We start from the raw sequence: 57,253 nt of genomic DNA, 5'->3' as shown, positions 1-57,253 counted from the left end.
TCAAATGAAACACGTAATTGCTTTCGCTTCTAAAACGGCGCTCACACTTGCTTTACTGTACATTGTTCTGGATCTTATGTACCAAGTAACCTTTTTAAACGTTCTGTTTATTACAGTGATCTTAAGTTTAATCACTTATTTTGCGGGTGATTGCATGATTCTGCCGAGAACAAGCAATTTCACAGCCGTTGCAGCTGATTTCGGAATTTCATTCATTATATTATGGATATTCCTGATGAACATTGGCGGGTTTAATGTCTCTCCTGCCGCGGCATCGGTTATCTCTGCACTTTGCATTTCTGTTTTTGAGGCATTTTTTCACCGGTATTTGCAGCAATATGTACTTCCCGAAGATTATCAGGACACAACAGAGACGGATAGCACGCTATTGAGCTATCAAACCGAGGCGTCTGAAGAATTAGTGCCGGAAAAAGACCCTCAGGAAAAAACATAAAAAGGAGGCAATCGCCTCCTTCTCTTTTTACTTTTGCTTCTGATCGTCCAGCGGCAGCTGCAGCAGTGAGTCTGTGCCTGTCGCTTTCGGCGTTTTTCCGTCCCATTTTTCAATCCATTTATATTTGATCATTTCATCGGACATTGATTTCTTAATGATTTCGTTATAGTCAGCGATCCCTTCCGCTTCAATTTTTTTCTTTTTCGCTTCGGCTTCGGCTATTTTAATTTCAGTTTGTGTCCGTTCAAGTTCCTGTGAAGACTTCACCCTTGCATCGATGGCTTCCTGTGTGGCTTTATCCGGCTTTGGTACGCCAAGCGTCAGATCATCAATTAAAAATCCAAGACTCTTCATATCATCAGCAAATCTCTTTTGAACATCGGCAGCGGCTTCTGCAGATTTTTGCCCGTATGTGTCAATAACCGAGTATTTGCTGATTGATTTTCGCGCCGCATCCCACAGCCTTGTTTTTAAATATGTATTTTCGATCGTTTCCACATCTACCGCCCCGAATTTGTTAAACAGATCGACTACTTTATCAGGCTGCACGACATAGTTGTAAGCGATATCCATTTCAATATTTTTACCGTCAGAGGTTGCCACTTTTATATTTTCATTATTCACTGTCTGCATACGCACCGGGTATTCCGTTACTTTATTAAATAATCCGACTAAGTGCCAGCCTTGGTCCAATGTGTCGGATTTTACCCCGCCATTCGGTGAGTATACAACCCCGACATAACCGTTCGGTATTTTTTCAATGAATAGTGACGCTGTGACGCCCGCAATTAAAAGGGCTGCACCTATAATCACACCGCCGAGAATTTTTTTTGTGTTTCCGCGCTTATTTTCGCTCATGCTGATCTTCTTCCTCCCATGACTTTTTTAATTTTTTGGCTCCGCTTCCCACTTGTTTAAAGATTGGACTAAGCATCAGCCATAAACCGAATCCGATGATGACAAGAAGAATGATAGACCCGATCATCACTTTCATTTGCCCACCTCTTTTCTTTCATCCTGTCAATTATGTATACGATCTTAAGAACTTAAAGTTTCATAAATTTCAAAAGAAAAAGCCCCGCCGACAAAATAGGCGTGCTTATTAATAATTGTCACTGATAAAATCAGAAATCGTTTTTGTGAATTGATAAAAGGTCTTATTTTGTGTGGATGCTCTGCTTTTCAGCGTAAAAGTGTCAAATAGTGATGTTCTGAAGCCGGTGCTCATTTCGATTTGGATACTCAATCCGGATGAAGATTGATTGGCAAGGTTGTTCGGACTGACGCCTGCATATTTATCATTTGTGCCAAGAAGAACGGCTGGATACCCGTGCCGTTTCAGCACATCGGTCAAAAGTTCGGCCCGTTCTCTGTCTGTACCGCCGATTTTTATCTTTTTATCATCACTGCCGTAACCGTGCAATGAAATGACATTAGAGTGCTCTTTCACCATTTGCACGGCCTTAGGTTCATCGAAATGCGAACTTGTCAAATGCAGAGCCGCATTACCGGCTGATTTTAACCCTTCAAATAAATATAAACTCCGGTTTTCGGCAATTTCTCTGGCTAACTCACTGGTCCCCGGCTCTATGCCTCCGCCGTGTATAGCTAATATGAGGACAGAAGGGTCATGCTCCCGCGTTGAAATGGAAAAATCGGAAGGATCTTCATTCAGCTTTAATTCCTCGAAACTGCCGTAAATATCTGAAGCGGCATCAGCCCGAAAGAACGGCAGAAGCAAAAACGGTAAAATTAAAACTAAAATTCCTTTTTTGGTTATTGATGGCATTTGTATGTTTATGTTACAATACAAATGCTTCAGCCTTTGAAGCGAACGGCAGAACAGGGTGACTTTGGACGGTTTCTTCTGCTCTGCCTCTTTGCCAGCTGCTTTACGGTCTACTCTTCTAACCCTTTTTTCCATAACATCATCCTTTCTTTTGTTTACACTTTTGTCACAATATTATATACGTTGGACAAAACCTCCGTTCATCTTGAAGAATAAAAACATCAAAACAACCTCTATCCTTTAACCTAAGAAAGTCTTTCTGTTCAAAGAGACGGAAAGCTTAAATGATAAAAATGAAACCCTTCTCCTTAGTTTTGTTTGATTTCCCAATTTAAGAATCCTCGAAACAAATTGAATGTAACTGTTGTTTCCATAAAAAAAAGACTGCTGTTAAGCAGTCTTTTTTTCGTTTTATTTCGTGCCTGTTGATCCCAGTCCGCCCCGGTCATTGTTTCCGAGCTTGTCTACTTCGATCAGCTCCACTTCAGGCATTTTCTTCATGATTCTGAATTGGCAGATCCGCTCCCCCTTGGAAATGTCGGTATCCCGAAGAGCGAATGCAGGAAAAAACCAGAAGTCATTGTCGCCTTTATATGATTCATCAATGACTCCCATTGAATTTGTCTGAATGATACCGAAATGCTTATATGTACTTGAACGCGGAACGACATGCGCCTCGTATCCTTCCGGCAGTTCCATCGCAACTCCAAGCGGGATAAGTTTGAATTCACCTTTTTTGATTGTTATATCTTCAGCTGCCCGCAGGTCAATCCAATCGCCCTGTTCAATTTTACTGATTCTCGTTTGCGTATCATCTGAATATTTAATTTTGATTTGTAAAGTCATGTTCGCTGCTCCTTTTGCTTCCCTATTTCAGTCGTATTGATGACCAATCCGTGCCCCATTATACCATTTAACTGATAAGAATGCTGATTTTGGTGTATATGCAGCCGAAGAGGAAGCACGGCGAAGACAATGAGAATAAACCTAAAATGAGGGCCCCTCCTATCAGTTTTTTCCTCCATTTTCACATGACAGTTTCAATTACAATAATGTAAAGCTTTATATCCGTTCTTTCAACAGAGCTTTTTTAAAATTTCACCTTGGTTTCAAAAGGAATTTCGTTCTGAATAAAGAATTTGAAGAATAAGCGCTTAAAGGGCGCGTGATTCTTTTCTGTCCCCTGCCTCAGGCGCTTATATCAAAAGAAAGAGGTGTCTTTAGAATGGTTCAATTTAAAAACTTTCCTGATCCGTCTTTAAACGCCCCATTGCAGTCTCGCCCTGCACAGCCCTCTGAATTGGAGCATCTCAAAGCAAGGATGCAGAATTTTATTAAGCATTCCGCAACGGATGATAATCTTGAGATCGCAGATGCCCGGGTGACGGCGGAAGGAATGGTCACCTCACTTTTAAAAGAACGGCTTGATACAGAATACGAAATGCTTATGAATAAAATCACCCGGGAAGTGAATGTGGAGGATTACGGAGCGGTCCCTGACGGCCGGGACAATACAGAAGCCTTTCGGAAAGCGATCGGGAACGGCCGGGTCAAAGTAAATGTTCCCGCAGGAGAATTTTTGGTTCAAGGGATAAAACTCCCCTCATGGACTACTATTTCCGGTGAGGGACAAGGGATTACCGTGCTTAAGCTTCATGAGGACACTCCCGCATACGAATGGGTCATTACTAACGATGATTACGAAAATGGAAACCGTAATATTTTTGTCCAGAACATGACTTTAGACTGGAATCCTGATCGTCAATGCGGAGTCAGGAACCCCGGAGGACAGTTTTCCAGCTGTTTAACGTTTGCTAATGTGCAATACGGCTGGATTAAGAATGTTGAAACGGTTAACGCGGGTCTGCATGGTATAGATATTACATCTCCGACTTACGATCATTTGCCTGAAACAGAATGGACGAAAGACGGCTGCCGTTATATATGGATTGATAACTGTGTGGCATACGGCGCCGGAGACGACGGCATTACCACCCATTACAGCGAATATATTTTCATTTCCAACTGCCATTCCGGAAACCCCCGCGGCACAGAGCATGCTGAGGGCAGCGCAAACTCGAACGGCATTGAAATTGACGACGGCTCTAAACATGTGTGGCTTTTAAATAACTATACGAGCGGAAATATCCGCGGGATTGAGGTAAAGGCGCACAGCCTGTGGCCGGCTTCTCAAAATGTTCATATTATCGGTCATGTTTCGTATCGTGATGTACGTTCATTTGATATTCGTCATATCGGCCATCATCAGGCCTCAGACCCCGAAAGCACGACGGCTTATGATGTTACTTTAACCGATTGCACCGCGATTGAACCGGTATTCAATGCCCTCTATGACGGTGTGACCCCGAGGGCGCTGGTCATCTCTGCCTATAAAAACGTTAATGTAAACGGATTCACAGCTATTGGTGATCCCTCATACGACTATGGCGGGAATCCAGTCGTGGCTCTTCAATACCGCAGTCAAAATATTACGATCAACGGCATTAAAATACGCGGCTTTACACAAGCCGGGGTTGACATCAATATATCCGGCGGATCTAATAAAACCGATCATGTTAAAATTTTAAATTTTGATATATACAAGTCTTCTCCTAAAGGCATCTCAATCGGCGGAGGCCAATATAACGTAAATATTATGAACGGCACGATGATCGGAGACGGCGGTTCCGTCGGAATTACGTCCCCTAACAGTCAGGCTGTCATTCTCGGGGTGCAAGCGGAAGGTTACAGCGCTGCCGCATCTATAAAAGGACAGACTTATGAGCAGATCCCCGTCAATTTAAAGGGAGGCGCACAGCTCGCGACCAGCTCCGGTTTTGCATTCAACCCGACAAGCGCCGTTATTGCGGGAACAGGCGATATTACGGCCAGAGGTGACAGAAATGCGATCATCAGCTCTTCCGGAGGTTCAAGTTCCGAAGGTTCAAGAGCATTTATCGCCGCTTCAAACAATGTCCATATTACGGGCGGCAAAGTCTCCAGAACGATTCTGTCATCAGAAAGCATTATATTGGAAGAACCATACACGGTTGCCGGAGGGCATCAGTCCATCAAATGGAAACTGGATTCAGCGGGCGGCCACGGTACGTTCGCCGGAGCTGTCACCTCTTCCCTGTCAGGGTACGGAGAATATTTTGAAAGTGTAACCGGCCAGACGATTCCCGCCGGGACGATCGTCACAGTGAAAGGCGAAAAAATTGAACCGGCTCACGTCGGAGATTATATGCTCGGCGTCATTTCAGAAACAGCCGCTTTTATCTCAGGAGCCGCAAGCTTCGGATGGCAAAACCGCTTTTTGACAAATGAGTTCGGCGGTTTCATATACGAAAATGTGACTGACGAAGAAACAGGAGAAACGGTACGCGTACCGAAACAAAACCCGGACTGCAGTCCGGCTCTTGAAGCTGACTATGAAGCACGCGCGGCCAGAGACGAATGGCATATTGTCGGACTCAACGGCCGGCATTACGTACGGGTCGACAGTACGGTCAGCCCGGGAGATTATATCACGGCTCATAACGGAATCGGGACTAAAGCCGCGGAAGGCTGGAAGGTATTGAAACTGACGGCCTTATACAGTGCTGAAAAAGGGTACGGCATTGCAATTGCGGTTATCAAATAGGGTCTCAATATCAGGATCATCTCCTCTCTTTTCTATCGGGCGGGTATGATCCTGTTTTTTATACCGAATGAAATGCCTCTTTTTCAGCATACCGTTTCATTTGTCCAAGCCATCCATGCTTTCTGTCATAGAATACTACCGTCAGATGAAAAAAGGAGGAATATGAGTATGGATATGGGTATGGATATGGGTATGAACGGACATTATGATCACCAGCCAAAGCAGCCTAAACAAAAGAAGAAAAAGAAGAAACAAGATAAAAAGCATCTTGATTATGATTACATCGTTGTTTATAAAAGAAAATGCAAAAAATGTAAAAAATGCTGCTGACTTGACATATCAACACTTTTTACACCCGGTAAATCCCGGGTGTTTTTCTTATTATGGCGTTTCTCCGGGCTATTTTCACCCAAAATCCGGTCATTCTATCACAATACATAAAAAGACTCTATTATTTTCTTCCCTTTTCGCCTGATTAAAAGTATTTCATTTACAGAAAACAACATAAATAGAATGACATGACTTTTGAGAAAATCTGCTCTTTGCTTGGTCAATTTTTCTGCGATACCATGAATTTGCAACAATTTTTAAAAATTTCCTCAGGAGGTCATAGACATGAAAATCGCCAGAACAATAGTCGGATCATGCTTAGCTTTATCTCTAACAATTCCTTTCACAGCCAGTGCCTCAGCAGCCAGTCAGTCTGAACACCCGAATGCGCCTCACGTTTCACCCGTTGCAAATCCGTTAGAAAGTAAATTATCCCAAACAGCAGGCCAAAACGTAAAAGCAGCAGGTGTTGATGCCGGGCTGAACGTAAACGTAGATGTTCTCGGAATCGCAGATCGCATAGCTGAAGCAGTTAAGTCAGACCAAAACCGAACCGGCTGGGTAAAAAATGTCATGGAAACAACATTTTACGCATCAGGACAGAAGTACAACGTCATGGTGTTCAATTTAAATCAAGAATATGAAGACCGCTTTAACGGCGTTCAATTTTACGGATCAGCCGTTTATGACGGCATTACTTACGGAATCTGGGTCTTCGAAGACGGTTCCTTTGATAACAAAGGAGACGGGGGCTGGATCAATTGGGCATTCAGAGGATGGTTCGATCGTGATAATCAGCATATTGAATTCCACAGACCTTAATACAGAGAAAACTTGCGGCAACGCCCGCAAGTTTTTATTTTGATAACGGGATACTGTACATTTTTCACCGTTATAACGACTATACTTGAAGTGCGGGCTCCGATCGCAGCCCCGGTAAAGTCTTTCAAAGTGAGGGTATGCCATGTCAAAGTCTTTAAAAATAGTGTTGTGGAGCATATTGGTTTTCATTATCTTGTTAGTGATGATCGGAATCGTTTCTTACAATCAAACTCCGTCTGCAGAAAGCGCAGCAAAAAGAATGCTTTACAGCGTCTAATCAATTTTAAGCCTTCATCGGCTTTTTTTATTTACCGCAGAACACTTGAAGTTCTTCTGTTTAGATCGTTACGTTCCCATTCGGAATGGAGTATACGCGTATATCACCAGGCAGTCCGTTTTGATACATGGTTCCGATTATGCCTTTCGCATCTTTTTTCTCTATTCCTCATCACATCCACTTTTTTCATGCTACTGCTCTTGAAACCAACCAATCATTTCTTCAGCCTGTTCCGTTGAATCAAAAGGGTTCAATCCTAATAGCGTGTGTTACATTTTCATTTTTAAAAAAACAAGCCAACTGCGCATCCTCTTCGCAACTGCTCAATATATGAGCCTATCCATTTCTATTACAGGAAGCAGTACGATTCCTGCTTACACTCATTTTAACGGATGGCCATGTGGAGGAAATATAGACTAAATAACCTTTTTTCAAAAAGTAAACTAGCATCCCTATCAAACTTTTCATTTCGGCATAGTATGTATTAATCCTCTTTAGGAGGTGAGATTATATGGGATTCTCAGGTGGTTATGGTAGCTCCTTTGCGTTAATCGTGGTGCTATTCATTTTATTAATCATCGTTGGGGCTTCATTCCTCGGCGGTTATTAAGAATCCTCTTACCTCCGCATCCATGTCAGCAGCACCTCCATGATCGTACGGCGCCATAAATGAAATGTTTATGGCGCTCTGCTGTTTTTCCCCTTTTCATTCACACATTAAAACTAAAAAGATCGGCCGATGAATCAACATGCAGCCGATCAGTAATTCATAGATTATTGTGTAAGATTTACATCGATGACGTTATAGAAGGCATTGGAAGTATCCGCAACGTCCCATACCCCCAAAATGACATGATACCCGCTTCGATCAGTCGGCACAAAAATCTTATGAGTCAGATTCGTATCTGCCTTGGAACCGTCGTGGTTTACCGTTCCGATTAATTCAAATTCATCTCTTGACAAAGGTTTATTCGGATTCCAGTTTTTCTTGGTGATATAATAGTGCCACTTTGATGTCGCATGAGGAGCCGTGTAGTACCAAGTGAAGGTGTTAAAACCGCCGCGGATGTTTTGTTTTACCCAATAATCTGCAGTCTGCTTGTCTAAACCGAAGTCAATTTGTCCCGATCCCCCATTTGCAGACGCAATTCTTCCATCCGGCGGACCTGCAGCCGGAAATCCTTTCGGCCCTTCTACAGACTGAGGATTATCAATGACGGAGCCATATTTCTGCGCAGCGGCCGTCCAGCCCAATGTTTGTTTCTCTAAAGCTCCCATGTACGCTCTGCTGACGGGCTCTTTTATATACCCGTGCGCAGATGCATCACTTGAATAGAAAGCGCCTCCAATTCCAAGAGTAACAGTTAAAACTGCAGCTTTGACTAAACCCTTCATTACTGCATCATCCTCCCTCTTTTGTTAATAAAAACCTTTCAGTATATACACTTCACGATAGAGGATGAAATGACCTTCCTTTTCTTGATAGGAAAAAGCAATGAGGTTCGCGCTTTCCCCTTTGTTTTTTATAATCATAAAGAAAAAGCCGGGCCGATTCTGTTGTCGAATCCGCGATTGCCAAAAACCGGCCCGCCCCTTTTGCTCAGAACTTCATTCGCTGGATTTGCCGGTTTCTTTTCGGATAACCGGTGCTACTTCCGCTGCTAATCGTTCGATGTTTTCCGCGGCTTTTTTAAACGGCATACCTCCTATATCGATTTGCGCGAGAAATCGCTGATGCCCGAACAACTCATATTGATGCATGATTTTTTCAATGATCTGCTGTGAACTTCCCACAAATAAAGCTGTTTCTTTTCCGGACGCCCGCTCAAAATCTTCCTTCGTTAAAGGCTCATCGATCCCGTGATATGAATGAACGTGAGACCAGTAATTTGAATGATACGGGTAAAATTCTTGTATTGCCTGTTCATTCGTTTTTGAAATGAACATATGTCCGGTTACGGCAACCTTCACATTTTCCGGAGGATGACCGGCTTTAGAAGCTGCTTCCCGATATTTGTCAACAAGCGGCTTAGATGACATCGGATCACCGCTCAGTACAGCTAATGCCAAGCCCGCACCTGCACGCCCGGCCCGTTCTGCGCTTTCCGGAGTCCCCGAAACACCTAACCATAGCGGAATGCTTCCGCGAAAAGGCCGAGGAGAAATTTCTGCCTCGCGCAGCGGCGGCCGGTAACGTCCTTTCCAGGTAACTGATTCTTCCCCCGAATTTAATTTTAAAAAAAGGTCAATGTGTTCTTCAAACAGTTCTTTATAATAGCCTACGTCATAACCGAAAAGAGGAAACGAGTCTAAAAATGCGCCCCGTCCCGCAATGATTTCCGCCCGGCCGTCTGAAATCAAATCAAGCGTTGCAAAATCCTCAAATAAACGGACGGGATCTGCGGTGGATAATACAGTCGTGGCACTGGTCAGCTTAATATTTTCAGTGATCTGTGAAATCGCTGATAAGATGGCCGGCGGCGAAGATACCGCATAATCAAGACGATGATGCTCGCCTACACCGAATACATCAAGCCCTGCGTCGTCAGCCAGTTTCGCCAGCTTCATCAATTCATCTATCCGCTGCTTTGCGCTGACTGTTTTCCCTGTCAGAGGATCGGGATATAATTCTGCAAATGAATAAATTCCAATTTCCATACAATCACGGTGTTCAGCCCTCACATTTCTCTCCTCCTGCACTGTGTAAAAAAGCTTTTATGTTATTCTATTCAGCCGTTTTATAAATAGGAATTCATTCAAAATAAATACAGAAGCTTAACATGCAGAAGGCCGGTATAAGAGGAAAAAAAGTTTCCGGCGCCCTTCAATTCTGCCCATTATACTCATGCAGCCGTACTAGGCAAGAACAAAGCCGGCACAAGCGGATTCGAATTCATGTGTTTATTTTCAGTCCAATTCAATCCAATCGTGATATTGCTCATAAAGCTTTCGTATTCTTCCGGCATCAAGAGCGATGACTTCACACCCTCTGTCATCATACAGAAAGAAAATAATATCTTTTGTCATATTCACAAAGAAAACATCGGGATACCCAACGGAACAGCCCCCGAACCTTGGCTTCAGCGGAAAATCTTCGTGGACGGCTGCCTTAAGTAATTGGGGAATACGCAGATCTTTCCGTTTACATAATAAAGAAAACTGCTGCATTTCATATTCTTCTGCATCATCTTCTTCAAACGGACAGGGGCAGGTCTTCACCTGAATCCGATATAAATCATCCTTACACTTCAGAAACGGCTGATAAACCTTTAATTTTCTCGCGTGATTACCTTGAGTTTTGTGCTTATATACGTTGGCAACAAGGAACATGTCATCACTATGTTCAAACAGCTCATTGAAAAGTGCGGCGGTTTGATGATGAACAAGCTGAAAATACTCAAGATTCAAAGCACCGCTTTCATTAAATTGATACATATTGCCGCCGAGAGAAAAATGAATTCCCACGTCCCATTGATGATAAATGCCGGACACTAATTTTAAAGTCGGAAACCTTTCCTTCAGATAATCATTTATTTTCATTCAAACATCTCACTTTCCGTTTCCCGCTCCAGAGACAGAAGAAGCCGAAAACATTCCGCTTATTTCTTTTTCATCCTTGTAATATTATTCCGATTGGAATACAATGAAATAGAACACTGTGAACCCCATTGATCAGGGTGGATGCTGGTCACATTCATCCTGATCCTTTCTTTTACACAAGATCGCACCAACTGTGAACCCCTCCGTTTCCAACCTTATTCATTGATGTTACATATATTTCAATGGTATTATTTTCTTATACATAAGCATCAAGAGGTGTCAGCTTTGAACAGCATCAGAAGATTAAGAGCATATTTCCGGTCTCACCGTAAAATAGGTCTTGACTCTGAACTGCTTTTCACATTTTGAGTATCAACCACTTTTCCATTCTCAAGCGCTTCTTTAAATGCATCAAAATGAATTGAACATTGCTCATTCGAATTACTTCCTGCACCTTCTGTCGCTAAACTGCAAAATGTCCATCACAATCATCCTCTCTATAATTTTACAACATTGCTATAATGATTTTCATGTTTTTCCCAACCTTCAAGCTGAATCTTTTTGATCGTTACTAGGTAACCTAAATACAAAAAAACCTGCTTTCAGCAGGGTTTTTTCAGTAAAGGAGAGGTTATTTCCCCACAAATTCTATTAACTATGTTTTTGTTTTAACCATTCTTTCTTTAGCAATGCGTATTGGTATGTGTTTTCATATTTAGGTGTTCCATCCTCGTGTTCAGTAAATGAAATAAATTCAAGAAAATAACCTTCTTTACGCATTCCTAATCTCTCACATAGTTTTTGTGACCTGCAGTTATCATCTTCAACATATGCATACAGCCTTCTTGCTTCTTTTTGCATAAAGAGATACTCAAAGAAAGCCTTCGCACTTTCACTTGCGTATCCCATCCCTTCAAAACGGGCATTAAAATTCCAACAAACGGAATAGGTATCTGGCTCTTCTTTTAAATAAAATAGTTCTCCGACTAGATCATTACTGTCTTTTAAACAAACTGCAATATAAGAGTCATCTCGGCTTCTTTTTTGAACGTTTACGGCAGCTTCTTCTAACGTAGATATTCTGTCATCAAGAAAGCAATTCACTCTCGGATGTGCCGAATATTCCAACAGACCTTGCGCATCTTTCTCGGTAAAATTTCTTAAAATTAAGCGATGGGTTTCAATTTTTTGCATTTGCAGTCTCCTGTTTCATTGTTATCGACCTTTGAAAAGAACTTCTTCGTTTGTTGAAGAACTTATCACAATCTATTTTTACTATAATGATGGGTGGTATCATCTTTGTCAAAAACAATAATCATTCATTTGCCGCCCGCAATGTAAAGTACTGAACAATTTTCGTGAAAAACCCTCAGTATCGAATATAGAAACGAGCAATAGTAATAAAACAAAGTTAAGCCATTAAAAGCTTATTGAGTATTTTTTCAAACTTATTTACGCTCATCATCTCATGAGTGAGAAATGTCCCCTTATAAAACACGCTGAAAGTCGTCCAAACTGCCGGGGATTTTTGCGCCATATCTTTTGTCGTTATTCGCCGGGCCTGAAAATGAAGTCCTTTCTTTTCAGTCAGTTCCTTTAAATCCTTTAACACTCCGACTGCAAATGGGCATTGGGCTGTATAAAATATTGTGATTCCCTCATCATTAACGGAATTACTTTTCACCTGTTTTTTAAATACAGGAGGATGTGCATGTTCATTCCACGTCAGTGACATCAACTGAAAATAGGGTTCTGCTTCATCTTGCACAGCAAATCCCATATGTTCAAAGAAATGCTTATCACTTAAATAAGGGAGTTTTTTCTTCCCCACTATATGAACTATCCCATCCATACCGCGGGATTTTGCATCTGACACACATTTTTCTAACAAGTGTTTCGCATGTCCGTTATTCTTATATTTACCTGAGACCCAAAGGCAATTAATAAACATAAAATTAGGTGCACTTACCGGGACCCACGCTTCTTCTGCAGGTAAATATTCAATAAAAACTTTGGCCCGTTCGTTTAGGCGGTAGAACACCAAGCCATCACTCATCCGATCTTTGAGCCAGCTCTTCTTTTCATTTACCGCATCCTCATATTGTTTCGTACCTAACGCACAGCAAATATGATTGTCATCAATATTGTCCCTAGTCAACTCAATGTATTCCATTTTTCCTCACCCGCTTTCTTTTGGGAACATCAGCTTTACTTCCGGTGAACATTGTAATTTCTCAGAAATATAGAGTCCCAGTACCAATATATGAACGCAGCAGCAATGCTCATTATGTAATAAATGAAACTTCTGAAAACCGTGAAATCAATTGACGGATTACCTATGTGCCAGAACAAGAACACAGCTAAAAAAGCGACTGCGGTATAAATGAAAAGATGAACCAAACTAAACTTTTTAGGCTTCTTTCTTAGCCATAGTTGCACAGGAACAGCAAACAAAAAGTAAGTAATCAATGCGTAAAAAGCAATGATAACTACAGTAACTAATGCAATTGGCACAAAACCCGAGTATACAAACATATATAGCCCGAAAATCAAACCATACGACAAACTTGAAAAAGCCAATGTGTAGGTATAGCTCTTTAATCTTGTTGAATTCAGCTTCAAGTCACCGCCCCGTTCATTTACTTCGCACTTACAATATCGTAGTTTTATTGTCTATTTGTCTGTTTTAATCACTATTTGACATTCAATTTTATAATCTGTTTCTCCTGTTTCAATCTTTGTATCATCGCGGTTAACTTTATATTTCCCTCCATACAAACTTGCTGATATCGGGTGCCTTATACCACTCTTTAACTGATCGTAAATGTATTTCTTGCCTTCTTGAAAATTCTTTCGAGGAACATGTCCTACTTTGCAATCATTTACATAGACAGCTATAGCTTCCGGATCGTACTTGTTGTTCTCTTCTAACCGCAATTCACAATTTGAGAAAAGGGAATTATGATAAATAAATATCGGCTCATCAAAAGTTGATTCTAGAATCTCTTTATTTGTCATACCATCATATTTTTCATCGAAGAAAAAGCTGTCTTCATCCTCAGTCTTGATGGCTTTCTTAATATCTTTTTGATAGTGTGATGTTCCTGCAACCTTAAAGTCTATATACTCGAAAAATGCAGACTTTTCTTCATATTTCCTTGAGAAGCCTGTCTCTTGAATCAAGATTGGGAAATTTTCTTTTTTCGATACCATCTCTGTTTCGTTATTAATGCCAACAGTGTTCATATTATTATTTTTATTCTCATTTTGTTCATTTTTAACTTTGTTCTTGAAAAAGTTGAGTATACCCAAATGTACCCCTCCATTTGAAATAAAAGATTGGTTTAATCAAAAAACTCATCATCAATAAAATCATTTTCTCTTGCAAGTTTATTCGAATCCTTTTTAAAAAACCTTTGCTTCAATTTTTCTTTAACTGTTAATTTTTTGTTTTTGTCCTGGCATATATGACATATATAATCTCCGTTGTTTGATAAATGAATAAGTAATTCATCGACACCTGACCTTTTGCAGATACACATCCTGTGCTGACCATCACTAAACGAAATATGACCGCAAGCATTTATGCTTGCATATATTCCTGAATGTTTTTTATGCATGTCCGGTTTTATGTAGTGCGCAGCCAATCTTCTGCATTTTAATGCATATTCATGCTCTTCGCCTTCTAAAGCATTAAATTCCTTATCAGTTAAATCTAAGGAGCACTTTCCTGTTCTAACTTTATAACAGTCATGTTTACTTAGCCTAAAATAAAAAGAATGTTTCGTAGGATTTATTAACTGATCCAACCTGATCCCCTTCTCTTTAAAAGAATGATTTTATGCAACTCCTTAAAATTTGTATTTCGTTACTTTTATTGTAACTTTAGTATACTATGATTACTTTTAATTATCAGTATACCCATAAAAAAGGTCAAGGAAATACCTTGACTGTGTATCGCTCACCAATCTGCATCCGGCTCATCGTGTTCGAATCCGTAAAAGCCTTTAATCCACACATCTCCGCAGCCTGCTTCTTTTGTGATCAATAAGTAATGATTTCTGTTTGCATCACCATTCACCTTATCAGCCGAGCTCAAGTTCAAATGATTACCCGTGAAATTCTTTTCACTAAAGGTAAACTCATATCCTGCCAGTGTAATTCTCTGCAGTGCAAGTCAAATATCTATAGAAAGATTATGACCACAAAAGCAAAGCATTCTGTGCATTTGGAGACAAACCCCCATTTAAACACCATTCGGATGACAAATCATCCATAGAATCCTCCCTTCATAGCTCCCTCAATTTTTGTAGAGACACTTGCCCGCAAAAATGTAAGGGTTTTCAAAATAAGAGCAGTATGCTAAATTGTAAGATAAGTAAAAATTTTCTGCTAATATTTGAAAGGGGTGTATGATTTGAAAGCTGTAGTAGCAACAAAAGACAAAAATATAGCGATCGTACAAAAAGAATTACGTCCTTTGCGACATGGTGAAGCCAAAGTTAAGATGGAATACTGCGGTGTATGTCATACTGACTTGCATGTTAAAAATGCTGATTTCGGGGATGTTACTGGCGTCACTTTAGGTCATGAGGGAATAGGCATTGTGACTGAGATTGGTGAAGGCGTAACAAGCCTGAAAAAAGGTGACCGCGTCTCTATTGCCTGGATGTTTGAAAGCTGCGGCTGCTGTGAATATTGCTTAACTGGCCGGGAAACTTTGTGCCGGGATGTAAAAAATGCCGGCTATACAGTTGACGGCGCAATGGCTGAAGAAGCAATCGTAGCGGTTGATTATGCAATAAAGGTACCGGAAAATTTAGATCCTGCAGCAGCAAGCAGCATTACTTGTGCAGGTGTAACAACTTATAAAGCGGTTAAAGTCAGTGAAATTAAACCAGGTCAATGGATCGGTGTATTTGGAGTCGGCGGTTTAGGCAACTTGGCTGTTCAATATGCAAAAAACGTCTTTAACGCTAAAGTGATTGCTTTCGACATTAGCGATGAAAAATTGAATTTTGCTAAGAGCTTAGGCGCTGATGCGGTTGTAAACAGTTTAAACGAAGACCCCGTCGCTAAGGCAAAAGAAGTGACTAACGATTTAGGGCTTGATGCTGTGGTCATCACGGCTGTCTCTAAAACCCCTTTCAATCAAGCGATTGATGTTGTAAAAGCAGGAGCCCGTGTAGTCGCAGTCGGTTTACCGGTGGACAAAATGGATTTAGATATTCCACGTCTTGTGTTAGATGGAATTCAGGTAGTAGGTTCATTAGTAGGTACCAGAGAAGACCTGAAGGAAGCTTTTCAATTTGCTGCGGACGGCAAAGTTGTACCTAAAGTGACAAAACGCCCGATCGAAGATGTGAATGATATTTTTGAAGAAATGGAGCAAGGTAAAGTGACCGGCCGCATGGTTATCGATTTTACTTCCTAATCATTAAGGCTGCCGGGAATGATACGGCAGCCTTTGATCTCTATTCTTGGTCAGCGCCCCACCCAGACTGAATGAGACTTTGTCATTTAGTTCAGAAAAGAAACTTTACAGCCATTCGGCGGTTATTCATTTTGCAAGTACTCTCTTAACTAACCCTGATACAATATAATGGAAGGTCATTCATTGCCGAAGCGTAGCTCACCAGAGGTTCCTCATAACACTAAAAACCTACTCACTGCACTTTTTACAGCAGACCTTATCAGAGTGTTTGCTTAACACTTTGTCCATTCTCCCCACAGGCATTTTCTTCTCACTCGGAAGTGTAAGATAAGCTGTTATCTCATCCCCTGATTTTAATGTTTTTCCGCAGATAGAGCATTTTAACTCAGTATTAAAGAAATTTTTTAATCCCATTCATAAGCCTCCTTATTTACCTTTATAAAGTAATACGTTAATGCTTTATAAAAGTTTCAGGTTAAAGAAATACTCCTTGCCCGGGAATTTACTTTCTTTCAGTTGTTACGTACCCGCACAGGGTTAACAATCGTCTTGTTCTTTAACTCAAGTGAGAAGATCGCCTTGTAAAACATTAGCGTAAAATCATCTTCATGCATTGACCAGTTTACTGCAGTGTATGGATTGTTAATTTGTGACATTTATTTGTCCTCTTTAAATTTTTTCTTCTTCTCTCAGCTTAAAAAAGAAGGAATTGTTTTATAAATATTGTAAATTTATAGCTGTATCACACATTCAGTATTAAGAGGAGGAATACGAATGAAAAAGAAAATTATTGCCGGCGCTCTTGCTTTTGGGTTAATTCCGCTAATGGGGGCTGCAGATGTTTCTGCAAAATCTTTGCCGAATCAAGATAAAATCATGAAACCTGCTGGTTGGTCATGTGACGCTCCGTATATTGCGTGTCAGCCTTTTTCTGGCGGTACCGGTAAGGTTTCATTCAACTATCAAGGCAGCTCTCCAGGAAAAATCAGAGTTTTTGTTGCGAATGACGGCAGCAAATCTTTCAAATTCACCATTAATTATCCTAATGGGAATACACTCTTATCCTCTACGACATTAAATGCGGGGAAAACGTTCATTCAAGAATTCAGCGTTAACCAAAAAGGAGAATACATCCTGAAATATGATAGCGGCACCGGTGATAGTGTCGATGGTTTCTTTAGATCTGTTGAGATCTAAATTCCGTTAGGAAAGTCGGCAGTTTTGCCGACTTTCTTTTCCAAGCATTCTGCAGGAATAAACGTAAAGTTCCGAATAAACATATGACCTTTTTGAAACGGAAACTTTATCGGCATCACAAACCCGCAAGCAGCCTCCTTGTATCGTACCTTCCGTCCCTTTGTGATTTGTTTTGATTTGTCGTATACTGCGCTTGCCCGGGAAATGATGAATATTTTCGTTAACTATAATTTCCTTGTACCTCTTCGTATGTGGCTCTGCATGATGAAGTAACTTCATGGCTCACCACTTTCATACACAGTTTTATTGCATGTTGAGCCATATCCCTCCTCTTTCAACAGCAAACCGTCCCATCCATTTCTCTCTTCCAGTTAACTTCCCATTATTTCATATTCTTAGAAGCTCTTCATTTTAGACTTAATATCCATTTTTTCTTATTTAGACTTAAATCTATGTCGAAATTTATCGTCCGGCATATTATGTACTATCCTAACAACAGGAGGTGGCAATATATGGGGAACTACGGTGGAAATTACGGTGGAAGTTCTTTCGTATTGATCGTTGTGCTTTTCATTTTGTTAATCATTGTAGGTGCTGCATTCCTTTTCTAGCACATTGACGATTTATAATCGTCTCCCAAACATTGCATCCCTTAGTTCGGACAGACGCCATAAGAAGTTTTATGGCGTTTTTACTTTTTAAAAAATCTATCTAAGATAAACATTTTTTATTTTTACTCTGGTAAGCGGGAGAGTTTCCTCCCCTGCCTGCGCCAATATTGCCGCTATGAAGAATAAAGCGAACAATCCCTAAATAGTTGTTAAAAAACTAAAGCGTTTTTAATTCATCAGAATTACAGATGTTGTGGACTTAAAAAGGATATTACTCACCTTTATAAAGTTGTCATTCGTTAGATTTAGTCACTGAATCTTTTTTGTAAGGGTCCGCCCACAAAATGCGGTGTTCACATATTAAATCATTTTCACATAAAAAAACCGGATTCCTCTTCTAAGAGGTTCCGGCTTTTCTTATTGTTCGGTCTTTGTCAGTTAAAATGCAGGAAAATATACGGTGACGTGCTGCACACACCCGCTATTATAATATTTCAATAGAGCCTTCTGTTCCATGAACGCGGATTCGCTGCCCATCTTTTATCAATTGGGTTGCATTTTCAACTCCAACAACTGCAGGTAAGCCGTATTCACGCGCGATAACCGCTCCATGGGTCATCAGTCCGCCAACTTCAGTAACCAGGCCTTTTATGGATACAAACAATGGTGTCCAGCTGGGATCAGTATAGGAGGTAACTAATATATCTCCATCTTCCAAATCGGCATCTTCCATGTTTAAAATAACCCGTGCCCGGCCCTCTATGACTCCCGAGGAAACGGGCAGCCCGGCAATCGCTCCGGCCGGGAGATTTTCTCGTTTGTACTCGCCTGTAACGATTTCACCGTCAGACGTGATAACACGCGGCGGAGATAGTTTTTCATATACTTTGTACTCGCCTTTTCGTGTGCTGATGATTTGGTAATCCAATTTATTTGTGCGTACGACTTCCTGAAGTTCTTCAAAAGTGAGATAGTATATGTCTTCTTTTTCATGAATAACCCCCGCTTTTGCGAGTTGTTCGGCTTCTTTCAGTAAAGCCTGCTTATAAACGAAGTAGCGGCTGATCATGCCGTATTTTGGATATTCTCTGAATCCGCTGAAGTTCCGGATGATTTGGATCATTCGTTTAGTTTCTTTGGCTTTTTGTTCACCGTCCGGTAATTGCTTCAATCGGTCTAATAACTCTTGTTCTTTCTTCAATGCCTCCTGCCGCCCTTGCTCAAATTTCCGCTGGCTGGCATTTGACTCAAAGTTTTTGAGATTATTAAGAATCATAGGGACAAGTGCAATTGATTTTTCGCTCCATCGAGTTCTTGTGATATCAATTTCTCCGGCACATCGCATTCCGTACTTGTTGAGATAAGCATAGATAGCGTCATGGGTTTCCCGCCCGCCTTCAAACTTCACCAGCCCATCCAAAAAGTGATCATCTTTTACATTCTCTAAATAGGCAATTACTTCTGGATAAGGACGGATCACATCGGCGACGTCCAATAGCGCAAGCCCCATTTCTGAAGTAATATTATGGGGTACAGATTGAGAAAGCGGATCTGCTGCGTTTTTTTCGCCTAACCACTCGTTCATTTTTTCGTTAATCCATGATGAAGCATCCATTGCAGTTCGAATCAATACCGAACTTTTTGGATTAAATAAAATATTCTTTAATTCCTGGATATCTTCCAAAATAAAACGAAATAAATCAGATCCTGATTTCGTCTGGATGTTTTGTTTTAACTCTTCTATCGATGCCTGACTGCTCTTAATCAAATCAGAAACAATTGCCGGATCGTTTTCAGCTTGATCCGGCATATCTGCATTGCCTTTGCCGGGAATCGGCGCCGTTTTATCATGTATCGGCTTAATGAAATCATGCCGCTCTATTATGGTCATAAGTGCGTCTTTTAAGAGCGGATCGTGCTGCCCCATGCCTTTTAAGAAAACTTCTCTGACATTAGGGGATGCCAGTTGATGTGTGACATCAACGAATAGCCTTCCGCCGGCTTTACGCATGGGTGCAGCAGTCGTCAACAGAAAAAAAGACAATCCAAGGGGTTTTATGGGATCCGTCATCATTTGCTGATGACCGACAGAGATATAGACGTGATTTTCTCGATCGTTCGCTTCAGGAACGGGGTATAACGTTGTGATCGGACGACTTTGGACAATATAAAAAGTATCGCGGTCCAAACACCATTCGATATCTTGCGGCTGGCCGAAATGAGCTTCGATCTGTCTCCCGATACGTGCCAGCTGTAAAATTTGTTCATCAGTCAGTGTTTGAATCTTTTGCTGATCAAGATCGATCTCCTGTGTTTCCGTTCCGCCTTCTTTTCGTTCATAGATAGCCTTTTTTTTGGTTTCTATTCTCTTATCGACGATTTGCCCGTCCTGTACTTTATAACAATCGGCAGATACTAAGCCGGAGACCAGTGCTTCACCAAGTCCAAAACCGGCATCGATGGACAGCAGCTTTCGGTTTCCGGTCATCGGATCAGCGGTAAATAAAATCCCCGAAGCCTGGGGGAACACCATCCTTTGGATGATAACAGATAAATAAACTTGGCTGTGATCAAACCCATTTTGCATACGGTAAATGACCGCGCGATCCGTAAATAGGGACGCCCAACATTTACTGATATGCTGCAAGATCGCATCGAGGCCGGTAATATTTAAATAGGTGTCTTGTTGACCGGCAAAAGAGGCATGCGGTAAATCCTCAGCTGTCGCACTGGAACGTACGGCATAGGCATGTTCTTCGCCGAACCGGGAGAGATAGCAAGCAACTGCTTTGACTACATCTGAAGGAATTTCTGCTTCCATAATGGTTTGCCGGATTTTTTTGCTGACTTCACCAATTTGATCCCGATTCTCCGCTTTCAGCATGGTCAGTTGACCCAACAGCGCTTGTAACGTTTCGTTTTGTTCAATGGCTTTTCGATATCCTGCGGTTGTGACACAAAATCCTTCCGGTACTTGTATTCCTTGAATTTTTGATAATTCCCCTAAATGTAACCCTTTTCCTCCAACGAGCAAAGGCTGTGTTTTTTCAATTTCGTGAATGCCGAGAACCAAAGAACTCATTCTATATCTCCCCTTCAAAAAAATTTGACAAGAGCTTTTCAGCATGATATAATCATAATATAAGATGGATAACTATGACTTTTCACACAGAAAGCGCGCGTGTTCTGATTATATCACCGTATCTGTTTTTGTGCAATATAAAAAGAACCTGGCCAATTTGGCGAGGTTCTTTCTTCATTTTCTAAGGAACTCCTGAAGTTGAGTGATACCTGTGAATCCATTGCAGAAAGGCTATCTCCACGGATTCAAGAAACAGGAAAATCTCGGTAATAAAAAACATCCCCTTCACGCAAAGTGAGGGGATGTTTTGTGTGTATACTTCTCATTTCATCGTACATTACAACTTACAAGAATGCTTATCTGTTTCCTTCAATAGTTAACACATTTGAAGTTATATTAGCGCTGCCGCTGCTTTGATATCCCTCAACTGACCTCCTGAAAATTAGGTTTGTCGAAAGCTCTTTAAAGCTGTATTGAGATCTTTTGTGTGAGCGTAAATGTTCTTATACAACTCGAATAATGTTTTATATTTTTGAACATTTTGTTCTTTTGGATAAAATGCAGCTGCTTCATGAATGAACTGCTCTGCACATTCTTCAAGAGAGTCAAACCACCCGCTTCCGAAGGCGGCTAACATCGCAGCCCCCATGGCCGGACCTTGTTCATTTTCTAACTTAACCACCCTCGTATTGAAAATATCAGCCTGCATTTGAAGCCACGTTTCATTTTTAGCTCCCCCGCCAATAGAGACAACCGTATCAACTGATTTTCCCGCTTCGCGGAATAGCTCAATTGATTCATATAAAGAGAATGTGATGCCTTCCATTATCGCCCTCAAAAAGTGCTCTCTTTTATGGGCTCCGTCCATTCCGATCAAGCTTCCCCGAATAGATGAATCAGCATGCGGCGTTCTTTCACCGACCAAGTAAGGAGTGTACAGCAGTCCGTTTGCTCCTATCGGAACAGATTCCACGCCCTGCAATAATTGTTCAAACGATTCGTTCGGCGCAAACGTTCTTTTAAACCAGTCCAAACTGTACCCTGCAGCGAGCGTAACTCCCATCGTATAAAAAGAATCCTTCTTTCCATGATTAAAAAAGTGCACTTTCCCTTTAAAGTCCCTTTCTTTGTCTTCTTCACAGGAAAGTATGACTCCTGACGTCCCGATACTGCATAATGTTTTTCCCGAAGAAAGAATACCGGTTCCGACAGCACCGCAAGCATTATCTGCTCCCCCAGCGTATACTTTTGTTTTTTCGAGCAGCCCTGTCTTCGCCGCAACGCTCGGAAGCAGCGATCCTACACAGTCATGGGATTCAACCAGCGGAGGACAAATTTCTGCTGAAATACCAAATTGATTGCAAATCTCATCGCTCCACTCTTTGCGGGTCATATGTAAAAGTAACGTTCCTGCCGCATCGGAGTATTCGGTGTGAACGGCGCCGGTCATGCGGAATCTCACATAGTCTTTCGGAAGCAGAAAAACAGCGGTTTTGTTAAAAAGTTCAGGCTCATGTTCCTTCACCCATAACATTTTAGGTAATGTAAACCCTTCAAGGACACGATTTTTTGTGATATCAAGCAGATGATCGCCAAATGTCTCGGTTATCCTGCTGCATTGAGGCGTCGTTCTGGTATCATTCCAAAGAATCGCATGACGCAGCACCTGCCGATCTTGGTCAAGCAGTACTAACCCATGCATTTGTCCTGAATAGCTAATCCCGTCAATATCCCCAGATTGGACGTTGGATATCGAAATCAATTCAGCCAATGCTTCAATTGTTTGCTGCACCCAGTCTTCAGGATTTTGCTCACTATATCCCGCCTTCTCTTGGATGAGCGGATAACTTTTGGACGCTTCTGCACAAACCTTGCCGTTTTGATTGACTAAAATGGTTTTCACGGCACTCGTTCCAAGGTCTATTCCAATGACATACTTCATTTTTTCGCTCCTTCCTCTCTAAATAGATCCCCATTGAAATGACCCGCCATAACAGTAACTTCATGGCGGGCAATTGGGAACTTGGCTGCCTGCATCTTTTTACGGCGGGATCTGGAGCTTCTTTTTTCATTTGTTATACCTGTAAAATGTATTGGTTTAATATCGCTTTTAACCGTTCCTGTCTCCCTGATTCGTTTTTAATTGGCTGATTGTTCAGCGCATATTGCTCAAGCGTCTTGAAATCAGCTCTTCCTTCTGCAATTTCAAGGCCAATCCCTTCAGTAAAGCTGCGGTAACGGTGTTGAATCACATCTTCAAACACACGATCTTCGATTAACTTGTGTGCGGCTTTCAATCCTCTTGCAAATGTATCCATCCCTGCAACATGGGCATATAGTAAATCATCAGGCTCAAAAGAAGATCTCCTGACCTTTGCGTCAAAGTTTAATCCTCCGCTTCCAAGACCGCCATTTTGCAGGATTTCGTACATTGCTAATGTCGCAGAATATAAATCTGTCGGAAATTCATCTGTGTCCCATCCTAAAAGCGGATCACCCTGATTCGCGTCAACAGAGCCGAGAAGGCCATGCACTCTCGCCATGCGTAATTCATGTTCGAATGTATGCCCGGCTAATGTGGCATGATTGGCTTCGAGATTTAATTTAAAATGATTGTCTAAGCCGTATTGCTTTAAAAAGGCAATGGTTGTTGCTGCGTCCGTATCATATTGATGGGTGGTCGGCTCTTTTGGTTTTGGTTCAATCAAAAACTGCCCTGTATACCCGATTTCCTTCGCATAATCCACTGCCATATGCATAAATCTGGCCATATTATCAAGCTCAAATTTTAAATCGGTATTTAACAAAGTTTCGTACCCTTCACGCCCACCCCAAAATACATAGTTCTCGGCGCAAAGCTCTTTTGCTGTTTCTAATCCTTTTTTTACTTGGGCTGCGGCATACGCAAATACATCTGCATTACAAGAAGTCGCCGCACCATGCACAAAACGGGGATTCGTGAACATATTTGCAGTATTCCATAATAGCTTAACGCCGCTGGTTCTCATGTAATCTTTTATCATGTCCACGATTATATCCAGATTTTGATTTGTCTCTTTTAACGTACTTCCTTCCGGTGCGATATCCCGGTCATGAAAAGCAAAAAATGGCGCATCAAGTTTTTCAAACATCTCAAATGCTGCATCTACCCTCGCTCTCGCCAGATCCATGCCTTTATAGTGATCCCACGGTCTCTGCATCGTAGCTGCGCCAAACATGTCTGTGCCGTCAGCGGTAAATGTATGCCAATAAGCAATAGAAAACCGCAGATGCTCTTTCATTGTCTTTCCGCCGATTACTTCTTGAGGATTATAATATTTAAATGCCAAAGGATTAGTGGAATCTTTCCCTTCGTAAATCACTTTGTTTACGCTTTCAAAATAGCCGACTGAACCAGAATGAGACTGAGCCACGTGTGATTTCCCCCTTAAAAATAAATTCTAAACATGATCATTCAAATACAGATGCTTTTATGTCATGTTATATATTAGTTTGTTGCCTAAACAAACTAACTTATTTTCATTTTATATAACCTCATCAGTATTTTCAATATTTTTTTAGTTTTTTACGAACACATTAGATATAATAAAGGTTGGATTCGCTATGTACTGCGTTTCGCACGATAACACAGAACGTTCAACTTAATTTAAAGATTATACAAATGGAGTGGATGAAGTGGATATCGCTGATCAAGCCTTTGTCAAAAAAGTTAACCAAAAGTTATTACTAAACGAAATACTTAAGAATTCTCCTATTTCAAGAGCAAAATTATCTGAAATGACCGGATTAAATAAATCAACTGTTTCGTCACAGGTAAACACATTAATGAAAGAAAACCTCGTATTTGAAATAGGTCAGGGACAATCAAGCGGCGGCAGAAGACCAGTCATGCTTGTTTTTAATAAAAAAGCAGGATACTCCGTAGGAATAGATGTTGGCGTGGATTATATTAATGGCATTTTAACAGATCTTGAAGGGACGATCGTCCTTGACCAACACCACCATTTGGAATGCAATTCTCCAGAAATCACTAAAGATATTTTAATTGAGATGATTCATCACTTTATTGCAAATATGCCGCAATCTCCGTACGGGCTTATTGGTATAGGCATATGCGTTCCCGGGTTAATTGATAAAAATCAAAAAATTGTTTTCGCTCCGAACTCCAACTGGAGAGATATTGACTTAAAATCTTTCATCCAAAAGAAGTTCAATGTGCCCGTTTTTATTGAAAATGAGGCAAATGCCGGCGCATATGGAGAAAAAGTATTTGGTGCTGCCAAAAATCACGATAACATGATTTATGTAAGTATCGGTACAGGGATAGGAATCGGCGTTATTATAAACAATGATTTATACAGAGGGGTTGGCGGATTCTCTGGAGAAATGGGACATATGACAATAGACTTTAATGGTCCGAAATGCAGCTGCGGAAACCGAGGCTGCTGGGAATTGTATGCTTCAGAAAAGGCTTTAATAAAATCTCTAAAGACGAAAGAGAAAAAAGTGTCCACTCAAGATATCATAGACCTCGCCCATCTGAATGATATTGGAACTTTACATGCATTACAGAATTTTGGTTTCTATTTAGGAATAGGCCTGACCAATATTTTAAATACATTCAATCCGCAAGCCATCATTTTAAGAAACAGCATCATTGAATCGCATCCTATGGTTTTACATTCAATTAAAAGTGAAGTGTCATCCAGGGTTTATTCCCACCTAGACAATAGCTATGAACTATTACCATCTTTCTTAGGAAAAAATGCACCCGCTTTAGGAATGTCCTCTATTGTGATTGATCATTTTCTCGACATGGTTCATAACTGAAATGTATAAACTTCTATGTTTTACGCTCATCTTTAAAGATGGGTTTTTTGTTTTGTTATTTTCATCCTGAATGGGAGCATATCTGACGTGTTTTTCCACACAGGCACTTTCTAATATGAAAAAGGAGTTCCAAAATAGAAAGCTCCTTTTTCATGCGGACATTCATTTTTCTTTATAACGGAAATATCTGAAGTCGGCCGGAATATGATTTCCGCTCGTATCTTGGCATTGCATCCCTACAAAAGCTCCTGTAAAGAATCCCCCGCCGCGGATGTAATCATCTGATAATTTTTTCGATTCCAATGCAATATCGATTTTGTGCCAATCTTCTTTGTTAAATGAATAGAAATAATAATATTTTTCGTTTTCAATATTCACTTTTAAATAGACGTACTTGACTTCACGAGGAATCACAATTTTATTTTTTAACGGTTGTGAAAAAGAAAAGTTATCACATATCGTTAATTCAATAATACGGCCAAGTTCTTCATCATGCGTGACTTGAAGAGCCGTCCAGTTCTCTGTATTGTAATAGTTCACCAAACCAGCGGCTTGCTGAAAATTTTCCGGATAAAACGCAACAGCCGTTTCCGCTTCAAAATGGAGACTTTGCCAGCGTCTGGCTACAAATGCCTGAGTAAATGTCGAAGTTAAGGATTCATGGCCGTATAATCGTAAATGATTTGGCGCTTGAGTTAATGAACCTAATTTCTCCATAAACGGGATTCTTAATGTTTGAAAATTAATATTTAATGCTGCATCCTCAAATTCATCAACTTCCGGATACGTGTCTTCAAACAGTGTTTCAGGTATAGAAGGCGCATCCACTTCCAAGCTCCCTTCTTTTCCGCCTTCTACATAAGGCCAGCCATCTTTCCAATAGAGCTTTTGTATAGCTGTTTCTCTGCCCAAAGGACAATATCCTCTCTGCTGAAAAATTGAATCATCGTCCGGATGAATGGGACGTCCCGTTAAATGGGCTAAATACCACTCATCTGTATGTGTGTGAACAATAGATGCATGCCCGCATTTTTGCAATGGGTTTTCCGGCGCATGCCATGACGTTAAGATTGGGTTATCGGGATGAACTTCATATGGACCCTCGGTATTTGCAGAACGGGCAATTGTAGCAGCATGTTCGAACCGCGTTCCTCCTTCTGCGGTTAATAAATAATAATAGTTCCCGATATGATAAAGATGCGGCGCTTCCGTCAGCTTTCTTTCAGTTCCTTTAAATATCACTTTCGGTTTACCGATCAGTTTTTGCTCCTTATCAGAATATTCCTGCATGACAATGCCTCCAAAGGAGTGCCGATCAATACGCTGATCCCATAACATATTTAATAAATATTTTTTCCCATCCGTATCATGGAACAAAGAAGCATCAAAACCCGAGCTGTTTAATGTGATCGGCTCCCCCCAATCACCATCAATCGTGTCACAAGTCACTAAATAATTGTGGCAATCTTTCCAAGCGCCATCTACGACCTTAACATCCGTATAAATCAGCCAAAACTTTCCGTCGCTGTAACTTAAACATGGCGCCCAGACCCCGCCTGAATTAGGATTTCCTTTCATGTCTAATTGCGAAACTCTCTGTAATGGATGTGCAACTAAGTGCCAATTGACTAAATCTTTTGAGTGGTGTATCTGGACTCCCGGAAACCACTCAAATGTAGATACAGCGATATAATAATCCTCTCCAACCCTGCAAATACTCGGATCGGGGTTGAATCCTTTAAGTACTGGATTGATAATCTTCATGCAGAACGCCTCCTCAGCTATTTTCTGTTAACTCATCATGTTTTAAGCTTTGAAATCGTCAATATGATCCAAATAAACTTTGTCTCTATTCTCTAATTCTCGCACCATGTTTTTATATTTTTTCTCATCTAAGTTATAGAAATTAATATCAATCATGGCCAGAACCAGTAAGAACACGGGAATAATGGTTGCTGTAATTAAAATTCCCGTCAATGCCTCCGGCGTTTGCACCTGATTTGCCACATATCCAAACTGATCTAGAACCAAACCCGGTACAACCCCTCCCAAGGCCATGCCGAATTTAAAGAAAAATCCGATAATAGCGTATATGAGACCGCCCATTCTTTTCCCGGTCTTATACTCTCCATATTCGATTGTTTCAGGTATAAGCGCCCACATATAGCCCCCGGCAGTGAGACTTCCGGCAGCAGCCAGCAATCGAAAGGAAAGTATCAGAAATATATTACTTGACGGAACGAACAGTAAAGCTAAGAGGCCGATCATATTCAGTAATAATGCATAGTTTAGTAATTTCTTCTTCCCTAATAATTGATGAAGCTTTGGAATAAACGGTAAAATGACCAAAGCAGGCAAACTTCCCAACAAACCGTACCACTTCACTAAATCCGCTCTTTCTAAATTATACGTTACGTAATAGATGCCAACCGAATTACTGATTGAATTCACTCCAAAAATAATAATAAAGAAAATACTTAATACAACTAGAGGCCGATTAACACGAAATTGCTCAAATATATCCGATAATTTAATTTTTTCTTCAGATTTTTGAAGCGTGACACGCTCTTTTGTGCTTTTAAAACAAAAGATTAAAAGGCACCCGCCTATAACTCCCATAATACCCATGGTTAGCTGCCAGCCAAGAGATTCGCTGCCGGAAGTATCGCTTAAATAAGCGGCCAGTAAGGGAACAAAAAATGCAACGACAAGTCCCCCAAGATTCGCAAATAACATACGGACAGACGTTATACTAACAACTTCTTGATTATTTCGGGTCATTGCAGATGTTAACGCGCCATATGGCACGTTTATCATTGTGTATGTAAGCGACAAGCCGACATAGGTGATATAAGCATATATTAATTTCCCCATATCCGAAAAATCCGGGGTTGTAAAACAGAGTATTGCCAATATGACAAATGGAAAAGCTCCGAATAAAAGATACGGTCTGAAGCGCCCAAACCTGCTATTTGTTCTGTCAACTATTGTTCCGATAAAAGGATCAGCGAGAGCGTCGATGATTCTAACCACTAAAAACATCGTACCGGCTGTTGCTGCCGGTAAACCAAATATATCTGTATAGAAGAACAAAAGATAAGTAGACACTGTTGCATAAATTAAATTACATGCAAAATCTCCAGACGCATATCCAACTTTTTCAACCATGCTGATCTTCTTTACATTTTCACTGAGCATGATTTCCTCCCCTTTTCGATCCTTTACATAAGGAACATGATGAATGGTATAACATTTCTTGAATTTTATCGGCCAGTGAAGGCTTTATAAAAGCGCTTTCAAAAAATGATAGCGATTTACTTTCACAGAGCATTTTCATCATAGTGAACAGGATAAAAGCTTGGCTTTCGTTTTATATATACCTCCAATTAAATCGAGCCTCTTATCCCCCTCCCATTTAAGACCTTTACATGATGGGCAATTAAAGTGGTTTTATTAGTTTGTTGAGCGAACAAACTAACTTGATTTCATATTATAAAATCTTTTCTGCTTTTTCAACTCTTTTTTCAGAGAATTTAAAACCGACCAAAGGACATACCATGTTGTAATTGCCGGCTGCTTCGACAAACGTTAAGTAAAAACCCCATGTGTCACCTGACTGATTTATTAAATGATAAGCACTTCCATCATCTTTTGTTTAGTTAAGAAACATGCACTTAAAAAAATGCGAATCATATATAAGTGATATCCCGTTTAATTGGTTGAGGAGGATATTATGAAACCTATGCTGCCTTTTGAAAAATATTTTGGTGATTTAGAACTGGTTTATGCATTTTATGGAGCTATGCCTACCGGTGTTACTGTTTCAGAAACCGGTCGTATTTTCATTTGTTTTCCGAAATGGGGAGACGATGTTAAATTTACGGTGGCGGAAATAATTGGGGATAAATTGCAGCCTTATCCTGATTTACAAACCAATTTGGTTAACCTTGAGAATATCAAAATGACTTTCATCAGTGTCCAAAGTGTAGTTGCTGATGGAAGAGGAACGCTTTGGATACTAGATACAGCGGCGCCCAATTTTTCTGAACCAATTAAAGGCGGGGCAAAATTAGTCGCTGTTGATTTAAAAACCAATACAATCAGAAGAGTGTATACCTTTACAGAAGATGTTGTCCTTCCAACAACCTACCTGAATGATGTCCGATTTGATTTTCGTGTCGGAACTGCAGGTTATGCCTATATAACGGATTCTTCTTCCAAAGGACCAGGAGCTATTATCGTCGTTGATTTAGAAACTGGAAACGCATTTAGACGGTTAAATGGAGCAAATCCAACTTCACCGGATTCCTCTTTTGTACCGAAAGTAGAAGGCAAAATTTTGATGAATCGTAACAAGGATGGTTCAACTTCCCCATTTAGGCTGGCATCCGACGGTATTGCGATCTCTCCCGACGGAAAGGTATTATTTTTTTGTCCCCTGACCAGCCGCCATTTGTTCTCTATCTCAACAGAAGCCCTGAGAGATAGAAATATATCGGACATGGATTTACTTTATCATGTGGCGTATTGGGGAGAAAAAGGCGCGTCTGATGGAATGATTACAGATGCAAAAGGAGCCGTTTATGCCGGAGATTACGAGAACAATAGTATTCGAAAGATGCTGCCGAATGGCACAATGGAAACCATCGCACATGATCCGAGAATTTTATGGCCGGATACTTTTTCGATTGGTCCGGATGGATACTTATACGTCATCGTGAACCAATTACATCGGCAGGCTAGATTTCATTATGGAGAAGACTTACGACAGAAACCTTATAGTTTACTTCGTATCAAAATTGATGAATTTCCTGCTCCTGCTTTTTGAAAATAAAAATGGCCGGTTCAATTTTAGAGCATAATTGGCTTCATTTAGCCTTCATCCTAAACCGAATAAGGGATTACAATAAATACGTGTCCTCAATTATGGAGTTAGATTCATAACTTCAATTTTTTTAGGTCATATTTTGGTCAAGGACCAAAAATATTGTCCTTTAAATCTTATGACCAAAATCAAAAAATCCCCTGACACCAATAGTGCCAAGGGATTGAGAGATTAATACTGAGACATGTATTGTTCGCGCTCCCAAGGGTGAACTAATGCTGCACCTGTGATAAAAAGAAAATCATTTAACAAAAGCAGCAGCATGAATGCGAATATTTTTTTCGCGTTTACCCCGCCTTAGAAAGAGAATGACGCTGATTTGATATATGAGTTCAGGTCTACTTATAGTGTTCGCTGCACATCGCTTGCAAACAAACATCGGACAATATTTTCACCCTGTAATGGCCTTTCGTACGAGTAAAGCAATGATCTTTCAAACAATGCTGACAAAGATAATTGTCTCGTATCAATGCAAGTTGTCTTGTTCGTTTCCAATCTATTGATTTATAAAAAATTGTTATTGTTTTGTTTCTTTCTGTTGCTGTGCCTTGTGTGCATCACAGTATCGGTCACGGGTAAAGCTGGGGCACCGAGGGGCTGCGCATATTCTTAGATATTTACGTGGCAATAATATCACTTCTTTAATTGCTAAAAAAATGCTCTTTTTAAAGAGCATTAATTTTGTAGATATTTTGTTATATTGTTTATACAATGCGTCCCTTTTGAAATAGCCCAGCCAACACTGAAATCATTCACACCTAATAAACCAAGATCAATATCTCTATTAATTTTTATGATTGTTTCTATTTCTTCACGAGTTTTTCTACTAATTATATTATTTGCAACTAAGGAGTTTAGTGCTTTATATATATCGCCTTCTATTTTAAGCTCTTCTTTTTGACAAAGATCTTCGACGAGTTCAAATATTCTTCGGGTAATTTTATCTAACTTCTCCTGAGAATTAACTGGTTCTATGACAGTTAATTCATCTGAGTCCTCAACTTTAAATTTTGTTTTGTAGTTGGATAAGTCTTCTCTTACATCTTCACTTACATCTGAATTTAAAGACGTTATAAAATCTTTTGGGGTAATATGTGCAAAATCCTTACCAGTTTGTATAAAGAATTCTTCAATTAATTCACGCCTTGCAACTATGGGGTTTTCATTATTATCCTTATAGACCCAATCACTTTTTTTATCCCCACTAACAAAAACCACATCAGTGTCCAGTTGAAGAATTGAAGACCATATAATAAAATCTCCTGAACTATTTTCCTCTTTAGGATTATCTTTATATCCCGGCGGAATTTTATTTTTAAAACGTTCTTCAGCCTCTTTCATCAGATCCTTATCGGTTTTTCCATCCGGTGGGAAAATAATCGTCTCTTGTGCAATTTCCAGAATACTGTCCAAGAAATGGTCTTCATAAAAAAGTTTTTTTAGATGGTCTCTTAGCTCAACTAATCCATCCTTATATTCTTTAAGGGCACTATGATGATTCTCTTGTAGAGTCTCAATATTCTTAAGGATATCTTTTCCTTCAAGCATGGGAACACGTTCTCTTATTGGATTTTTGTCTCTTTGTAACTTAGATATGACTTGGTCTATATCATTCATTCGTTGTTTAATTTCTTTTGTTCTATTCTTAGAAAATTCCTTTATAACTTGTAAAGGAATTCTAAGTCTATCTTCACCTTTTAATCGCTGTAAAGTTGTTAAAACTTTATTAACTGTTACTTCTCTCCACTGATAAGCGGCTAGTAAAACGTTAGTATCAATTACAATTGTCGCATCTTTTAGCAACTCAGAAGCTGGTTTTGGTTGATATAAGTATCGTTTCCAATCCTTCATTCATAACTCTCCTACAAAATTTTTCATTCTTATATATTATCGGTTAAGCATATCAAAAAGAAACCAATCGCGAAATTTGTCGAACGATTCCCTTTAAATCACATATTTATTCTTTCTAAACTGCCACCGCACTCAAGCCGTTAACCGCCAATAGTCTATCCTGAGATTTACCGGAATCAGTTTACAGAGAACATGAAAAAGCACCCTATAAAGGGTGCTGAATCTATAATGATGCTTTATTGATTTAGAAGCCATTTTATACGTTCAACTAAAGCTATGTAGTGTAGTATTATTAAACAAAAAAAGATAATACTAACTGTTTTTAAATCACTAAAGTAAATCGCCGCAACAGCTATTGCGAAGATCAGTAATTCAATAATCAATCTTATAACTCCATTTACGGCTATTACAGTTTGACCACTTCGGCTTGGATCGTTAGGTACTGCAAATACAGTCCAAATTAGCATTGCTAATATCGGTAATACTAAAGTTAAAACATATCTTAAAAAACCATTGAAATGACTCCAAGCAAATAACCCGATAAAGATTAGTGCAGCAACTTCAAGCAAAAATCTTAGAAGTAAATTAATTTGGTTCAAATTATTCAGCTCCAAATACTCTAATTCTTTGGTGACTATTACTTCAAGGTTATTTGTTCAATTTCTTTAATAGATTCTTTTAAATGGTTTGAGCTTTTTTCTAGATGTTCAATTATCCCTTGTAATTCTTCGGTTCTTTCTTTTTCAAATTCTTCTGATACAGTATTGGTTACTTTTCTTAAAGCAATGTCCTCATCAATTAATTTTTGTATTATTTTTGAAAGTCTATACTTCTCTTGATGTTTCAATTTCCTCACCACCCACCTTATTATCGGTTAAGGATCGTGACAAAGGAGCTATTCGCGGAATTTGTCGAACGAAAAACTACTCAAATACATATCCTAAGAAAATTCAATATAAGACCGTGAAACCTTTTGCAATCATCTATTAAAAGATACACTCTATTTTGCTTTTTATTAATATTAAGGTTCAAAAAAATAATTGAATCTTTATCTTCTTTATTTCTAATAACCCGATTATTGTGCACAATAATATTTCTAATTCTATTCCAGTGCCTTATTTTATTCCATTCAGGTGTATTTTTTAAGTCTCTAACTTGAACAACCTTAGTTAAATACAAAACAGCTCTTTCAATACCATTTCCTGATATATCTTTTAGATCGATCTTATAACCATGTTTTGTTTTATAAGCATTGCAAATTAAATTAAGAAAGTATTCAAAATCACCATATATTCCAGTAAATAACGCACTGGAAACAGAAGGAATTATAATCGGCTCTATTAATAAATGTTCACCGTTTGAATTGTTTCTAGCCTCAACATCTTCTTTTATTTTTTCATAAAAATACTTAAAGGTTGTTTCGTAATTCTGAAATGTCGATGCAATATCCATATAAACAGCGAACAAGTCACTAGATAAATCATTTCCTTTACTTACGGCATCTTGTACAAATGAAAACTGATCCAAGTTAATCCCCTCCTACCTTATTATCGATGAAAGGAAAGGACAATGGAATAGTATGCAGAATTTGTCGAAAAAAGTTTAGGCAATCTAATCTTTTACCCCCTTATGTTAATCACTTTTTAAAGATTGATCTCACCCATACTCCGAGAGGAAGCCAAGTATAGCAAAATCGCACAATGAAACACGATATCACTATTCTCCCAATACGGACACCTCAGACTAGTTGCTATCCAGGTTCAGAATGCTCCTCTCGTTTTGGCTTCATTCCTCAACACCTTTGTTCCGTATCCGAATCTGTCTTGATAAGGGAAAGACGATTCACCCGTGTATTTCAATAAGTTTTATTTATCGTATTTCGTCGATAGGTTAAGTTTATCGAGATTTCAAACATAAATAGTCCCCCCTTTTTCTCCCCCAATTTTCCCCTGTTTTGTCGGAAATTTGTCGCTTATTTGTCGTTTTACACCCAAATAAAATAAACAAAAAAGAGCAGACCGAAGTCTGCTCCCTTCAAAAGTTTATGATTTGTCATTATCAGATAGTCTTAGAACCGTAATACTCAATAATATTAAGCCTATAAACGTGCCGTATTTTCCGGTATCTATATCTGTGAGTGGAGCTACAATATATTCAATCAGGAATATAATAATAGCTATTGAGACTAATATACGATTCATTTGACATTACCACCTTATAATTAACCATTTCTCCAAGGTACAACAACAGGGGTACCAATTATCCAATTATAAGAAATTCCATACTTTCCATTATCGGATACTTTTTTTATGGCATACTTACCAGCAAACATTGCCCCTGCAATTGCTCCAGCATATACTGAAATCCCAGGTATTTTTTTTATCAATGCTGTTATCCCGGCGATAGCTCCTGCAATACCGTCAGCATCCTCAACAATATCTAAGAATTTTTTAATTACACACGAATTCATGCTCACCTTGACTATAGGAATTGCTACCGAAACACCTTGTTTCCCTCTACATTTTGCTAGAGTTGACATCTCACTTGATTCATCGGAAATATTAACTGTAGCAGAATCGACTAGTGTTCGATGGCCATCAGTTAATAAATATTGATCAACTTTAATCGACTCTTTAGAGGTTCCTTTATCTAGAATTTTTTGATCAATAAAATACTGTTTTCCGCCATATTCGATTGTATAAGATGCTTCACCTTCAGACTGACTTATAACATTCATTCCAGAAACATTGGTTTTTACCTTTTCATTCATCGATGTCTTAGCATAAGAAGGAAGTGCAAATCCGCAGACTAAACTCAATACAAGAAACAAGCTTACTATTTTTGTTTTCAAATTATTATCCCTCCTTTAAGGAGACTAACATAGTCATAATGAAAAATACACCATATAACGTTAAAATAGGAAATCCCACCTACACAACTGCTTACTACAAAAAGACACTCAGATTATTCCGAGTGCTGTAGCAATACGTAAAATGGCACGCTGTTTTATTTCATAATAGGTGTCGTTCTTCATGCCGAGTTCCATATAAATATGAATGTCTTTCGTTTGGCTGGCTGTTAAGTTTTTTTCTCAATGATCATGCGTTCTTCATCGTCCAGGCTGTTTTTTAACGCCCTTTACATCTGCTTAACCTTAAGTTCATTTAATATGAAAGAATCTCTGATTGAAGGAAACGGGCTGATACCAGGTTAACCGATTCCTTTTTATTCTCAAGCTGTACTTTTAATGCTCGATAATCTTTGAGTTCTTTGATCACGATTTTACGGACTGCCTTCAAATCCACAGGATGAAGGAATGAAAGTTGTTCTGTCACACCCGTCCTCCTTTAATAATTAAGCAATGTTTTATTCAACATCAAGTTTATAAGAACTCAAGTGCGTGATTAAATACCTAAAACAAGAACAATAAAATTTACCCAGCACAACATACACAATTTGGAAATAAGATGCCACTGTAAAATAATTTTCCAAAGGAGCTGTTTAAGAATGTATCCAGTGTATTACCCTTATTATGTTCCATATCCAGTTAACCAAGAACTTGATTCATACCGGATTCATGATGAATACGATCAAAGAAAGTATGAAGGTCGCGTAGGCCAAATTGTTAGAGCCCCTGCAGACACTGAATTTTGGAAAGTTGGTACACGTGTATTTATTCACAGAGTATTCTTTGACTCGCGTGGTAGAGAACATTTGTATGTAGTCTATCCAATACAAAACCCTTCAGGACAATGCAGAATAAACGGTGTACAAATCAGCCAACGAAAGTTTGATGGAGTAGCATCTTATGGTGGAATGGAGTAGTTTCTTCTATCCAGAAAAAAATTATTGACAGATTTAAACAGAGTTTACACAATGCTCTGCTGTAATATAGCCCCTTTATCTTTTTATTTGTTTTCCTCATCATAATCTTATTCAATAATAAGATTATTTTCCAAAGCATTTAAAATAGCATTATATCTACAATTCTTAAAGGGGCCATATATTTTATTTTTAATAACTAAAACAAACTCATGTTCAGTTCCGCTGCATGCAAAATCCCCTAAGATAAACTTTCTGACTACCCCCATTTATTTCACCCTTGATAGACGCTGTACATCCGAAATAGTCAGTTGGTGATCAGCTTCACGGACAGCCTCGGCAAATGTTTCAATTCCGGTATCCCATAAACCATGACGCTCTATAATCTCAGAAAATTCCTCAACATCATGCTCACGGATGCCCCAGCTGTCTGGATCAGTGGCAGCGCCGTATACAGTCACCCATTTACTTTGGTCTTTCGGGTTCGGCTCTTCCCATTCTTCTCGAGTAAAATGGCAAAGTTCATGATCTACCAGGGCTGCGCGCTGTTCCTCCGGCATCGTCTTCCATGCAGCCTTATTGATAAACACGAATAGCATGTAATCCGTCATATGTCGTTCAAACGCTGTGCATTTTTTCGCCTTTCCTGCCCATTTGCTGTTACCCTCACGGAGATAAAAACCTATTTGCTGTTTAGCGTCTTTTAAATGTGGGTGATGCTCGTCAATTATGCTTTCAGCGAGCTGCCGTACTTCCTTCGATTCCTCAAAACCTACAAATGCCATGTTACTTCCTCCCTTTGGTTTTTATTGATTTATACAAGCCCGCCTTTCAGCAGTTCCCGAGCCATGTAATGAAAGTGATGATAAATGTAATTACCGGTAGCGTTAGGACTGATAAACACTGTTGAAAAGCCATAACGCACCTCAAATGTTTTCAAGCTGCCCAGCAGCGCTTTCGGTTCATACTTTGAACGATATTTACCGTTGAGAATCTTTTGGTACCCTTCCAGATCTTCCACAAGAAGTGTGAAAGGATGCCTTGACGCCCGAATCAATTCATTTTCAAAACGGGAGCGGTCTTTTATCGACTGAACCAGCTCGTCCACTCCGTTTTTCCGTTCTATGGCTGCATTCAAATACATGTCCCGGCTGATTCCGTATTCTTCGTTTTTTGGAATCATTGCGGAATAGTCGCCTGTTTTCATCCCTTTGAATTTAATTAAAGCTTTCTTTTTGCGGAGATACTCAAGCACGTGCTGGTTCTTTTGCTCTCGTGTGTCCACAATTATGACCATGCTGTTCAGAATTTCTTTTAACTCAGTTTCCGAATAGTTATAGTGAATAATTGTCATGCTTTCTTCCCCTTAAAATACGACATGGCCCGATCATAAATTTCTATGGAAAGCTGGTCCGTTTCCTCGCTCTCAAAGTTTGAAACGGATTCTTTTAGCTCCCTCCATCCGTTCTCCCAAAAGAGAACGAGTAATTTCATCACTTTCATAACTGATTCAAAATCATGATTGAACCAGTCGTCTATTTTTCTATTAATATCTTGATCAATGCCCATGTAATAATTAATAATTTTATCTATGGTCTGTTTTACATTATGTTCATGATCCGAGTATTCACCTTTCAAATACCGGATAATACAAGAACCACTGGGGCATAAAAGTATTCAAGTGACGTCAGATATTTACTCACTACATCAGCAAAAAAATTGACAGAGATTCAATGAATAAGTACGAGGATTATATCTCCACAATTTTGGAGTAATATTTTATTAATTTTTTGTGGGTGTTTTGTGGGTGATACTTGATTTATATTAAGTTATTAAACTTGTTAATAAACAAAAAAATCCCCTGACACCAATAGTGCCAAGGGATTGAGAGATTAATACTGAGACATGTATTGTTCGCGCTCCCAAGGGTGAACTTGCGTGCGGAACATATCCCATTCGATTTCTTTTGCTTCGATGAAGTGCTCGAACAGGTGCTCGCCGAGCGCTGCAACCATGACTTCGTTTGATTTGAATTCGTCGAGAGCTTCCGCCAGTGTCGCCGGAAGATCTACGATGCCGTTTTCCATGCGCTCTTCTTTGCTCATGACGTAGATGTTGCGGTCAATCGGAGCCGGTGCTTCAAGTTTGTTTTTGATTCCGTCAAGGCCTGCTGCAAGCAATACGCTTAACGCCAAGTACGGGTTTGCCGCCGGGTCTACGCTGCGGACTTCAACACGCGTGCTGATGCCGCGGGAAGCCGGGATACGGATCAGCGGGCTTCTGTTTTGTGCGCTCCATGCCACGTAGCAAGGTGCTTCATAGCCCGGAACAAGGCGTTTGTAAGAGTTCACTGTCGGGTTTGTGACAGCCGTAAAGCTTGTCGCGTGTTTTACGATACCGGCAATGAAATGTTTTGCTGTTTCACTCAGCTGAAGATCAGCGTCTTTATCAAAGAATGCGTTAACGTTATCTTTAAAGAGTGATAGGTTGCAGTGCATACCGGAACCGTTTACGCCGAACAGCGGTTTTGGCATGAATGTCGCATGCAGACCGTGTTTGCGGGCGATCGTTTTGACAACCAGTTTGAAAGTTTGGATGTCGTCACAAGAACGGATGGCACCGGCATATTTAAAATCGATTTCGTGCTGGCCCGGAGCAACTTCATGGTGAGATGCTTCGATTTCAAAGCCCATTTCTTCAAGCTCAAGCACGATATCGCGGCGGCAGTTTTCTCCCAAGTCAGTCGGAGCCAGGTCGAAGTATCCGCCTTTATCGTTCAATTCAAGCGTCGGTTCGCCTTTTTCATCTAATTTAAACAGGAAGAATTCAGGCTCAGGTCCAAGATTGAAATCGCTGAAACCGAGTTCTTTCATTTCTTTCAGAATCCGTTTGAGGTTGTTACGCGGGTCACCTTCGAACGGCGTGCCGTCCGGATTGTAAATGTCACAGATGAAGCGTGCTACTTTACCTTTTTCAGCCGTCCACGGGAAGATTACAAAAGTGTTCAGATCAGGATATAAGTACATATCAGACTCTTCGATACGGACGAAACCTTCGATGGAAGAACCGTCGAACATGCATTTATTATCAAGTGCTTTTTCAAGCTGGCTCACAGGAATTTCCACGTTTTTAATCGTTCCGAGAATGTCTGTGAATTGAAGGCGGATATACTTTACGTTTTCCTCATTTACTAATTTTACGATGTCTTCTCTTGTGTACTTTGCCATTTCGTAAAACTCCTCCTCTAAAAGGTAAATGTATATAGCAAAACAGTTGCTAACGGATTAATGAAAGAATCGGGACATGTCACCTTGGCGGAAAGTATTTCCCCGCTGGAAACGGCCTGCCTGCATCAGTTCGTTTTTCAGAAGCTTTCTGAGTTCGTCATCAGACAGATTGTGCTTCATCGGTTTGGCGGTTTTTTCGGATTTTTCTTCCGGTTCGGCAGATGCCTTATCCAGAATTTGTTTGATCCCCGCCATATTGACGCCTTGTTCAATCAGATTTTTGATTTCTAACAGTTTATCTACATCATGGAATGAAAATAATCGTCTATTTCCTTCGCTTCTCGCTGGAAATATCAATCCATTTTCCTCATAATATCGAATTTGCCGGGCAGAAAGTTCTGTTAACTGCATGACAATCCCAATTGGAAATAAAGGCATTGAGCGGCGAATGTTATCACTCATCTCAATTTCCTCCTTTTCTTATCTTAGTCTCATTATAGGTGATGTTATATTTTGTGTCAATACAATGTAAGGAATCTTAACATCAAATTCTTTGAAAATTGCAACCGGCCTAAATCAGCTCTTTTTCCATTAAAGCATTTACGGCGCTGCAAATCGCATTTTTCACGTGCGCGTAGGTTAATCCTCCTTGGACATACGCGACATAAGGCGGTCTGATAGGTCCATCTGCTGATAATTCAATGCTTGCCCCCTGTACGAAAGTGCCCGCTGCCATAATGACATCGTCTTCATATCCCGGCATATAGCTCGGATAAGGCGTCACATGCGCATTAATCGGTGAAGCATATTGTATCGCCTGGCAAAAAGCGATCATCTTATCAGGGTCCTGAAACTCAACTGATTGAATCAGATCCGTTCTCGGCGCATTCCATGCAGGGTTTGACGTAAAGCCGAGCTTTTCAAGAAAACGGGCGGTAAATACCGCTCCCTTCAAGCTTTGCGCCACTACATGCGGAGCGAGAAAGAAACCTTGATACATTTCCTGCAGCGAATAAAGCGAAGCCCCGGCTTCACTTCCGATTCCCGGGGAGGTCATCCGGTAAGAGCAGGCCTCAATCCACTTGGCTTTCCCTACAAGATAGCCGCCCGTTTTAGCAAGGCCGCCGCCCGGGTTTTTAATCAGGGAGCCGGCCATAAGATCCGCTCCGACGTGGCAGGGTTCCCGCTCTTCTGCAAATTCTCCGTAGCAATTGTCCACAAAAACAATGACATCTTCTTTGATTTCCTTTACGAAACGAATCATCTCTTCAATTTCATTTATTCTGAAAGACGGACGATTCGCATATCCTTTTGAGCGCTGGATGCCGATCACTTTTGTATTCGGCCGGATTGCAGCCCGGACCGCTTCAAAGTCAACTCTGCCTTCTGATGTTAAATCGACTGCATTGTATCCGATTTGAAATTCCTTCAGCGAGCCTGAATACTCCCCGCCTCTTACTCCGACGATTTCCTCGAGTGTATCGTAAGGCTTGCCTGTTATATAAAGTAATTCGTCCCCGGGTCTCAGCACACCGAAGAGCGCGATTGAAATCGCATGCGTTCCGGAAATGATTTGCGGCCGCACGAGTCCCGCCTCTCCTCCGAACACATCAGCATAGATCTTCTCCAGTGTATCTCGTCCGATATCATCATAACCGTATCCGGTTGAAGGCGTAAAATGCGTATCGCTTACTTTATGTTTTCTGTAGCTTTGCAGGACTCTCCATTCATTCCGTTCACTGATTTCTTCTATTCTTTTATGAACGGCGGAGATTTCCGCTTCTGTTTCTTCGGCGGTTTTTTGTAAAAGAGCGCCGTGGGTCAGTATGTCAAACATGTTGTGTATACCTTCCTTACATGAATTTCTTCAGTTCTCCGAGTATGCTTTGTTCTTCCTGTACATAACCTGAGACTTCGTAGCGTTCATTTTCTTCATTAAAATAAAGGCTGTCGATCATGGTCTCTGATTTGATGCGCGACATCAATTTGCCTTCGGCGGCAGGCACATGAACTTCATACGGCGTCATCAGCTCCCGTCGCAAATAAGCTTCGATTTCCGCTTTTAGTTTTGCTTCATCCCCGGCGATTCTGGCGCTGATCATGATGTGGCCTTCTCCCGCTGTCGGGATGAAGTCAGGAAGTGTCTCATCACGTTTGTTATAAGCGGTCAGCACCGGAATATCATCTGCCTCAAGCTCTTTTAACAGACCGAGGACCGTCTGTTCATGTCCGGCATAATCTTCATTGGATGAATCAATGACATGAATGATCAAGTCTGCTTCCTTCACTTCCTCAAGCGTTGAGCGGAAAGCGGCAATCAGCGTCGTCGGCAGATCCTGAATGAAGCCGACCGTATCAGACAAAAGGACGCTGTAGCCGCTTGGGAGCGCCATCTTTCTCGTCATCGGATCAAGTGTTGCAAACAGCAGATCTTCTTCATAGCTGTCTGAGCTCGTTAATTGATTGAACCATGTTGATTTTCCGGCATTGGTATACCCGACGAGCGCAGCCTGAAGCACGCCGTTCTTTTTTCGTCTCTCCCGATAACGGCTTCTGTGGCGGATAACCGTTGAAAGCTGCACGTTAATTTCGTGTATGCGGTTTCTAATGTGGCGCCGGTCTGTTTCAAGCTTTGTCTCACCGGGCCCTCTCGTCCCGATTCCGCCGCCTTGTCTTGAGAGATTGATTCCTTGTCCGCTCAGACGCGGCAGCGCGTATTGAAGCTGGGCCAATTCGATCTGAAGCTTTCCTTCTCTCGTCTTCGCCCTTTTTGCGAAAATATCCAAAATAAGCTGCGTGCGGTCGATGATCTTCGCTTCAATTGCAGTGGCGAGTGATTTAAGCTGACTCGGTGACAGTTCATCATTAAAAATGACCAGATCCGCTTCAAGCTCTTCACACAGCGCCTTCAGCTCGTCTACTTTCCCCTTGCCTATATATGTAGCGGCATCCGCTCTGTTCCGTTTTTGCGTAATCCGGGTCAGCACCGTTCCGTCAGCCGTTTTTGTCAATGAAGCAAGCTCTTCCATGGAATGTTCAAAGTGCTCATCTGTCATGTGCGGAAGCTGGCAGCCGACCAAAATGACCGTTTCTTTTTTTCCTTCCTGTTCGTTCAAATGGATGTTCCTTTCTGTGTCGTATTGGGCAGTAGTACTATCATACCAAACCCGCAGGGCGTATACCACACATCCGGCGGGTTTTAAAGAGAGAAATAAAAAAGAGACCCCTCAGACCGGCTGAGAGGTCTATTCGTGAGCTGCCGCCTCATCTTTTATAAGTAAATCCTGGCTCTTGATCGTCATTAAATCGTTTTTTAAGTATTGGTCTCCCATTAAAAGCCTCATGGCCTGAGCGCGGATTGATTTTTCAATCACGTTTCTGACAAAGCGCCCGTTGCTGAATTTAATGGGGCTTGTCGTGCTTTTCACTGTCATTAAGTAATCTTTTAACTTCCACTCGGCTTCCTGGCTTAATTGATACTCCCGCTCTGCTATCATGCGCTTTGCGATGTCCATCAGCTGAGTGACAGAGTAATCCGGAAAATCGATGCTGATAGGAAAACGCGATTGCAGGCCGGGATTTAATGACAGGAAATGTGTCATTTCTCTCGAGTACCCTGCCAGGATCAGAATAAATTCATGCTGTTTGTCTTCCATATGTTTGACAAGCGTATCAATCGCCTCTTTACCGAAATCCTTTTCTCCGCCCCTTGCAAGTGAGTATGCTTCATCAATGAATAAAATGCCCCCGAGCGATTTTTTAATCAGATCTCTCGTTTTTTGCGCCGTATGTCCGATGTATTCACCGACGAGATCGGCACGTTCCGCTTCGATCAGATGTCCTTTGGAAAGAACGTTCATTTCGAAGAAAAGCTTGCCGATCAGTCTCGCGACAGTGGTTTTCCCGGTGCCGGGGTTCCCTTTGAACATCATATGAAGAGCTTGTTTTCCGACTTTCAGCCCTTGTTCGGCCCGTTTTTGGTTGACGAATATCCACGCGTAAATTTCTTTAATGTTGCGCTTCATTTCTTCCATACCCACTAATGTGTTCATTTCTTTTTCAATTTCTTTCAGAATGCTGTGCTTGGCTTCATTTTTTTGCAGGGCGGCCTGATATTCCGCCTCAGCTTCTGCATTTGTCAGCACTTGCTTTTGGCCATTAAGAATGATGTTAATTTGTCCGTTATTTTTATAGGTTACAGCGCGCTCCAACATGCTCACCTCTCTGTTCTCTCTTTATCTTACTCATGATGAAGCGGTTCCGTGACATCCGCCTATCATCATGAGGCCCGTTTTCCTCTTTATCTGTCACTTTTTCCGTTCTCTTCGGGAATGATGTTGAATCCTGCGCTTTCCCGAGAAATATTTTTCATTTCTTATTGTATTCAGCAAAAACGGGAGGACAAACCATTTATTTTTATTTTCCGGGAAGTGTTGGGTGTATTTCTCATTTTTTTCATGAATGACAGCCGTACAAGCACCTTTTGAATATCATCATATGCTGTAATGAGGTGATGGAGAATGGTTAAAATTTTTATAGACCCCGGTCATGGCGGAACTGATTCAGGTGCAACCGGAAACGGACTTCAGGAAAAAGCGGTCACGCTGGAGATCGCACTGGCTTTGCGCACGATTCTGACGAATGAGTATGAAGGAGTTTCTGTCACGATGAGCAGGACAAGCGATAAGACGGTCAGCCTGACGGAAAGAACGGATGCCGCCAACAGCTGGGGCGCAGATTATTTTTTATCCATTCATATTAACTCAGGAGGCGGAACCGGATTCGAAAGCTATATTTACCCCGGTGTCGGAGCGCCGACCTCGACTTACCAATCAGCCGTCCACACGCAAGTAATTCAAGCATCGGGTTTTAATGACCGCGGAAAAAAAACAGCCAACTTCCATGTGCTGCGGGAGACAAGTATGCCGGCGATTTTGACGGAGAATGGTTTTGTTGATACGTCAGCTGATGCAAACAAACTGAAAACAGCCAGTTTTATTGAAAGCCTTGCAAGAGGACATGCCAAGGGCTTGAAGCAAGCTTTCGGTCTAAAAAAAAAGGCTGACTTATATAAAGTGCAAATCGGCGCATTCAAAGTGAAAGCAAATGCTGATGCGCTTGCCGCCGATGCGGTGTCTAAAGGTTTTGACGCGATTGTGCTTCCAAAAGGCGGCTTCTTCAAAGTGCAGATCGGCGCATTCTCTTCCAGAGATTATGCTGAAGCGTTGGCAGCGCGGGCCGAAAAAGCCGGATTTGATGCCTTCATTGTGCAAGACTAAATGAAAAAAACCCCTGCTCTCCCTTTTTGGGACGAACGGGGGTTTTTGTTATTGAAGTATATCGGCGACAAACTTAGACCAAGCTTCAAGACGCTGATACACATTTTCCTCTTTCAGTTCGCTCAGTTTCATCCAGCGCCCGGCGATTTGATCTTTTTCTTTCACTTCGACTTGTGCCGCAGGCGCTAACTGGAGCGCAGAAAGGATGCCGATATGCACCTTCCCTACATCGTTTTCATCATCATTGATCAGGCCGAGTGTGACAATGTTTTGTTTGTCCTCCTCGCGAATGTACAGTTCTTCCGCCAGCTCCCGGTCGGTGTTCTGTTTCAGCACTTCCGAAAATGAAGCCGCCCCTTCCATAGGGTTCATGTGTCCGCCGAAGCCGAGAGAAAGCTTATTATGGAGGCGCGATTCCCCTCCGCCCGCGAGCCGCTCATACACAAATACCTCATCGTCGCGGCGGATGACGACATACGGAATCGGCTGTTTAAATCGAGGGTCTTCTTCCGCGTCGCCTCTTCTGATTTCAAAAAAATGCGCCTCAATTTGAGCCATAATTTTTATGATACGTTCATCCTCGCTGTTGACTCCCTGAAATGTCAGCATTTCGTTTTGAAAGACGTCACTCCGCGGTGCAGCCAAGATGATTTCATCCATTTTATTCATGCCCGTTCCTCCTGTCTTACCTCTCCACTCAAGCCAAAAGAGCAGATATTATATCTGCTCTTCATCTTGGCCAAAATAAAAATCTTCGTCCTTAATCGGTTCTACCGTCGCCTTTTTGTAGCCGTTCCCTTTCATGGAGAAGAAATCATGTGATTTTGTTTTGGTGTTTAATCCGTTTAATACGATCGGATTAATATCCTCTTCTTCAAAGTAAGGATCGAACCCTAAGTTCATCAAAGCTTTATTGGCGTTATAGCGGATGAATTTCTTTACGTCATGAGACAGCCCGACTTGGTCGTAGAGATCCTCTGTATATTCAAGCTCATTGTGATAAAGCTCTTCTAAAAGCTCAACCGCAAATTCGCGAAGTTCCGCTTTTTTCTCTTCTGTCTGTTTATTATAAATTTCCTGAGCAAGGAGACCGACATACACGCCGTGAATCGCTTCGTCACGAAGGATCAGGTTAATGATCTCACCGCTTTGCATCAGTTTTCCTTGTCCGTAGAAATATAACGGATAATAGAAACCGCTGTAGAAAAGGAAGCTTTCCAGATAGACGGAAGCAACCATCGCTTTGAACAGTGAAATTTCATCATCTTTTTGAATGGCTTTGTAAAGCCCGACAATCATTTGCGCTTTTTTCTGCAAATATTTATTTTGTTTAACCCATTCAAATACTTCATTAATCGTTTCAGTCGGAGCAAGCGTCATAAAAATATTTGAATATGATTTTGCGTGCACCGCATTTTCCATCATCGCCATGAAATTAAGAACCGCTTTTCGCTGATGGCCCTCGACGTGCTCGGCCACAATCGGCATGCCCGTGTTCCCCTGCTCTGTATCAAGCAGTGTCAGGCCGGCGAGCACCTTCATGTACGTATCCTGCTCATTTTTACCCAAATACTTCCAAGTGAGAAGATCGCCGTTTAATGCGATCTCTTCCGGAAGCCAAAACTGTTTTACATTTTGGTTGTAAAACATTTGGGTGAAATCATCTTCATGCTTTGACCAGTTTGCTGCGTCATAAATTTTTGTCACTGTAAACTCTCCTTTAATCAAACGACACAAGAAAGACAGCTGTCCTGCCCGGTATCTTTCGTTCTTGCATAGTAAATGGTTTTGATGCCTCTATGGTGGGCATACAGATCAATACGATTCAGATCACGAGTTGTCATCGTATCTTTCAAAAACAGGGTAAAGCTGATTCCCTGATCGATATGCTGCTGGATTGTCGCGATCATATCCACCACTTTGAACATGTCCATATCATAAGCTTCTTTGTAGAAGAACCAGTTATTAGACGCTAACCCCGGCATCGGGTAATACGTTTTTGAATTTCCGTATGTTCTTTCTTCGATCCGTTCCATGATCGGCATAACGGACGCCGTGCTGGATTGGACATAGGAAATGGAGCCTGTCGGCGCGATGCACAGTCTGTAGCTGTGGTACATGCCGTTTTCAGCGACAAACGCCTTCAGCTCTTTCCAGTCTTCGATTGTCGGAATGTGCATGCCTTCAAAGAGCGCAGCGATTTTTTCGTATGCCGGTGAGAACTCTTTTTCGATGTATTTATTGAAATATTCTCCCGTTGCATAAGTGGAGCCTTCATAATGCTCAAACGTTTCGCCTTTTTCTTTCGCAAGCTCAGCTGAACGCTGAATGGAATAAAAGTTCACCATCATAAAGAACGTATTCGCGAAATCTCTTGCTTCCGGGCTTTCATACGCGATGCCGTTTTGGGCCAGGTAACCGTGAAGGTTCATAGCGCCTAAACCGATGGACTTCATCGCTTTGTTCGCGCGTCTGACTGCCGGCGCGTTGCGGATATCCGTCGTCTCAGATACATGAGTCAGGGAATCCGTCGCGAGTTTCACCGTGCGCTCAATCGATTTATGTTTCATGACATTCAAAATATTTAATGAACCAAGGTTGCAGGAAATGTCCAGGCCGATTTCGTCTTCCTCGTCATAATCTGTGTAAGCCGAAACCTGTGACGCCTGAAGCACTTCAGAGCAAAGGTTCGAGAATTTCACTTTTGATACGTGGTTATTCGCATGCTCTTTGTTTACGTTGTCCTGGAACATAATGTATGGATAACCTGACTCAGAACGGAGAACGGCAAGCTTTTCAAGCAATTTGCGCGCATTCACTTTTTCTTTTTTGACACGCGGGTTGTCGACAAGCTCCTCATACATCGCCGTCATGTCCATCTCATCCATATGCTGGCCGTATTCTTTATAAATCGTGTGCGGATAGAATACATAAGCCGCTTTGTCCTCACGTGCAAGCTCAACGAACTTATCCGGAATGACGACACCGATAGAAAGCGTTTTGACACGCACATCTTCATCCGCAGAAATCTTTTTCGTATCAAGAAAGTCATTGATATCGCGGTGGAAAATGTTTAAGTACGCCGCGCCAGAGCCTTGTCTTTGCCCCATTTGGTCAGCGTAACGGAACGCGTTATCAAGAAGCTTCATGACGCCTACAACGCCTTTTGTGGCATTCTCAACATCTTTAATGGCTTCACCTTTCGCGCGGAGCTTGGACAGGTTAAGAGAAACCCCGCCGCCCAGTTTAGAAAGCTGCATGGAAATATCGATCGCTCTTGAAATGTCGTTTAAGGAATCATTGACTTCGAGCAAGAAACAGCTCACAAGTTCTCCGCGGCGTTTTCTGCCGGCATTCAAAAATGTCGGTGTGCTCGGCTGATATTCCTGATTGATCATCAAGTTCACATATTCTTTTGCTTTCTCAGTGTCGCCGTTTGCGAAGAACAGCGCAACAATTGAGATCCGGTCCTCATAACGCTCGAGGATTTTTTTCTTGTCATTCGTTTTCAAAGCATAGTCATTATAGAATTTAAACGCACTCATGAAGGAAGGAAAACGAAACTTCTTAGCGTAAGCTGTCTTAAACACTTCTTTAATGTCTTCAAAAGAATAAAGGCTTAAGAATTCCTCTTCGTAGTATTGGTTTTCAATCAAATAATCCAGCTTCTCTTTTAAATCGTGAAAGAAAACTGTGTTTTGATTGATATAGTCTACAAAATAGCTATGTACAGCCTCTTTATCTTTATCAAACTGGAATTTTCCATCTTGTTGGATCATGATTTCGTTATTTAACTGGATCCATTTTGGCACTTGATTTTGTGACAACTCTTTCTACCTCCTGAGTAAACAATTCAACGTCTTTAGATGTGCCGCTGAGTTCAAATTTGTGCAAGATCGGCACCTGATATTGTCTAGAGATGGTATCGGCGCTTTTTGCAAAGTTATCGCCCCATACTTTGTTGCCGCTCGCAGCGACTCCTAATAAGAGATGGGCGTATTTTTCGAGAAATGATTGTGTTGATGCCGGTACCTGACCGAAGTTTGTCGTGTAGGTGACCAAAACAAACGGAGTGTCCACGTGGTCCGTTTCGTCCACCTTGCGGATCAGCTGAAAGTCTGTTTTATTCACAAAACGCTGAACATTCCCTGTCTTTGAATCAAATATGATTTGAACCATCCTTATCACGACCTATCAAAAATAATGAATCTCTTAACACTATATATAGTATACTAACCTCTCAGAAAAACACAACATATTGAGATCGATTTATAAAAAATTCATATTTTTGAAAGAGCGGACTTTGGCTCCGGCCCGATTAACGCCCAAAAAAGAGAGCAGAACGAGAATCATCTCTCATCCTACTCAAGGTGTCATGTGTAAGCCGATGTCTATCATAACATGAAAAAAAACTGCTTAGTAGTCTAGACTTTTATTCTTATTTTTTGTAAGAATCACATTTTTTTTCGCTTTCAACGGTTTCTTCAATCTCCACATCAGCACCGATTTCTTTCAGTACGGCTTTCAGAGCGCTTGTGATGGAAGCCTCTCTGATCAGTTCTTTGCCGTCAACGATGATGCTGGTTCCATATTCATAGCAGGAATCATCTTCACAAGTTTCTTCCCAATGGTTGATTATCACCTTGTGTTTCAATCGTCTCACCCTCTGCATGATCAATGTCAGTACTTAGTGTAGCTTGTGCGGCCCGCTTTGTAAATTCGAACGCTTGTGAAATTTATTCAAGCTCATCCAGCGCCGTTTCTTTTTTCAGTTCGATTTTATTCGCTTTTTCATCATAGCGGTATATTTTTAAGTAACCGTCCTCGACAATGCCGAAACGATTATGTTCCAGCTGCACCATGCCTTCTGTCTGCGGTTCGGCATCCGCCAAGCCGCCGTCATCATCCGTCACCACCGTCTCGTGATTGCTGCAAGCTCCAAACAGCAAAAAAACAGCGATCCAAACGAGCGTAATCCTGATTCTTCTCAGTTCATTTTCACTTTCGAACACGATTTTCCGTACCCCCTTTTATCTTTCCGATATACGGCCTGCAATATACAGACGCGCATAGAAAAAGACCATTGTTCATGGTCTTTGTCAAAAAGTCTATTCAAGCTCAAGCTGGACGTTTTTTTGCGGGGCGAACGTGGAGATGGCATGTTTATAAATAAGCTGCTGCTTCCCCTCCGTTTCGAGCAAAACGGTAAAGTTGTCAAAGCCTTTTACCTGGCCGCGAAGCTGAAAGCCGTTGAGTAAAAACACCGTGACGAACGTATTGTCTTTTCGGATTTGATTCAAAAACTGATCTTGAATATTAATCGGTTTCATGTTTCGTCCTCCTTGGTTCTCAATACAATACTGTTTCGATTAAATTTCCAGTTTTCCTGCTATGCACTCGAAAATTTCCTTTTTTTTCTGCTCAATATCAACAGGCGGCGTCATATCTGTCCATGAAACGGGCATTTTATTGCGAAACCAGGTCAGCTGGCGTTTCGCATATCGCCTTGAATTTTGTTTTAATTGCTCCACAGCCTGAGGGAGCGGCACTTTTCCATCAAGATATTCATACAGCTCTTTATAGCCGATCGCCTGAATCGATTGGCTGTCCCGGATATTCATATCATACAGCCGCTTTACTTCGTCAAGAAGGCCGGTTTCCAGCATCAGGTCAACGCGCTCGTTAATCCGGCCGTACAGCACTTCTCTGTCCATTGTAAGACCGATAAGAACCGCATTGTAAAGCAGCTCCCGTTTTTGGGTTTTAAGATGCTCTGACATTGTTTTTCCCGATACATGCAGGATTTCGAGCGCGCGGATGACTCTTCGCGTATTGTTTTGATGAATGGCTGCCGCCGCTTCCGGGTCGGCTGCCGCAAGCTTGGCATGAAGCGCTTCCGCCCCTTCTTCAGCCGCCAGTTTCTCCATGCGCTCCCGGAATACAGGGTCGCCGGAGTTTTCCGTGAACGTATAGTCATACAGCACGGACTGAATGTACAGACCAGTCCCCCCGACAATCATCGGCAGCTTTCCTCTACCGGCAATCTCGGTGATTTTTCCCCTTACCATTTTCTGATAATCCGCCGTTGAAAAAGTGTCGGACGGCTCCAAAATATCAATCAGGTGATGCGGCACGCCTTCTGTCTCTTCTTCGGTGACTTTGGCCGTTCCGATGTCCATCCCTTTATATACCTGCATGGAATCTCCGCTGATGATTTCCGCATTCAGCATTTTCGCGAGTCCGATGCTTAGTTTTGTTTTTCCGACTGCCGTCGGTCCGACGAGTATGACGACAGGCTGTTTTTTATTTTTCAATATGTATCACTCTCTTTTATAAATCTCCCCCTAATTATAGCATTCATTTCTTCAGGCACCTATCCATTTTGCCCTTTTTCCTGAGCGCTAAACGTCCGCTACCACCCGATCGGCTCGTTTCCGACAACCTCTCTCGTTTTTCCTTTGAGCGTATGGCGGTGCGTTTTCCGTCCTTTCTCCCGCGGATCGTAAACGACGCCGCCGTGCTGGATCTGAATCGGCTCATTGTAGGCGGCAAAGGTGGTCTCTGAAAGCTCATGGTAATGTGTTCCGTCAACCCTCGGGATGGCAGGGCCGGAAATGCCGTAATACCTATGAAAATGGCCGTTTTCAAACGAGGTGATGCCCGTATAGAAATGTGTATGCTCATCTGTATTGCTGCCGTTCTCCGGCTGCGAAAAGCCTTCGATCACATGGTAATGCCCCTGCACTACATCCGTAACAGCCCGGTATGCGTGTGTGTGCGGAGGTTTTTTTGACCAATCGGACTGATACAGGCCCACAAAAGCTCACTCCTTTATTTTTTGATAAACGCCCAATCAAAAATTGGTGGGCTGAATACTCTGTTATCATCTCAAATTTATTCTTGGAGGTACCTAAATTATGAATGAAGAATACACATACGAAGCAGATAGTGATATGAGACAGTTTGGACGGCCCGGATTTGGGTTTGGACGGCCGGGCTTCGGGTTCGGGCGTCCCGGATTCGGCTTCGGGCGGCCGGGTTTTGGTTTTGGCCGGCCTTGGTTTGGCCGCCCTTGGTTTGGCGGGTTCGGACGGCCGTTTGGTTTTTACGGCGGACCGTTTGTCGGAGGGCTTGTCGGGGGGCTTGTCGGAAGCGCTTTGTTCAATCCATATTTGTACGGAGGTTACGGCTACCCTTACTATCCGTATTACTACTAAGACAATCAAAAAGGGCTCCTTTCAGGGGCCTTTTTATATAGGCCTAATGTCTTGACTTGGCGGGCAAAGTTCGGATATTATTTTATTTTACTGCCTTAAACAAAAGGCATAAGGATTATGATGAGAGGGGGATTTGATATGATTCTGGGTTATATCTTCCTCACAATTGCTATTTTATCAGAGTCAATCGGCGCGGCCATGATGAAGGTCTCCCGCGGATTTACGCGGTTTTTGCCGAGCACGCTTGTAGTGGCAGGCTATTCATTGGCCTTTTATATGCTTTCACTGACACTGAATCTCATTCCGCTCAGCTTATCCTATGCAACATGGAGCGGAGCCGGAACGGTGCTCGCATCCATTATCGGAGCGAAATGGTTTCATGAAAAACTGGACAAGCAGGCCGTCATCGGACTTGTATTCTTATTAGCCGGTGTCATTCTGATGAATTGGTAGAAAGGAGAAGCATGATATGAAAGGATTACTCTGCCTGGCATTAGCCATTGTATCAGAAGTGTTCGGAAGCACAATGCTGAAGCTGTCGGACGGTTTTACGCACTTATGGCCCGCTCTCGGCGTCATTGCCGGAATAGGAGCCTCTTTTATGTTTTTGAGCTTCTCTTTGAAAAGCCTTGATTTATCCGCCGCATACGCGACATGGTCAGGTGTCGGCACGGCTTTAACGGCAATTGTCGGCTTTTTTGTTTTTAAGGAGGCCATGACAGCCAAAATGATGATCGGGCTTATTTTTGTCATCACGGGGGTCATCCTGCTGAACCGTTCCAAGTCTCAAAAAGCTAAAAAAAATCAAACGGCCCGGAGCTGACCGTTTGAACTCGTCAAGCGCGGGCAGCTTTTACTTCAACCTCAAGCTCCATCTCCACGTTTCCTTGGACCGCTCGTGAAATCATACAGGAGGACTCCGCTTTTTGCGCTAACTTCCTGGCGAGCGTAAAGTCCGTTTCGGCTGCATCCGGCTTTAATAATATAAACGGGCGGTGAATGATTTTCTGGTACGTGAACACACCGTTCGTGACGTCTACAATTCCTTCAGATTCCATATGTAGATCTTCTTTATCCAGACCGCTTCTTTCCATCATCGCCGCAAGCGTTATAATATAACAGGTCGCGGCCGCTCCAAGCAGCATTTCATCAGGATTTGTGCCTTCTCCGGGTCCGTCCATTTCCTTAGGAATGGACACAGCCGTTTCCAGCCGGCCGCTTTTAATATCGCCGACGTCATTGCGATTTCCGGGCCAATTTGCTTTTAAATAAAAGTGATGTTTTGCCAAGGGACAAACCTCCTTTTTTTTCAGTTTACTCACCTTTCACTGGTTTGTCTTTTTTTAAGCTCACGAATACTCTTGATTGATCACTCTTTTTATCGTACGGACAAACCGGTAAAATTCCTCCGTTTTTGTGAATTCCCTTTCGCGGTAATCAAAATTATCAAAAAACGCTTCCCGCTGTTCTCTGCTGATCTCAAGCTGTATACTCAGCCCGGTTTGCGCCTGGTTATTGATATTTTCGGTGTCAACCCCGGCCAGACCGGTTTTTGAGGTTGCCAATTCTGCAGGAAATCCGTTTCGTTTGAGAGCTCTCACCAATTTTTTCGCCCGCTTCCGGTCGCTTCCTCCGACAAGAGTATTTTTCTCGTCGCCTTTATAACCGTGAACTGCGATAACATAATGGTGCTGCTTAATGCTTTCGACTGCTGAAGGCTCATCGAACTTGGTGCTCGTAATATGAAGAGTCTGGTTATCATGCGCTTTTAATCCCTCAAACAGGTAGGTTGAATAATCATCCCTGAAAGAGCGGACGATCTCGCTCACCCCGCCCTCAATTCTCCCTCCGTGCGGCGACATGATCAATACGGGGCTCCCCTTTCGCTTATTGTACGATATATGATAATCATCGGGGTCTTCATGTTCAGCCAGATCTTTAAAATCTGTGTATGTATCAGAAGAATTCGAGGGATCAGGGTCTGACGCATAATGAGCACATCTTATTAGTAAGACCATTGCTACGATAATGATGACATTAAGTAAAATTCTTTTCATCAGCTCTCCTTCTTTGCTCCTTTCTGAAAAATGACATGTTCATTATATGGATTTTTGTCAATAGGTCTTATCTTAACATTCTATTAACATTATCATCAGTGAAAAACTTCCCGGTTTCGAAAAATCAATGGATTGTCACGGTTCAAGCGGCTCAAATGCCGGGCATCAGTGAAAAAAGGTTGAGAGAGGGCAAAAAAAAAGGGAGGAACGCCCGAATTTTCAGGGGCGGGAGATTCACGGCCGGAAACGGACGGCATCAAGAATACGCTTTTAGAAATGAATATCCGCCTCCCGAAGCAAATGCGCAGGACAGAATGGAGCCCCTCAAAAAAGTTCTCATCTGCCTTTTTGTACAGCAAAATGCCGTTACAGCCCGCTCATCCCCTTTTTTTATCATAATGGTCCGTTTTGAAACGGAGCCGTCTTTTTTCATATATATAATATCAATCGGAAGCTGTTTTTCCAAGGAATGTCTCAATATGATGTTCATGTATATACTCCTTCCGCCGGATTCATCATAAACGAACAAACGTTCCGATCCAACTTGATTTCTTCTCCTGAAAAAGCCGCAAGTAACCAGCTCTCCTGAAGGACAAACAAACTGACCGAACATACGGCCTGTTCATATGGTATAGAGAGAATCGCCAGAATGGGAGGAAAAGTATATATGTTTGGTTACTCAATGGTACAAATGGTGCGGTCAAATGCTCATAAGCTGGACTGGCCGCTCAGAGAAAACGTATTACAGTTATATAAACCTTTCAAATGGACACCTTGCTTTTTGCATAATTTTTTCGAAAAAAAGGTGAAAAACAGAAAGAAAATGTCAGTCATCATTGAATTTGAAGAGGGCTGCCATGAATCCGGTTTTCACAGCACAGGACAGGTCTTATCAAAAGAAAAACGCTGCACCATAAAAAAGCAGTTTCAAACAATCAACTGCTGCAGCGCCGAAGTCACTCCGTCCGCCCTTCACATGCTTCTTTCGCAATGCCGGGATATCCGTAAAATCTATTTAAACCGTGAAGTAAAAGCTCTCCTTGATACGGCAGCTGAATCGTCTCATGCAAAAGAAGTGACCCGTAACGGCACCGTATTAACAGGAAAAGGCGTAACCGTCGCCGTTATTGATACCGGAATCTACCAGCATCCCGATTTAGAAGGCAGGATTATCGGATTTGCGGACTTTGTCAACCAAAAGACAGAACCGTATGATGACAACGGGCACGGCACCCATTGCGCCGGTGATATCGCAAGCAGCGGCGCTTCATCTTCGGGTAAATATCAGGGGCCGGCGCCGGAAGCCGATCTGATCGGAGTCAAGGTTTTAAACAAATCAGGATCAGGAACCTTGGCTGATATCATTGAAGGTGTGGAATGGTGCATACAATATAATAAAGAACACACAAAGAATCCGATCAGAATCATCAGCATGTCACTGGGCGGAGATGCGCTCAGATATGATAAAGAAACGGACGACCCGCTCGTCAAGGCCGTTGAAGAGGCATGGAATGAAGGAATCGTCGTCTGCGTCGCCGCGGGCAACTCCGGTCCGGAAGCTCAAACGATTTCAAGCCCCGGTGTCAGCGAGAAGGTCATCACGGTAGGCGCCTATGATGACAATGATACAGCCGGCAATGAGGACGATACGGTCGCTTCTTTCTCAAGCCGCGGCCCGACGGTGTACGGAAAAGAGAAGCCTGACATTCTTGCGCCCGGGGTCGATATCGTATCTCTCCGTTCTCCGCGTTCATATCTTGACAAATTACAGAAATCAAACCGAGTAGGCTCCTTGTATTTCAGTCTTTCGGGCACGTCCATGGCCACTCCGATCTGTGCGGGCATCGCCGCCTTAATCCTTCAGCAAAACCCGCAGCTTTCGCCTGACGAAGTGAAAACACTGATCAAACAAAGTCCGGATCAGTGGACAAATGAAGATCCGAACATTTACGGAGCGGGCGCAGTGAACGCTGAAAACGCCGTGCCGAAAGAGTAACCTTTTTATCATGAGAACGGGGTCGTCTGCACCGGCAGATGACTCCGTTTTTCGGGTGAACAGATGAAACATTTATAATGAAGGAACTCGGAATGCTTCAGAACGGCTGTCAGAAAAAAAGATCAATGCAAGGCAGTGTATTTCTAAAAAAATAGGGAATAAGTATGGTGTAGATAAAAGGAGGAATCACAATGGCACTTACAAACACCGAATTGTCTGAATGGCTGCAAAAACAGATCGGACAAACGCTTGATATCAGAAAAGGAGAGCTGACAGACAGCCGAAACGAGATTTCTGATATGGACCGGATCATGCTTCACCTTGATGACGTTCTCGTCCGGCGGACAAACCATCCCGATGACTATGTAGCGGATGAAGAACTCGTCTTAAAAGGGCACGGCACAACCTATACGGAGGAAGGAAATGTCCCGCTTCCCCAAGATGCGTATGAAATTCCTCTGCTCGGCGACATTACCATCCAAAAGGAGCAAGACGGATTAAAGGTACATACAGATCGGGCCGTGTATACAATCGGGACCCGGAAAGAGCAATAAAAAGAAAAAACGCCGCTGATTCAGGGCGTTTTTTTATTGGTTTTTTTCTTCAGAATATCCGTGGAACATCGTGAATGCGCAAAGCATAATGCCTAAAATAATGATAATCGGGAGCCAGATCACGGCAAACTTATAATCCGGTTCGGCAAAAGCGCCTATGACCGCCCCAAAGCAATACAGAACCAAGGCAAGCGCGCGCAATACAGCATCTCTCGTAAACTGCTTCCGCTTGTCCGCTTTGTAAAACCTTGCGGTGAGATCTTCAAAAAAATTAGCGAGCGTTCCCGTTAATACGGTCGTGGAAATCCCCGCTACACCAAGTTTTCTCGCGGCTGTCGTCTGCATTCCCATTGCGA

62 protein-coding genes and 2 pseudogenes (1 of these 64 only partly in view) are annotated in these 57,253 nt (G+C 41.6%); 17 read left to right on the top strand and 47 right to left on the bottom strand.

All coding sequences use genetic code 11. The features are described from left to right. The first annotated feature begins 4 nt into the window (after positions 1 to 4). Positions 5 to 454, top strand: a complete 450-nt coding sequence (locus G9F48_RS04585) for a YndM family protein (protein ID WP_156734987.1) — start codon at positions 5 to 7, stop codon at positions 452 to 454. Between the two features lie 27 nt (positions 455 to 481). Here the strand turns inward: G9F48_RS04585 and G9F48_RS04580 are convergent, their stop codons facing one another. The 4 genes from G9F48_RS04580 to G9F48_RS04565 all read right to left on the bottom strand — a co-directional run bounded on the left by G9F48_RS04580 (position 482) and on the right by G9F48_RS04565 (position 3,089). Further along, complete coding sequence (locus G9F48_RS04580) at positions 482 to 1,312, bottom strand: prohibitin family protein (RefSeq protein WP_003154011.1); 831 nt, start codon at positions 1,310 to 1,312, stop codon at positions 482 to 484. Then, complete coding sequence (locus tag G9F48_RS04575) at positions 1,299 to 1,448, bottom strand: hypothetical protein (protein WP_003154013.1); 150 nt, start codon at positions 1,446 to 1,448, stop codon at positions 1,299 to 1,301. The genes G9F48_RS04580 and G9F48_RS04575 overlap by 14 nt, the downstream gene beginning before the upstream one ends. Positions 1,449 to 1,556: 108 nt before the next feature. Next, positions 1,557 to 2,378 carry a poly-gamma-glutamate hydrolase family protein gene (locus G9F48_RS04570; protein WP_094246900.1) on the bottom strand — a complete coding sequence of 274 codons (822 nt, stop codon included), beginning with the start codon at positions 2,376 to 2,378 and terminating at the stop codon, positions 1,557 to 1,559. Positions 2,379 to 2,654: 276 nt separating this feature from the next. Beyond that, a complete protein-coding gene (locus tag G9F48_RS04565) occupies positions 2,655 to 3,089 on the bottom strand; it encodes a dUTP diphosphatase (protein ID WP_003154017.1) in 435 nt (144 codons plus the stop codon). Positions 3,090 to 3,468: 379 nt separating this feature from the next. Here G9F48_RS04565 and G9F48_RS04560 point away from each other — a divergent pair, with 379 nt between their 5' ends. From G9F48_RS04560 to G9F48_RS04545, 4 genes are all read left to right on the top strand, one after another. After that, positions 3,469 to 5,886, top strand: coding sequence for a peptidase G2 autoproteolytic cleavage domain-containing protein (locus tag G9F48_RS04560; protein ID WP_165409092.1), 2,418 nt, complete (start codon positions 3,469 to 3,471; stop codon positions 5,884 to 5,886). A 168-nt stretch (positions 5,887 to 6,054) separates the two neighbouring features. Beyond that, entirely contained in the window at positions 6,055 to 6,216 is a 162-nt protein-coding gene (locus tag G9F48_RS04555) for a hypothetical protein (protein WP_165408826.1), read from the top strand. 285 nt (positions 6,217 to 6,501) lie between these two features. Further along, complete coding sequence (locus G9F48_RS04550) at positions 6,502 to 7,038, top strand: stress protein (RefSeq protein WP_146276841.1); 537 nt, start codon at positions 6,502 to 6,504, stop codon at positions 7,036 to 7,038. Positions 7,039 to 7,826: 788 nt separating this feature from the next. Continuing rightward, the gene (locus G9F48_RS04545; protein WP_003154022.1) at positions 7,827 to 7,925 is read left to right on the top strand and encodes a YjcZ family sporulation protein; all 99 of its coding nucleotides are present in this window, start codon (positions 7,827 to 7,829) and stop codon (positions 7,923 to 7,925) included. A 164-nt stretch (positions 7,926 to 8,089) separates the two neighbouring features. Here G9F48_RS04545 and G9F48_RS04540 read toward each other — a convergent pair whose 3' ends face one another. The 9 genes from G9F48_RS04540 to G9F48_RS20030 all read right to left on the bottom strand — a co-directional run bounded on the left by G9F48_RS04540 (position 8,090) and on the right by G9F48_RS20030 (position 14,960). Continuing rightward, positions 8,090 to 8,710: a lytic polysaccharide monooxygenase auxiliary activity family 9 protein gene (locus G9F48_RS04540; RefSeq protein ID WP_003154023.1), complete on the bottom strand. Its 621-nt coding sequence runs from the start codon at positions 8,708 to 8,710 to the stop codon at positions 8,090 to 8,092. A 213-nt stretch (positions 8,711 to 8,923) separates the two neighbouring features. Continuing rightward, on the bottom strand, positions 8,924 to 9,997 hold the full coding sequence (locus G9F48_RS04535) for an LLM class flavin-dependent oxidoreductase (RefSeq protein WP_165409091.1): 1,074 nt from the start codon (positions 9,995 to 9,997) through the stop codon (positions 8,924 to 8,926). 225 nt (positions 9,998 to 10,222) lie between these two features. Then, entirely contained in the window at positions 10,223 to 10,855 is a 633-nt protein-coding gene (locus G9F48_RS04530; protein ID WP_165409090.1) for a DUF3885 domain-containing protein, read from the bottom strand. A gap of 651 nt (positions 10,856 to 11,506) precedes the next feature. Continuing rightward, entirely contained in the window at positions 11,507 to 12,049 is a 543-nt protein-coding gene (locus G9F48_RS04525; protein ID WP_165409089.1) for a GNAT family N-acetyltransferase, read from the bottom strand. Positions 12,050 to 12,266: 217 nt separating this feature from the next. After that, complete coding sequence (locus G9F48_RS04520; protein WP_165409088.1) at positions 12,267 to 13,028, bottom strand: N-acetyltransferase; 762 nt, start codon at positions 13,026 to 13,028, stop codon at positions 12,267 to 12,269. A 35-nt stretch (positions 13,029 to 13,063) separates the two neighbouring features. Further along, entirely contained in the window at positions 13,064 to 13,477 is a 414-nt protein-coding gene (locus tag G9F48_RS04515) for a UPF0715 family protein (RefSeq protein WP_156734993.1), read from the bottom strand. Between the two features lie 51 nt (positions 13,478 to 13,528). Next, positions 13,529 to 14,167 (bottom strand): HIRAN domain-containing protein, encoded by a 639-nt coding sequence (locus G9F48_RS04510; RefSeq protein ID WP_156734995.1) that lies wholly within the window; start codon positions 14,165 to 14,167, stop codon positions 13,529 to 13,531. A 32-nt stretch (positions 14,168 to 14,199) separates the two neighbouring features. Then, positions 14,200 to 14,664 (bottom strand): hypothetical protein, encoded by a 465-nt coding sequence (locus G9F48_RS04505; RefSeq protein WP_156734996.1) that lies wholly within the window; start codon positions 14,662 to 14,664, stop codon positions 14,200 to 14,202. A gap of 152 nt (positions 14,665 to 14,816) precedes the next feature. Then, the gene (locus G9F48_RS20030) at positions 14,817 to 14,960 is read right to left on the bottom strand and encodes a hypothetical protein (RefSeq protein WP_154066727.1); all 144 of its coding nucleotides are present in this window, start codon (positions 14,958 to 14,960) and stop codon (positions 14,817 to 14,819) included. Positions 14,961 to 15,272: 312 nt separating this feature from the next. Between G9F48_RS20030 and adhP the strand changes: the two genes are divergently transcribed. Beyond that, entirely contained in the window at positions 15,273 to 16,289 is a 1,017-nt protein-coding gene (gene adhP, locus G9F48_RS04495; protein ID WP_165409087.1) for an alcohol dehydrogenase AdhP, read from the top strand. Between the two features lie 228 nt (positions 16,290 to 16,517). Here adhP and G9F48_RS04490 read toward each other — a convergent pair whose 3' ends face one another. Continuing rightward, entirely contained in the window at positions 16,518 to 16,703 is a 186-nt protein-coding gene (locus tag G9F48_RS04490) for a hypothetical protein (protein WP_003154035.1), read from the bottom strand. A gap of 360 nt (positions 16,704 to 17,063) precedes the next feature. Here G9F48_RS04490 and G9F48_RS04485 point away from each other — a divergent pair, with 360 nt between their 5' ends. Both G9F48_RS04485 and G9F48_RS04480 read left to right on the top strand, forming a co-directional pair. Continuing rightward, positions 17,064 to 17,486 carry a hypothetical protein gene (locus G9F48_RS04485; RefSeq protein WP_156734998.1) on the top strand — a complete coding sequence of 141 codons (423 nt, stop codon included), beginning with the start codon at positions 17,064 to 17,066 and terminating at the stop codon, positions 17,484 to 17,486. Between the two features lie 512 nt (positions 17,487 to 17,998). Further along, on the top strand, positions 17,999 to 18,097 hold the full coding sequence (locus tag G9F48_RS04480) for a YjcZ family sporulation protein (RefSeq protein WP_003154037.1): 99 nt from the start codon (positions 17,999 to 18,001) through the stop codon (positions 18,095 to 18,097). Between the two features lie 484 nt (positions 18,098 to 18,581). Here the strand turns inward: G9F48_RS04480 and ppsA are convergent, their stop codons facing one another. From ppsA to xylA, 3 genes are all read right to left on the bottom strand, one after another. After that, positions 18,582 to 21,179 (bottom strand): phosphoenolpyruvate synthase, encoded by a 2,598-nt coding sequence (gene ppsA / locus G9F48_RS04475; RefSeq protein ID WP_165409086.1) that lies wholly within the window; start codon positions 21,177 to 21,179, stop codon positions 18,582 to 18,584. A 442-nt stretch (positions 21,180 to 21,621) separates the two neighbouring features. After that, positions 21,622 to 23,121, bottom strand: a complete 1,500-nt coding sequence (gene xylB, locus G9F48_RS04470) for a xylulokinase (protein WP_165409085.1) — start codon at positions 23,119 to 23,121, stop codon at positions 21,622 to 21,624. 133 nt (positions 23,122 to 23,254) lie between these two features. Next, positions 23,255 to 24,592 (bottom strand): xylose isomerase, encoded by a 1,338-nt coding sequence (gene xylA / locus G9F48_RS04465; RefSeq protein WP_165409084.1) that lies wholly within the window; start codon positions 24,590 to 24,592, stop codon positions 23,255 to 23,257. A 262-nt stretch (positions 24,593 to 24,854) separates the two neighbouring features. On the opposite strand from xylA, the gene xylR reads away from it, so the two are divergent. Then, on the top strand, positions 24,855 to 26,009 hold the full coding sequence (gene xylR, locus G9F48_RS04460; RefSeq protein ID WP_165409083.1) for a transcriptional repressor XylR: 1,155 nt from the start codon (positions 24,855 to 24,857) through the stop codon (positions 26,007 to 26,009). 162 nt (positions 26,010 to 26,171) lie between these two features. On the opposite strand, the gene xynB is transcribed toward xylR, so the two are convergent. Then, entirely contained in the window at positions 26,172 to 27,773 is a 1,602-nt protein-coding gene (gene xynB / locus G9F48_RS04455; RefSeq protein ID WP_165409082.1) for a xylan 1,4-beta-xylosidase, read from the bottom strand. Between the two features lie 42 nt (positions 27,774 to 27,815). After that, positions 27,816 to 29,207, bottom strand: coding sequence for an MFS transporter (locus G9F48_RS04450; protein WP_071391794.1), 1,392 nt, complete (start codon positions 29,205 to 29,207; stop codon positions 27,816 to 27,818). A gap of 535 nt (positions 29,208 to 29,742) precedes the next feature. Between G9F48_RS04450 and G9F48_RS04445 the strand changes: the two genes are divergently transcribed. Next, a complete protein-coding gene (locus G9F48_RS04445) occupies positions 29,743 to 30,837 on the top strand; it encodes an L-dopachrome tautomerase-related protein (protein WP_165409081.1) in 1,095 nt (364 codons plus the stop codon). A 732-nt stretch (positions 30,838 to 31,569) separates the two neighbouring features. Here G9F48_RS04445 and G9F48_RS04440 read toward each other — a convergent pair. The 6 genes and pseudogenes from G9F48_RS04440 to G9F48_RS04415 all read right to left on the bottom strand — a co-directional run bounded on the left by G9F48_RS04440 (position 31,570) and on the right by G9F48_RS04415 (position 36,080). After that, positions 31,570 to 32,745: a PIN-like domain-containing protein gene (locus tag G9F48_RS04440; protein WP_165409080.1), complete on the bottom strand. Its 1,176-nt coding sequence runs from the start codon at positions 32,743 to 32,745 to the stop codon at positions 31,570 to 31,572. 236 nt (positions 32,746 to 32,981) lie between these two features. Next, a complete protein-coding gene (locus tag G9F48_RS04435; RefSeq protein WP_032861248.1) occupies positions 32,982 to 33,353 on the bottom strand; it encodes a YrdB family protein in 372 nt (123 codons plus the stop codon). Between the two features lie 29 nt (positions 33,354 to 33,382). Next, a complete protein-coding gene (locus G9F48_RS04430; protein ID WP_025851137.1) occupies positions 33,383 to 33,592 on the bottom strand; it encodes a hypothetical protein in 210 nt (69 codons plus the stop codon). An 80-nt stretch (positions 33,593 to 33,672) separates the two neighbouring features. Further along, on the bottom strand, positions 33,673 to 34,272 hold the full coding sequence (locus G9F48_RS04425) for a hypothetical protein (protein WP_032859058.1): 600 nt from the start codon (positions 34,270 to 34,272) through the stop codon (positions 33,673 to 33,675). A 694-nt stretch (positions 34,273 to 34,966) separates the two neighbouring features. Then, positions 34,967 to 35,596 carry a hypothetical protein gene (locus G9F48_RS04420; protein WP_229991844.1) on the bottom strand — a complete coding sequence of 210 codons (630 nt, stop codon included), beginning with the start codon at positions 35,594 to 35,596 and terminating at the stop codon, positions 34,967 to 34,969. Positions 35,597 to 35,704: 108 nt separating this feature from the next. Next, positions 35,705 to 36,080 (bottom strand): annotated as a pseudogene (locus G9F48_RS04415) (ArpU family phage packaging/lysis transcriptional regulator). Between the two features lie 172 nt (positions 36,081 to 36,252). Between G9F48_RS04415 and G9F48_RS04410 the strand changes: the two are divergent. Continuing rightward, entirely contained in the window at positions 36,253 to 36,570 is a 318-nt protein-coding gene (locus G9F48_RS04410) for a hypothetical protein (RefSeq protein WP_165409079.1), read from the top strand. 107 nt (positions 36,571 to 36,677) lie between these two features. Here G9F48_RS04410 and G9F48_RS04405 read toward each other — a convergent pair whose 3' ends face one another. The 9 genes and pseudogenes from G9F48_RS04405 to spoVK form a co-directional block, all read right to left on the bottom strand. Then, positions 36,678 to 36,836, bottom strand: a complete 159-nt coding sequence (locus tag G9F48_RS04405; RefSeq protein ID WP_165409078.1) for a hypothetical protein — start codon at positions 36,834 to 36,836, stop codon at positions 36,678 to 36,680. Beyond that, positions 36,837 to 37,352 carry a putative metallopeptidase gene (locus G9F48_RS04400; RefSeq protein WP_165409077.1) on the bottom strand — a complete coding sequence of 172 codons (516 nt, stop codon included), beginning with the start codon at positions 37,350 to 37,352 and terminating at the stop codon, positions 36,837 to 36,839. Positions 37,353 to 37,381: 29 nt separating this feature from the next. Beyond that, a complete protein-coding gene (locus G9F48_RS04395; RefSeq protein WP_165409076.1) occupies positions 37,382 to 37,921 on the bottom strand; it encodes an ERCC4 domain-containing protein in 540 nt (179 codons plus the stop codon). Continuing rightward, positions 37,918 to 38,217 (bottom strand): annotated as a pseudogene (locus G9F48_RS19950) (hypothetical protein); the annotation flags it as partial. The gene G9F48_RS04395 and the pseudogene G9F48_RS19950, both read right to left, overlap by 4 nt. A gap of 242 nt (positions 38,218 to 38,459) precedes the next feature. Next, complete coding sequence (gene glnA / locus G9F48_RS04385) at positions 38,460 to 39,794, bottom strand: type I glutamate--ammonia ligase (protein ID WP_003154048.1); 1,335 nt, start codon at positions 39,792 to 39,794, stop codon at positions 38,460 to 38,462. A gap of 57 nt (positions 39,795 to 39,851) precedes the next feature. Beyond that, positions 39,852 to 40,256, bottom strand: a complete 405-nt coding sequence (locus G9F48_RS04380) for a MerR family transcriptional regulator (protein WP_007410366.1) — start codon at positions 40,254 to 40,256, stop codon at positions 39,852 to 39,854. 109 nt (positions 40,257 to 40,365) lie between these two features. Next, positions 40,366 to 41,631, bottom strand: coding sequence for a methionine gamma-lyase family protein (locus tag G9F48_RS04375; protein WP_165409075.1), 1,266 nt, complete (start codon positions 41,629 to 41,631; stop codon positions 40,366 to 40,368). 16 nt (positions 41,632 to 41,647) lie between these two features. After that, positions 41,648 to 42,910, bottom strand: a complete 1,263-nt coding sequence (gene hflX / locus G9F48_RS04370; RefSeq protein WP_015239904.1) for a GTPase HflX — start codon at positions 42,908 to 42,910, stop codon at positions 41,648 to 41,650. A 129-nt stretch (positions 42,911 to 43,039) separates the two neighbouring features. After that, a complete protein-coding gene (gene spoVK / locus G9F48_RS04365; protein ID WP_015417523.1) occupies positions 43,040 to 44,008 on the bottom strand; it encodes a stage V sporulation protein K in 969 nt (322 codons plus the stop codon). A 306-nt stretch (positions 44,009 to 44,314) separates the two neighbouring features. Here spoVK and G9F48_RS04355 point away from each other — a divergent pair, with 306 nt between their 5' ends. Then, positions 44,315 to 45,073, top strand: coding sequence for an N-acetylmuramoyl-L-alanine amidase (locus G9F48_RS04355; RefSeq protein ID WP_165409073.1), 759 nt, complete (start codon positions 44,315 to 44,317; stop codon positions 45,071 to 45,073). A gap of 48 nt (positions 45,074 to 45,121) precedes the next feature. Here the strand turns inward: G9F48_RS04355 and G9F48_RS04350 are convergent, their stop codons facing one another. The 9 genes from G9F48_RS04350 to G9F48_RS04310 all read right to left on the bottom strand — a co-directional run bounded on the left by G9F48_RS04350 (position 45,122) and on the right by G9F48_RS04310 (position 51,890). Further along, the gene (locus tag G9F48_RS04350; protein WP_165409072.1) at positions 45,122 to 45,742 is read right to left on the bottom strand and encodes a hypothetical protein; all 621 of its coding nucleotides are present in this window, start codon (positions 45,740 to 45,742) and stop codon (positions 45,122 to 45,124) included. A 48-nt stretch (positions 45,743 to 45,790) separates the two neighbouring features. Then, complete coding sequence (nrdF, locus tag G9F48_RS04345; protein WP_165409071.1) at positions 45,791 to 46,780, bottom strand: class 1b ribonucleoside-diphosphate reductase subunit beta; 990 nt, start codon at positions 46,778 to 46,780, stop codon at positions 45,791 to 45,793. A gap of 17 nt (positions 46,781 to 46,797) precedes the next feature. Then, positions 46,798 to 48,900: a class 1b ribonucleoside-diphosphate reductase subunit alpha gene (gene nrdE / locus G9F48_RS04340; protein ID WP_003154060.1), complete on the bottom strand. Its 2,103-nt coding sequence runs from the start codon at positions 48,898 to 48,900 to the stop codon at positions 46,798 to 46,800. Next, on the bottom strand, positions 48,860 to 49,252 hold the full coding sequence (gene nrdI / locus G9F48_RS04335) for a class Ib ribonucleoside-diphosphate reductase assembly flavoprotein NrdI (protein WP_003154061.1): 393 nt from the start codon (positions 49,250 to 49,252) through the stop codon (positions 48,860 to 48,862). Before nrdI ends, nrdE begins: the two co-directional genes overlap by 41 nt. 259 nt (positions 49,253 to 49,511) lie before the next feature. Beyond that, positions 49,512 to 49,727, bottom strand: a complete 216-nt coding sequence (locus G9F48_RS04330; protein WP_003154062.1) for a hypothetical protein — start codon at positions 49,725 to 49,727, stop codon at positions 49,512 to 49,514. A gap of 82 nt (positions 49,728 to 49,809) precedes the next feature. Beyond that, a complete protein-coding gene (locus G9F48_RS04325) occupies positions 49,810 to 50,085 on the bottom strand; it encodes a YmzC family protein (protein WP_165409070.1) in 276 nt (91 codons plus the stop codon). Between the two features lie 96 nt (positions 50,086 to 50,181). Further along, positions 50,182 to 50,403: an RNA chaperone Hfq gene (gene hfq, locus G9F48_RS04320; protein WP_003154064.1), complete on the bottom strand. Its 222-nt coding sequence runs from the start codon at positions 50,401 to 50,403 to the stop codon at positions 50,182 to 50,184. Between the two features lie 39 nt (positions 50,404 to 50,442). After that, positions 50,443 to 51,387, bottom strand: a complete 945-nt coding sequence (miaA, locus tag G9F48_RS04315; RefSeq protein ID WP_015388203.1) for a tRNA (adenosine(37)-N6)-dimethylallyltransferase MiaA — start codon at positions 51,385 to 51,387, stop codon at positions 50,443 to 50,445. A 98-nt stretch (positions 51,388 to 51,485) separates the two neighbouring features. Then, positions 51,486 to 51,890, bottom strand: a complete 405-nt coding sequence (locus G9F48_RS04310) for a YmaF family protein (RefSeq protein WP_070081859.1) — start codon at positions 51,888 to 51,890, stop codon at positions 51,486 to 51,488. A 136-nt stretch (positions 51,891 to 52,026) separates the two neighbouring features. Between G9F48_RS04310 and G9F48_RS04305 the strand changes: the two genes are divergently transcribed. The 3 genes from G9F48_RS04305 to erbB all read left to right on the top strand — a co-directional run bounded on the left by G9F48_RS04305 (position 52,027) and on the right by erbB (position 53,113). Next, the gene (locus tag G9F48_RS04305; RefSeq protein ID WP_395940036.1) at positions 52,027 to 52,290 is read left to right on the top strand and encodes a hypothetical protein; all 264 of its coding nucleotides are present in this window, start codon (positions 52,027 to 52,029) and stop codon (positions 52,288 to 52,290) included. Between the two features lie 138 nt (positions 52,291 to 52,428). Continuing rightward, positions 52,429 to 52,743 (top strand): SMR family multidrug efflux transporter EbrA, encoded by a 315-nt coding sequence (gene erbA / locus G9F48_RS04300; RefSeq protein WP_156735011.1) that lies wholly within the window; start codon positions 52,429 to 52,431, stop codon positions 52,741 to 52,743. 16 nt (positions 52,744 to 52,759) lie between these two features. After that, a complete protein-coding gene (erbB, locus tag G9F48_RS04295; RefSeq protein WP_003154073.1) occupies positions 52,760 to 53,113 on the top strand; it encodes an SMR family multidrug efflux transporter EbrB in 354 nt (117 codons plus the stop codon). 13 nt (positions 53,114 to 53,126) lie between these two features. Here the strand turns inward: erbB and G9F48_RS04290 are convergent, their stop codons facing one another. The 3 genes from G9F48_RS04290 to G9F48_RS04280 all read right to left on the bottom strand — a co-directional run bounded on the left by G9F48_RS04290 (position 53,127) and on the right by G9F48_RS04280 (position 54,837). Further along, on the bottom strand, positions 53,127 to 53,579 hold the full coding sequence (locus G9F48_RS04290; protein ID WP_014305039.1) for an OsmC family protein: 453 nt from the start codon (positions 53,577 to 53,579) through the stop codon (positions 53,127 to 53,129). A 60-nt stretch (positions 53,580 to 53,639) separates the two neighbouring features. Next, complete coding sequence (locus G9F48_RS04285) at positions 53,640 to 54,347, bottom strand: poly-gamma-glutamate hydrolase family protein (RefSeq protein ID WP_003154076.1); 708 nt, start codon at positions 54,345 to 54,347, stop codon at positions 53,640 to 53,642. 256 nt (positions 54,348 to 54,603) lie between these two features. Further along, on the bottom strand, positions 54,604 to 54,837 hold the full coding sequence (locus G9F48_RS04280; protein ID WP_156735012.1) for a hypothetical protein: 234 nt from the start codon (positions 54,835 to 54,837) through the stop codon (positions 54,604 to 54,606). 177 nt (positions 54,838 to 55,014) lie between these two features. On the opposite strand from G9F48_RS04280, the gene G9F48_RS04275 reads away from it, so the two are divergent. Continuing rightward, entirely contained in the window at positions 55,015 to 56,343 is a 1,329-nt protein-coding gene (locus G9F48_RS04275) for a S8 family peptidase (protein WP_094246917.1), read from the top strand. A 191-nt stretch (positions 56,344 to 56,534) separates the two neighbouring features. Next, positions 56,535 to 56,897 (top strand): hypothetical protein, encoded by a 363-nt coding sequence (locus tag G9F48_RS04270; RefSeq protein ID WP_077722227.1) that lies wholly within the window; start codon positions 56,535 to 56,537, stop codon positions 56,895 to 56,897. Positions 56,898 to 56,930: 33 nt separating this feature from the next. Here the strand turns inward: G9F48_RS04270 and G9F48_RS04265 are convergent, their stop codons facing one another. Further along, positions 56,931 to 57,253, bottom strand: the 3' portion of a protein-coding gene (locus G9F48_RS04265) for a YoaK family protein (protein ID WP_070081855.1). The gene runs 433 nt beyond the window's last position; the window shows 323 of its 756 coding nt (coding positions 434–756); the start codon falls outside the window, past its right edge; the stop codon is at positions 56,931 to 56,933.

It is taken from the genome of Bacillus sp. EKM420B (genome assembly GCF_011065565.1).
GTDB lineage: Bacteria > Bacillota > Bacilli > Bacillales > Bacillaceae > Bacillus > Bacillus velezensis.
The sequence above is the reverse complement of the archived record's forward strand: the minus strand, read 5'-3'. Positions and strand labels throughout refer to the sequence as shown.

What these genes read in the sequence shown, in the direction of transcription:
- glnA (WP_003154048.1), bottom strand. Translation starts at nt 39,794, where the DNA reads ATGGCAAAGTACACAAGAGAAGACATCGTAAAATTAGTAAATGAGGAA.
- G9F48_RS04550 (WP_146276841.1), top strand. Translation starts at nt 6,502, where the DNA reads ATGAAAATCGCCAGAACAATAGTCGGATCATGCTTAGCTTTATCTCTA.
- G9F48_RS04485 (WP_156734998.1), top strand. Translation starts at nt 17,064, where the DNA reads ATGAAAAAGAAAATTATTGCCGGCGCTCTTGCTTTTGGGTTAATTCCG.
- G9F48_RS04350 (WP_165409072.1), bottom strand. Translation starts at nt 45,742, where the DNA reads ATGAATAAAATGGATGAAATCATCTTGGCTGCACCGCGGAGTGACGTC.
- xylB (WP_165409085.1), bottom strand. Translation starts at nt 23,121, where the DNA reads ATGAAGTATGTCATTGGAATAGACCTTGGAACGAGTGCCGTGAAAACC.
- G9F48_RS04560 (WP_165409092.1), top strand. Translation starts at nt 3,469, where the DNA reads ATGGTTCAATTTAAAAACTTTCCTGATCCGTCTTTAAACGCCCCATTG.
- G9F48_RS04490 (WP_003154035.1), bottom strand. Translation starts at nt 16,703, where the DNA reads ATGGGATTAAAAAATTTCTTTAATACTGAGTTAAAATGCTCTATCTGC.
- G9F48_RS04275 (WP_094246917.1), top strand. Translation starts at nt 55,015, where the DNA reads ATGTTTGGTTACTCAATGGTACAAATGGTGCGGTCAAATGCTCATAAG.
- G9F48_RS04270 (WP_077722227.1), top strand. Translation starts at nt 56,535, where the DNA reads ATGGCACTTACAAACACCGAATTGTCTGAATGGCTGCAAAAACAGATC.
- G9F48_RS04520 (WP_165409088.1), bottom strand. Translation starts at nt 13,028, where the DNA reads ATGGAATACATTGAGTTGACTAGGGACAATATTGATGACAATCATATT.
- erbB (WP_003154073.1), top strand. Translation starts at nt 52,760, where the DNA reads ATGAAAGGATTACTCTGCCTGGCATTAGCCATTGTATCAGAAGTGTTC.
- G9F48_RS04440 (WP_165409080.1), bottom strand. Translation starts at nt 32,745, where the DNA reads ATGAAGGATTGGAAACGATACTTATATCAACCAAAACCAGCTTCTGAG.
- G9F48_RS04525 (WP_165409089.1), bottom strand. Translation starts at nt 12,049, where the DNA reads ATGCAAAAAATTGAAACCCATCGCTTAATTTTAAGAAATTTTACCGAG.
- G9F48_RS04545 (WP_003154022.1), top strand. Translation starts at nt 7,827, where the DNA reads ATGGGATTCTCAGGTGGTTATGGTAGCTCCTTTGCGTTAATCGTGGTG.
- G9F48_RS04450 (WP_071391794.1), bottom strand. Translation starts at nt 29,207, where the DNA reads ATGCTCAGTGAAAATGTAAAGAAGATCAGCATGGTTGAAAAAGTTGGA.
- G9F48_RS04285 (WP_003154076.1), bottom strand. Translation starts at nt 54,347, where the DNA reads ATGAAAAGAATTTTACTTAATGTCATCATTATCGTAGCAATGGTCTTA.
- G9F48_RS04375 (WP_165409075.1), bottom strand. Translation starts at nt 41,631, where the DNA reads ATGTTTGACATACTGACCCACGGCGCTCTTTTACAAAAAACCGCCGAA.
- G9F48_RS04585 (WP_156734987.1), top strand. Translation starts at nt 5, where the DNA reads ATGAAACACGTAATTGCTTTCGCTTCTAAAACGGCGCTCACACTTGCT.
- nrdI (WP_003154061.1), bottom strand. Translation starts at nt 49,252, where the DNA reads ATGGTTCAAATCATATTTGATTCAAAGACAGGGAATGTTCAGCGTTTT.
- G9F48_RS04530 (WP_165409090.1), bottom strand. Translation starts at nt 10,855, where the DNA reads ATGAAAATAAATGATTATCTGAAGGAAAGGTTTCCGACTTTAAAATTA.
- G9F48_RS04400 (WP_165409077.1), bottom strand. Translation starts at nt 37,352, where the DNA reads ATGGCATTTGTAGGTTTTGAGGAATCGAAGGAAGTACGGCAGCTCGCT.
- G9F48_RS04280 (WP_156735012.1), bottom strand. Translation starts at nt 54,837, where the DNA reads ATGAACATCATATTGAGACATTCCTTGGAAAAACAGCTTCCGATTGAT.
- G9F48_RS04480 (WP_003154037.1), top strand. Translation starts at nt 17,999, where the DNA reads ATGGGGAACTACGGTGGAAATTACGGTGGAAGTTCTTTCGTATTGATC.
- G9F48_RS04580 (WP_003154011.1), bottom strand. Translation starts at nt 1,312, where the DNA reads ATGAGCGAAAATAAGCGCGGAAACACAAAAAAAATTCTCGGCGGTGTG.
- hfq (WP_003154064.1), bottom strand. Translation starts at nt 50,403, where the DNA reads ATGAAACCGATTAATATTCAAGATCAGTTTTTGAATCAAATCCGAAAA.
- erbA (WP_156735011.1), top strand. Translation starts at nt 52,429, where the DNA reads ATGATTCTGGGTTATATCTTCCTCACAATTGCTATTTTATCAGAGTCA.
- xynB (WP_165409082.1), bottom strand. Translation starts at nt 27,773, where the DNA reads ATGAAGATTATCAATCCAGTACTTAAAGGATTCAACCCCGATCCGAGT.
- G9F48_RS04445 (WP_165409081.1), top strand. Translation starts at nt 29,743, where the DNA reads ATGAAACCTATGCTGCCTTTTGAAAAATATTTTGGTGATTTAGAACTG.
- G9F48_RS04395 (WP_165409076.1), bottom strand. Translation starts at nt 37,921, where the DNA reads ATGACAATTATTCACTATAACTATTCGGAAACTGAGTTAAAAGAAATT.
- G9F48_RS04565 (WP_003154017.1), bottom strand. Translation starts at nt 3,089, where the DNA reads ATGACTTTACAAATCAAAATTAAATATTCAGATGATACGCAAACGAGA.
- G9F48_RS04405 (WP_165409078.1), bottom strand. Translation starts at nt 36,836, where the DNA reads ATGGGGGTAGTCAGAAAGTTTATCTTAGGGGATTTTGCATGCAGCGGA.
- G9F48_RS04540 (WP_003154023.1), bottom strand. Translation starts at nt 8,710, where the DNA reads ATGAAGGGTTTAGTCAAAGCTGCAGTTTTAACTGTTACTCTTGGAATT.
- G9F48_RS04305 (WP_395940036.1), top strand. Translation starts at nt 52,027, where the DNA reads ATGAGACAGTTTGGACGGCCCGGATTTGGGTTTGGACGGCCGGGCTTC.
- spoVK (WP_015417523.1), bottom strand. Translation starts at nt 44,008, where the DNA reads ATGTTGGAGCGCGCTGTAACCTATAAAAATAACGGACAAATTAACATC.
- G9F48_RS04410 (WP_165409079.1), top strand. Translation starts at nt 36,253, where the DNA reads ATGTATCCAGTGTATTACCCTTATTATGTTCCATATCCAGTTAACCAA.
- G9F48_RS04380 (WP_007410366.1), bottom strand. Translation starts at nt 40,256, where the DNA reads ATGAGTGATAACATTCGCCGCTCAATGCCTTTATTTCCAATTGGGATT.
- ppsA (WP_165409086.1), bottom strand. Translation starts at nt 21,179, where the DNA reads ATGAGTTCTTTGGTTCTCGGCATTCACGAAATTGAAAAAACACAGCCT.
- G9F48_RS04570 (WP_094246900.1), bottom strand. Translation starts at nt 2,378, where the DNA reads ATGGAAAAAAGGGTTAGAAGAGTAGACCGTAAAGCAGCTGGCAAAGAG.
- G9F48_RS04575 (WP_003154013.1), bottom strand. Translation starts at nt 1,448, where the DNA reads ATGAAAGTGATGATCGGGTCTATCATTCTTCTTGTCATCATCGGATTC.
- G9F48_RS04355 (WP_165409073.1), top strand. Translation starts at nt 44,315, where the DNA reads ATGGTTAAAATTTTTATAGACCCCGGTCATGGCGGAACTGATTCAGGT.
- G9F48_RS04555 (WP_165408826.1), top strand. Translation starts at nt 6,055, where the DNA reads ATGGATATGGGTATGGATATGGGTATGAACGGACATTATGATCACCAG.